The following is a 57,671-nucleotide window of genomic DNA, read 5'->3' as shown; positions in this document are numbered from 1 at the left end:
ATGCTGTAGGTATTCGACCGACTCGGTGTCAATCTCAAGCGCATAGACCTTCAACCCCAGGTCCAGAAGTTCCTTTGTGAGCATGCCCATGCCCGGCCCTATCTCTAGGATAGGGATATCACGCCACGAGAGTACACTCTCGGCAATGGCACGAGCCACCGATGGGTTGGTTAGAAAGTGCTGCCCCAGGGCCTTTTTGGCACGAACTTTACTCATAGTACTGCGAAAAAAGAGTATATTTGTAGTGTTAGCAACTACGAAGGTAGCGTTTTTCTGCCGTAGAAGGTGGGCAAAGCGCTCCAACCTGATGAATAAAAGTACTACAAGAGTGGATCACCCCCTAGCTCAAGCCTCCGAGAGCGTTGCCTCCGATCTCTCCTCCCAGCACGGCAAAAAGCGTTGGGTGCGCTTGGTTGTTTCCCTCTCTCTAGGGATTGCCTTGATGGTGGTTGTGTACCGGAATTTCGACTTTGGTGAACTTCTGGCGGTGTTGCGTTCCAACTCCATTAGTTGGGGAATTATCCTCCTATCCATCTTGGTGGAGGTCCTGGGGAATGTGATCCGAGGGGCACGCTGGAGGTTGCTCGTGCACCCATTTAGCACCCCGGCGCCTCGTGTGAGGAATACAATCCTTTCGGTACTTGGGAGTTATGCGGTTAATCTCATTTTCCCTCGAGCCGGGGATGTTTGGCGTTGTGCCGCCCTATCTCGCTACGAATCCCTCTCGATGGCAAAACTTGTCGGCTCTCTGCTGATGGATCGCCTTATGGATATGCTCGTGCTGGGGCTTATTGTCTTAATGGCCATTGGAGTATTCTCCGATTTCTTAGGGGGCTATTTTGTTGAGCATCCCGACCTCTCTCTCAAGGTGTCGCACCTCGCCTCCTCCCCCTGGTTCTATCTGACTTTGTTGGCACTGGGCGTATTGGGGTACCTCTTTTGGCGTCTCTCCAAAAAAAGCCGATGGGGCGCAAAGGTGCGTAAGGTGCTACGAGAGATGTGGGAAGGACTGCTTTCCATCCGATTTATGCCGCATCGAGGGCTCTTCATTCTCTATACCATCGGCATTTGGGGATGCTATTTCCTGGGTTTCTATCTCACCTTCTTTGCTTTCCCCTTTACTCAAGACTTAGGGATCAATGTAGGGCTACTTGCCTTTGTAATGGGCTGCTTGGGGGTGGCTGCACCCGTACAATCGGGTATCGGAGCCTGGCATTTCATGGTTATCACGACCCTTACGGCTGTGGGCGTTGAGCGCAGTGATGCCGGTTCATTTGCCCTCGTTGTACATACCTCACAAACATTAGGTAACGCCCTTATTGGGCTAATCGCAATTTTAGTTATACCTTTACTCAATAGAAATTATAGTAGAACTCAATAGTAAGAATACATAATATAGAAACGATTATGGCAAGAGACATTCTAACGCTTAAACCTGAAGCTGTCTGGAGATACTTTTATGATCTTACACAGATACCCCGCCCCACCGGTCAGATGGATGAGGTAACTCGTTACGTGTTCGAAGCAGGCAAAAAACTCGGGTTGGAGACCTTACAAGATGAGGTTGGCAACGTGCTTATCCGTAAACCTGCCACTCCCGGTATGGAAAAGAAGCCTATTATTACCCTACAAGGGCACGTAGATATGGTTCCTCAGAAGAATAGTGATGTACAACACGACTTCGCCAAAGATCCTATTGATGCCTACATAGATGGGGAGTGGGTGACGGCTAGAGGTACAACGCTTGGTGCCGACAACGGTATTGGGGTTGCTCTTGCTCTCGCTATCCTAGAGGACAATAGCCTAAAGCATGGCCCACTAGAAGCCCTCTTTACCATCAACGAAGAGGTAGGGATGGATGGGGCAAATGGCCTCAAATCCGGCTTCTGTAAGGGGGATATTCTCCTTAATATTGACTCCGAAGTAGAGGGTAATCTCTACATTGGTTGCGCCGGGGGGATTGACGTAAACGTAAGCCTCGAATACAAAGATCAGGAGACAACAAGTCAAGAAGATCAGGCTGTGCGCCTTACCCTCTCGGGGCTCAAGGGCGGTCACTCCGGAGTGGATATTCATATCGGTCGTGCCAATGCCAATAAGCTGATGGCTCGCTTCCTCAAGTGCGCTGTAGAAGAGTTTGGTGTGCGTGTGGCCTCTCTAGAGGGCGGTTCTATGCGTAATGCCATCCCTCGCGAAGCCTTTGCGGTGCTTACCATCGCGCCCGAAGATGCCGAAGAATTCTGCAAGTATGTTGCTGAGTTCGAAGCTCTCTTTACCAAAGAATTTGATGGAATTGAAGATAAGATTTCGCTCAAGGTCGAGAAGTGCGATATGCCTACCAATATTCTTCCCGAGGATATTCAAGACAATCTTATCAACGCACTCGAGGCTTGCCAGAATGGCCCCATCTCGATGCTTCAGAGCTTCCCGGATACGGTAGAGTCTTCTACCAACCTAGCCATTGTGCGCGCAGGTGATGGACTTGTGGAGGTGAAATTCTTGGTGCGTAGCTCGTCGGATAGCCGCAAGATGTGGGTGGCATCGAGCATCGAAAGTGCCTTCCTACTCATGGGGGCTAAGGTGGAGTTTGACGCTCCTTACACGGGGTGGCAACCCAATGCCAAGTCGCATATCATGGAAGTAATGAGCAAGGTGTATGAGGAAATCTACCACGAGAAGCCCGATGTTAAGGTAATGCACGCAGGGCTAGAGTGCGGTATTATCCAGGGAGTTATGCCCGATATGGATATGATCTCCTTTGGTCCCGAGATCCGTCACCCGCATTCACCCGACGAAAAAGTACATATCGACTCTGTAGCTCGTACCTACGAGGTCATTGTCAGAACTCTAGAACTTGTATAACCCCACAATCCTTTATAATAAATGAAAACAGCATTTGTATTCCCCGGTCAGGGGGCGCAATTCGTTGGTATGGGTCTCCCTCTTTATGAGGGTAACGCCGAAGCCAAGCGTTTATTCGATGAAGCCAATAAGATTTTAGGTTTCGATATTACAGAAATCATGTTCCGAGGTACGGACGAAGAGCTCAAGCAAACCAAGGTAACACAACCTGCGGTTTTCTTGCACTCGGTGCTCATGGCACGTGCTTTGGGAGCAGACTTCCAACCCGATATGGTGGCAGGTCACTCGCTGGGAGAGTTCTCGGCGCTTGTGGCTGCAGAGGCACTCTCGTTTGAAGATGGGCTTACCCTAGTTTCTAAGCGAGCTATGGCCATGCAAAAAGCCTGCGAAAAGACTCCTTCTACTATGGCTGCAATCCTTGGTCTACCCGATGAAAAAGTAGAAGAGGTATGCCAGAGCATCACGGACGAAGTAGTGGTAGCTGCTAACTTTAACTGCCCTGGTCAGATCGTAATTTCCGGCTCAATGCCCGGTATCGAGCGTGCTTGTGAATTGCTCAAGGCCGCAGGGGCTAAACGAGCACTCCCCCTCAAAGTGGGAGGCGCATTCCACTCTCCACTGATGGAACCTGCTCGCGAAGAGCTGGCTCAAGCTATCGAAGCAACCACCTTTGCAGCACCCAAAGCTCCGGTATACCAAAACGTGGTAGCCAAGGCTGTTTGCGACGCTGCAGAGATTAAGAGCAACCTTGTAAAGCAACTTACCTCGCCCGTGCGTTGGACAGCTTCTGTGCAACAAATGGTAGCCGATGGGGCAGAACGCTTTGTAGAATTAGGCCCCGGTAGCGTATTGCAAGGGCTTATCAAGAAGATTGCTCCCAGTGTAGTTACCGAAGGAAGAGACCAATAAAGAGGGAGGAGTGTATGAATAACGAACATGTTCGCTGTCTTATATTAGGCTCCGGTCCTGCCGGATATACGGCAGCCATATACGCCTCTCGTGCTAATCTCAATCCCGTGCTTTATGCAGGGCTTCAGCCCGGAGGTCAGCTGACCACCACCACGGAAGTAGAAAACTTCCCAGGCTATCCCGAGGGGATCACGGGGCCCGAGATGATGGAGCAACTCAAGCAACAAGCTCTACGCTTTGGCACCGATATGCGTATGGGGGTGGCTACCTCGGTAGATCTTTCTGAGAAGCCTTATAAGGTGACAATAGACGATGCGACCACCCTTACTTGCGATACGCTTGTGATTGCCACAGGGGCTTCTGCTAAGTACCTCGGCCTGGCCGACGAAAAGAAGTACGCCGGTATGGGAGTCTCTGCCTGCGCTACATGCGACGGATTTTTCTATCGCAATAGGTCTGTAGCTGTAGTCGGAGGTGGAGATACTGCTTGCGAAGAAGCTATCTACCTTGCAGGGCTGGCTAAGCAGGTCTATTTGATTGTGCGCAAACCCTATCTCCGAGCATCGCAGGTGATGCAAGACCGCGTTCTCAATAACCCAAAGATTACGGTACTCTTTGAACATAATACCCTAGGGCTATTTGGCGAAGACGGTGTAGAAGGAGCGCACCTCGTTAAACGCAAAGGCGAAGCAGACGAAGAATTAGTGGACATTGCTATTGATGGATTTTTCTTGGCCATCGGGCACAAACCCAATACGGACTTCTTAGCAGGGCAACTTGCCCTTGACGATGCCGGCTATATAGCTACAATCAATGGCTCTCCATTGACCAGTGTGGCCGGGGTATTTGCCGCAGGCGATGTGGCAGATCCTCGCTATCGCCAAGCTATTACCTCCGCAGGATCGGGTTGCAAAGCAGCTCTAGAGGCTGAGAAATATTTGATAGATAATAATCTGTAACAACCTAAAAGGGAGTTCCTTCACTCTGCGAGTTCTACTCAAGGTGGAGGGCTTCCCCCTAACAAAGAACAGAATATAAACTCTAATTATTAAACTAGTAAACGCCATGGAAAAAAAACAAATTATCATTGCTAGTATCCTTGGGATTGCTTTTGTTCTAGGGCTCTCTTTTGCAGCTTATCAGATCTCTCGCATCCGTAAGGTGCCTAGTGAAATCTCGGTTACGGGTATTGCCGAGCGTAACTTTAAGTCCGATCTCATCGTGTGGACAGCTACCTACTCTGTACAAGACAACAGCTCCTCTGAGGGGTATCAGGACCTACAACGGATCGGGAAAGAGGTACGGAATTTTATCAAGAAGAATGATATCCCAGACTCTTCCTACCTGTTTAGTGGGATCTCAATCTCTAAAATGTATGACCAGGTAACCGATGGCAATAACTACTATCGCCAGGTCTTCTCGGGATATAACCTCTCTCAGACGGTGACCATTACCTCACAAGACATTGACCGAGTAGAGGCTTTGTCTCGTAATATCACGGAGCTCATCAACCAAGGTATAGAGATTACTTCGGGAGATCCGAGCTACTACTATACCCATCTCAACGACCTCAAGTTGGAAATGCTCAAGGAATCTTCGGAAGATGCACTTGCTCGTGCAGAGGTTATTGCCGAGGGGAGCAATTGCAAAGTGGGGAAACTGAAACGTTCGCAGATGGGCGTCTTCCAGATTGTAGGGCAATACAGTGACGAAGACTACAGTTGGGGCGGATCTTTCAACACCTCAAGCAAGTACAAAACGGCCTCTATTACAGTTAAGAATACCTATAAAATTCGCTGATGCGGACGAAGACTCTAACCGCCCTCTTGCTGTGGGCAGGTATTTCTCTAGCTAGTGCCCTGGGGCTTTCTGCACAATCTCTGCAGGAAGCCCGTGCACTGCGGGAGATGGGAGATTGGGCAAAAGCCGACAGTGCCTACCGAGTACTTGCGGAGCAATCACCCCTCAATACAGCACTCAAAGAGGAATATGCCTCCCTGCTTTTGGAGGTAGGAAAGTACCAAGAGTCCCTAGATCTGTTGCTATCGCACTCGAATAAGAAATCGCGGGTCTCTACTTCGCTTTTGGCTCAAGCCTATTATGCCAACTATCTCTTTGAGGAGACGCTTACCACTCTTGGCCGTCTTTCGCCTAAAGCGGAGACGCCCGAGGTAGCCACTCTAAGGCAACAAGCCCAACGTGCTCGGCAGATGCTCGACAAGAGTGAGAGACTAGAGATTGTAGATAGCATGCAGATGTCGCTTGATGCGCTCCCCGTCCTCCCAAAGCAATACTTCTCTACGGAATGGGGACGGTTACGCTCCGCTTCGGATTTTAGAAGTGAAGTGGGAGAGCTCAATGCAGAGGGATGGGTTTACGAGACAGCTCTTGGTCTAGAGTCTTTTTACGCACGAAAGTTGGAACACAGAGGTGATTCTGATATTTTTTCTGCCTTAAAATTGCAGGGCCGTATGGCCGAAGAGAATGCTCTCGAGGCCCTCAATACCCCCAATGACGAGGGCTATCCTATCCTACGTCAGGATGGCATAACGCTCATATTCGCACGCAAAAGCAGCGAAGGCATTGGGGGGTACGACCTCTATCTCTCACGGCGCGACCCGGAGACGGGCAACTACCAAACACCTTCTCTCTTGGGGATGCCCTTCAACTCTCCCCAGGACGATCTTTTTCTCATTTACGACGATTTGCGAGGGGTAGGAGTGCTCGCATCCACTCGCTTTTGCCCTCCGGGGAAAGTGAACCTCTATACATTCCGTATAAACGAAGAGCACACTCTCCTCCCTTTCAATACTCTCCAAGAGAAGCGACCGGCCGCCTCCCTCAACCCTTGGAGAGCAACAGCACAAAATCAATAGCTACACTTATTTTATCCTCATTAGGTTATGGAAAAACGTATTATCCCCTCTTCGGAGCTTATTGTCAATCAAGACGGTTCGATATTTCACCTTCATCTCAAACCCGAGCAGCTTGCCGATAAAATTATCCTTTGCGGAGACCCCGATCGGGTAGGCATGATTGCCAACTATTTTGATAGCCAAGAGTGCGATGTACAAAACCGTGAGTTTCGTACCATAACCGGCTCTTACAAGGGTAAGCGTATTACGGTACAAAGCCATGGTATTGGGGGTGATAATATTGAGATTGTAGCGAGCGAATTGGATGCTCTTGCCAACTTTGACCTTGAGAAGCGTTGCGTGCGCGATGAGTTCCGTCAGCTCACAATGGTACGCATTGGTACCTCAGGAGGGCTTCAACCCGAGAGCCCAATTGGTTCGTATGTAGCGAGTGAAAAGGCCATTGGTTTTGATGGCGTTATTTACTTCTATGGTGAGACAGAAAGAGTGCGAGACCTAGCCTACGAAAAGGCTTTGACCCAACAGCTCGATTGGAAGATAGAGGGGCTTAAACCCTATGTTGTATCGGCCGATGCCGAGCTACTAGAGCGCATTGTAGGGAATGATGGGCGCATTATCAAGGGGAGTACCATTGCTTGTAATGGATTCTATGCCCCTCAGGGACGCAAGCTCCGTCTCCCATTGGCAGACGAAAATCTGAACAAAAAAATAGAAGACTTCCGCTACGAGGGATATAAAATCACCAACTTTGAGATGGAAAGTTCGGCTCTCAGTGGCATTGCTTCCCTCCTAGGGCATAAGGCTATGACGGTATGTTGCATTATTGCCGGGCGGCAAAATCTCAACATGAATACCGACTATAAAGGGAGCATCGAAGACCTTATTCGAATCGTGCTCGAGCGCATCTAAGCTCTGTACAGGGGCATCTCCCCGAGACTTAACGGCTATCCCTCTTTTGACAGATAGGAGGGGTAGCCTTTCTTTTTAGAGAGGGCTTCTCTTTCCTCTAAATGAGGGGAGAACATTTTTCGAGGAGGGGGTCTCTTTCTCCTCTCCGAATGGAGTTCGCTTTTCTCCGCAATGTCGGGTAGGAATCCTGAACGTATGCCAAGAAATATAGCTAGATTAGCCAAGAGATATTGTACCTTTGTAGAAGTATGGATATAGATGTACAACAAGTAAAGCAACGCCTAGGAATTATAGGTAACGCCCCAAAATTGCTCCAAGCCATCCGCACAGCCGTGCAGGTTGCTCCTACGGATGCGACTGTCCTCATCACGGGGGAGAGTGGTGTAGGTAAGGAGTTCTTTCCCAAAATCGTGCATCAGTACTCCATCCGTAAGCACAAGAATTATATTGCGATTAACTGCGGAGCTATTCCGGAGGGAACGATCGACTCGGAGCTTTTTGGGCATCGAAAGGGTTCTTTTACGGGAGCGTTGTCCGATCGTAAGGGCTACTTTGAAGAAGCCAACGAGGGAACGATCTTTTTGGATGAGGTCGGGGAGTTGCCTTTGGCTACTCAGGCTCGTTTGCTACGTGTGCTAGAGAATGGAGAATTTATCCCGGTGGGGGCAAGTCAACCCATCAAGACGAACGTCCGCATTGTGGCTGCCACGAATGTAAATATGGCAGAAGCCATACGTAACGGCCGCTTTAGAGAGGACCTTTACTATCGCCTAAATACAGTCCCCATCCTAGTGCCACCTCTACGGGAGCGGGGGGACGACATCGCACTTTTGTTCCGCCGATTTGCTTCGGACTACGCCTCTATGTATCAGGTGCCGCCCTTAGAGCTATCCGCAGATGCCAAGCATATTCTTATCACGTACCGCTGGCCGGGGAATATCCGCGAGTTGCGCAATATTACCGAGCGCATGAGTATCCTTGAGCAAAATCGACTTGTGGAGCCGGAGGTGCTACGCAATTATCTCTCGGAAGAGGGTCTGCAAGATCTCCATCCCGTAGTGTCCGGTGTACAGCAGAGTGTGGATCAGCAAACGTTTGCCAATGAGCGAGAGATACTCTATCAAGTACTTTTTGATCTCCGTCGAGACTTCAACGAGCTCAAACAGACGGTAAACGAGATGAAAGGCGCGCCCCTAGCGGAGACGAATCGAACTATACAAATGGTGGAGCACACCGAGGCTTGCTCTCCCAGGCACGAGGATACTTCGCATACATTGCTCCCCAAATATACGGCACATAGCCAAGAGCATGCTATTGATTACGATGAGGTAGTAGAGCCCGAAGAGGCAGAAGAATCCATTTCTCCCTCCGAGAGCCCTATTAAGGGGATTATTACAATAGAAGAGGCAGAGCGGCAACTTATTACACAAGCACTTGGGTTGCAAAAGGCTTCCTACACGAGGCAACAGATTGCCGACATGCTGGGAATCTCGGCTCGTACCCTCTCTCGCAAGATAAAAGAATATGGTTTGGAATAGTCTCATCAGCCGGCATACAAGGAAATTATTGGGGTTGCTCTCTTTGCTACTCACCCTCACCTCTTGTAAGATCTCTTATAAGTTTACGGGTACATCTATCGACTACGAACAGACCAAAACGGTCTCCATTACGGAGTTTATAAACCAAGCTCCCCTGGTATATCCGCCCCTTAGTCAGTCCTTTACAGAGGCATTGCGCGAACTTTTCCGCCGCCAAACCCACCTAGAGGAGGTGCCCCAATCCGGAGACTTTAGCATAGAGGGGTCGATTGTTGGATACGACCTCACTCCGGTAGCTGTGCAGGAGGATGCCTTTGCGTCCATGACTCGGTTTACGATGACTGTCTCGGTACACTTTGAGAATAATGCGAATCCAAAGAAAAATTTCGACCGCACCTTCTCGGCTTATACCGAGTTTGATAGCAGTAGTCTCTTCTCGCAAGTACAGGATGATTTGGTGCGACAGCTTACCGAAGACATCACCAAGCAAATCTTTAATGCCACGGCAGAAGATTGGTAATTCTCACCCATTCCTCCGGACTTGATACATGACAGCACAAGAGCTACGAGCCTATCTCAATGCACCCAATACCCTGAATAAGGAGACCCTACCCGAGCTTAAACAGCTAGTAGAGGCCTATCCTTATGCGCAGACTTTCATCTTTTTGTATCTATACAATCTGGCTCTTCTTGAGGATCTTCGTTACTTCTCCGAACTGAAAAAGTGGGCAATTTCCCTTCCCTCTCGTAGCCGATTGTACGCACTTGTGGAGAAGCGATATATCCCCCAGAGCTCCGTAGTGTCAGACTCTGATAAGGGTGATTTTTCGTCCATCGATCGCTTCCTAGAAGAGATTGGTTCCTCTCACTCCGGAGATCCTCTCGCCTCGCTAGGCGAAGGCGTTGGAGGCGGTGGTGACTATTTCGATGCCTTAGAGCGAGGAATTATAGCCCCCACTTCTGAGAATTATGAGGAGCGAGAGACGCTCGTTCCCAAGTCTCAAGCCTCTTCCGTACCCTCTCAAGAGGACGTGGAAGAGGAGAATAGAGGTCCTCTTTTTACAGAAACGCTCGCCAAAATCTACATTCAACAGCAGCGTTATGATCGCGCTCTTGATATTCTGCGGGCAATAATGACCAAAAATCCAGAAAAAAACGCTTACTTTGCAGATCAGATTAGGTTCTTAGGGCGCCTACAAGAAATAAGTAATAGAGAATAGTATATAATAAAACACGTAAGTACAATGTTTGTTTTCCTATCCATCCTCATCCTCTTAGCAGCTGTTTTGCTTATACTCGTAGTAGTTATCCAAAACTCAAAGGGAGGGGGTCTCGCCTCCGGATTTGCCTCAAGCAATCAGATTATGGGGGTTCGTAAGACGACCGATTTTCTAGAAAAAGCTACTTGGTGGTTGGCTGGAGCTATCGCCATCCTGAGCATCGTTTCTACTCATTTCCTCCATACAAGTCTCAAGGAAGATCAGGGGATCAATAAAGTTATAGAGCAGAAGGTAGAAGAAACACCTGAGCAGCAGCTCCCCAACTTGGGCGGTGAAATGCCAGCTACTCCTACTCCCGACGCTCCTCAGCAGTAATCCACTTTTTTTGTAGAGTGGAGGAGTAGTCTTTCCTTTTTCACCTATACTCTCTAGGGGTGTAGGCTGATTTGTATTCATAAAGCACCTGGTTTTCATTTTCTTTTAGGGTAATTTCCCCAAGAAAATAGGCTGGGTGTCTTTCTTTTTCTCCCTAGAATTTCTTTTCCGAATTAGGCTGAACGAAAATCGGGGATAGGCAAGGTAAAAGAGGGGGGTATCTCTATTTTTATGAGGTTTTCTTGTAGAAAAAGTATTGGTACATCTAACAAAATCACTACCTTTGTCGCCGGAAATGAAAGCTTCCTTAGCTCAGTTGGTTAGAGCATCTGACTGTTAATCAGGGGGTCCTTGGTTCAAGCCCAAGAGGGAGCGCATCTGATTTCAATAAAAAAGCCCTTCGTATTGGAGGGCTTTTTTGTTGTCTTCTGCTTAGAGGATGGCTGTTGTTTGCTTTCCTACAGGGTGTTTTTCTTTTCCCTCCTTGTCTTATATGACAAAAAGAAACCCCCTATTCTCATGCGAGAATAGGGGGCGTTGTTTGCTTCGATAGCCTAGAGATTAGGCTTCGGCTTCTTGTTGTTTGTTACGGTAATCAGCAAGCTCTTCTACAGCAAAGTTGCGAACAAAGCGTTCGATCTTGTCCTGCTCGGCAAGAGCAAAGCGATGATATACGCGAGCACTTTTGCCAAAGAGTTCGGGTTCGTCGTTGGCTGCAAGGAGCAACAAATGCCCAAAGAGAGCGTGCGAAGTCATCTCCACGAGGCGGCGAGCTTGGAAGTCGAGAAGCTCTTGATTCTTCTGCTCAACAACAAATTGAGTTAGCTGGTGTGCACGTTCGTTCATCGCAGCTAGGCTCTCCTTCATGGCTTTCCATTCGGGTTTAACCTCGGTTGTTTGGTACTCGTGCATACGCTCGTAGTACGTTCCGGTTGTGACGTGGCGGATGGCTGCCACTACCTGCAACTGGGTTGTACCTTCGTAGATATTGGTAATGCGGACGTCTCTATAGAGGCGCTCACAAGTATAGTCTTTCATATACCCACTACCGCCATGGATCTGTACGCAATCATATACATTCTGATTGGCGAACTCGGTGCTAAGCCCCTTACCGATAGGAGTAAAGGCATCGGCTAGACGGGTGTAGTATTTGAGTTCCTTGCGTTCTTCGGGGGTGAGTTTACGCTCTCTCTGGATGTCTTCTAGCGTCTTGTACATATCTACAAAGCGACAAGTTTCGTAGAGATGAGCACGAGAAGCATCCGTTTTTGCTCTCATAATAGAGAGCATCTCATACACAGCAGGGAAATTATCAATGGTCTGACCAAATTGCTTACGCTCAATAGCATAGGCATAAGCCTCCTGATAAGCGGCTTCGCTAAGGCCTACAGCTTGCGACATGATACCCAAGCGAGCACCATTCATCAGAGCCATAATGTATTTGATAAGACCTAGGCGGCGTTCACCACAAAGCTCTGCTTTGGCATTAGAGAAGACCAATTCGCAGGTAGGAACGCCCTTGATACCCATTTTGTGCTCAATGCGGCGCACGGTTACACCCGGGTTGTTTTTGGAGTCGAAGATGAACATCGAAAGCCCACGACCATCGCGTGTACCCTCTTCGCTACGGGCGAGCACGAGGTGGATGTGAGAGTCCCCATTGGTAATAAAACGCTTTACACCGTTGAGGTACCATGCACCATCTTGTTCGTTGTATGTCGCCTTGAGCATTACAGCCTGAAGGTCACTACCGGCATCGGGTTCGGTAAGGTCCATAGACATCGTTTCCCCAGCCGAGATGCGGGGGAGGAAGCGCTCCCGTTGGTCTTCGCTACCAAATTCGTATAGGGTGGTGGCGCAGTCTTGCAAACCCCATAGGTTCTCAAACCCGGCATCACTACGCGAAACAATGTCCGCTGCCATGATGTAAGGAGTGATGGGGAAGTTGAGACCATCGTAACGACGGGGGAGTGCAATACCCATAAGGCCTGCCTGACGCACGGCATCGAGATTAGCCTGTGTGTAGGGGTCGTAGATAGCTCTACCCTCTACGAGAGAGGGACCTGTTTGATCCACGTTTTGGGCATTGGGGGCAATTACATCCCCGCAAAGCTCACCTACGATATGGAGCACCTGCTCATAGCTATCGAGGGCATCTTCGTAGTTTTGGGGAGCGTAATCATATTTATCTTTATCCGCAAAGTCACGCTCACGAAGAGCCACAATGCGCTGCATCAACGGGTGGTGCAGGTGGTATTTTAGTTGGGGGGTATCTGTATAGAAATTAGCCATAATCTTAGATGTTTAGCGTGGTGCTTATTTACTATTCTTTCTGTAAGCTGCGATCATTTTAGGGATCACGTCTTCTACTCTCCCCGTGATTACGTAGTCCGCAATGCTGTTGATGGGAGCTTCGGGATCGTTGTTAATCGAGATAATGAGCGAGCTTTCTTGCATCCCAGCCACATGTTGGATCTGACCACTGATACCGCAGGCAATGTAGAGTTTGGGGCGCACGGTAACACCTGTCTGACCAATTTGGCGGTCGTGATCGGCGAATCCGGCATCCACGGCAGCTCTAGAAGCTCCCACTTCGGCACCCAATACTTCGGCAAGTTGGAAGAGGAGTCCAAAGCCTTCTTTGCTGCCCATACCATAACCACCGGCTACGATGATGGGGCTACCTCCCAAGTTTACTTTGCTTTCTTCGATGTGACGCTCTAGGATAGAAACCACAAAGTCGGTATCCGATACGTAGTCTGCTACGTTGTGTTGGATCACTTCACCCTTGTAAGCGGCATCGAAAATCTCTTTTTTCATCACTCCGGGGCGTACCGTTGCCATCTGAGGACGACAATCGGGGTTGACGATGGTGGCAACGATGTTACCGCCAAAAGCCGGACGGATTTGGTAGAGAAGTTCGGGATAATGTTGCTTGGTTTTGGCGTCGGTGTACTCACCAATCTCTAGCGAGGTACAGTCCGCCGTAAGCCCACTGTGCAGAGCCGACGAAACGAGGGGACCTAAGTCGCGTCCCAGCGTGGTGGCTCCGAGTAGTGCTATTTGGGGCTTTTCTTCATCGAATAGCTTGGTTACGATAGCTCCGTAGGGCTTCGTTGTATAGTACTGTAGGTTGGGAGACTCAAATGTATGCAGGCGATCTACTCCATAAGGGAACACCTGCTCGGCAATCCCTTTGATGCAGTTAGAGATAGCCACGGCCTCTAGTTGGCAACCAAGGCGAGTGGCAAGAGCACGCCCCTTGGTAAGGAGTTCTAAGCTCACTTCTTGTACGATGCCATTTTCTATTTCGAGATAAACAAATAGGTTGTTCATAGTTATCAATACGTCTTTCGGTGCGTGAATTATCCTATGGTGTGATTGGCAATAAGTTCCACAATGAGGGAAGAAATGCCTTCGTCATTGGCTTCGTAGTGACGAGCTTCCTTAGCTTGGAATACTACGTTTTCTATGGTCTTTACCTTTGTGGGAGAGCCAAGAAGCCCGCATTGCTCGAGTTCGGCCTTTACGTCAGCAGCTGTTAGTTCTGTGATCTGTAGGTAGGGACGAGCCTCGAATAGAGAGCGTTGCATTTCGCTAGCCTCCCCAAGTTCGTTGGGCACCATAGCATACTTATACTTTTGTAGCGCCTTGGCATTGCGAGGACGGCATGGAGCCGAGCTTCCGTTTACCGTGATAAGGAGGGGAAGAGAGGCCTTTACACGTTCTACTCCGTGCTCCAAGCGACGGCGAACGATCACCTCTTTTGCGTTTATTTCTTCTAGTTCTTCGGCATACGTTACGGTGGGAAGACCGAGCTTATGAGCCACCTGAGGACCTACTTGAGCGGTATCGCCGTCAATAGCTTGGCGACCCGATAGAATGAGGTCGGGCATCCCTATATGGCGGATTGCCATAGAAAGGGCATAACTTGTGGCAAGTGTATCTGCTCCGGCAAAGGCACGGTCGGTAAGGAGATAACCACGATCTGCACCACGATAGAGAGCTTCTCGGATTACATCGGCAGCACGGAACGGCCCCATCGTAAGCACCGATATGGTTGTATCGGGATACTGGTCTTTGATACGGAGTGCCTGTTCCAGGGCGTTAAGGTCTTCGGGATTGAAGATGGCAGGCAGGGCACCGCGGTTGACAGTTCCGTCTTCGCGCATGGCATCTTTGCCTACGTTGCGAGTGTCTGGCACCTGCTTAGCAAGGACTATAATGTTCATTGGCTACAAGTATATTGGTTTTATATTTATTTCTAATTAGCGATTGAGTACTTTATTCTTAGCTATGACGGCATTGTAAGGCTTGATGTAATCGGGTACCCAGTAGGCTACATCGGCCGTTCTCCCTTGGTCTAGAGCCTGCCATGCGGGTAGTCTCAGGGAAGAGGCTAGCGCCTCGGAGGGCGTGATCCGGAAGCGGGAGTCAGTTAGCACCTCAGCACATTTTGCAGCTCCGTTTCCTATTAGACAAATAGGGGTGTCAAGGGGTACATCCGTATAGCTCTCGGATTGGATAATTTCTGCATGGGGCGCAACGAGTTGGCTCCCCTCGGGCGAATAGGTGGCTGTGTAGACCTCCATGCGTCCGGCATCAATCATCGGCACAATAAGGGCTCCTTGGGGAATCAATCCCTGCTCAATAGCCCCCCAGGCCAATGATTCGAGTGTAGAAACTGCGATTAGAGGCTTACCGGATGCGAAGCAATAGCCCTTGGCAAACGAAGCTCCTATGCGCAGCCCCGTATAACTCCCAGGACCTCCACTTACGGCTACGGCCACAATCGAATAGCCTTTTTCGCCGGCTTCTGATTTGAGTTCATCGGCAAAGCGAGCGATAAGGGCTGCGTGTTCGTTCCCTTTTCGGTCAATGCGCTCGGCAATAACCCCCTCTCTGGAGAGAAGGGCTAGCGAACAAACGTTGGTAGAGGTATCTATGGCAAGAATTGCCTCTAGTTGAGAAGTCGTGGGTTGATGGGCAGAGGTCATGGTGCCAGTCGGTCTATTTTCCAACCATCCCCAGCCTCGTTCGGGGTATATAAGAACCTATCGTGCAAACGGCTTTCTCGGCCTTGCCAAAACTCGATGCGCTCCGGCTTTACAGCGAATCCTCCCCAATTATCGGGGCGAGGAACACTGCGGCCGACATATTTTAGGCTCTCGGCAGCAAACGCTACCATGATATATTCTCTATTGGGTATGGGGCGGCTCTGAGGAGATACTCGGGCTCCCACTCGACTTTTGTAGGGGCGTTGTGCAAAATAAGCGTCGCTCTCCTCGGCAGAGAGGTGGCGTACAGTGCCTTCGATATGGATCTGTCTCTCCATCTCGTGCCATAGGAATGTAAGTGCCACATGGGGATTCGCGCTCATCTGCTTACCCTTACGGCTCTCGTAGTTGCTGTAAAAAACAAACTCATCGTTGAGCACCTCTTTGAGTAGTACTGTGCGCATACTCGGATGCCCATCGGGTGTACTTGTTGCCACAATTACGGCTGTGGGCTCTAGTGCGTTGCCCTCCACAGCTTCGCGCAACCACTGATTGACCTTGTCAAAAGGGTTGGCCGGCATATCTTTGCGCGTGAGACTGAGCTTACTATACTCGCGCCGGTAGCTCTCAAAATGCTGATCCATTCTCTATCTTTTCTACTACAACTGCACTCTATTCTTCTGAGTGTGCAACATTCAGTACTACAAAGCTACTCTTTTTTTCGATATCTTTGACCCCTACTAGTGATGAGAATTAATTAGAACTCTCGATTATGATGGATACAATCAAGCAAATATACCGTATTGGCAATGGCCCAAGTAGTAGTCACACGATGGGTCCTAAGCGTGCTGCAACCCTCTTTCTCAAGCAAATAGAGGGGCTTGCAGTCTCTTCGTTTGAAGTTACCTTGTATGGTAGTTTGGCGGCTACGGGCAAGGGGCACATGACCGATCAGGCGATACTGTCTGTACTCAATCCGACACATCCTACAGAGATCATTTGGGAGCCTTCTGTGGAACTAAAGTTTCACCCCAACGGCATATTGTTCCGAGCTCTTGATGGAGAGGGGAAAGAGATAAAGCGATTTATGGTCTATAGTATTGGGGGTGGTGTGCTTGCCAATGAGGACTTTAACGAGCAGGTAACCAATGAGGTTTATAAGCTCTCGCACATCACAGAGATGATGCCCATCTTACAGAAGTATGGAATGTCTTACTGGGAGTATGTAGAGCATTGCGAGGGGAAAGAGATTTGGGATTACCTAGCCGAGGTATGGAAGGTGATGAAGCAGTCGATACACGATGGCTTGGAGGCTGAGGGCGTATTGCCCGGCGGTTTGGGGCTAAGACGGAAGGCGGCGGAATATATGGTGCGCTCCCTGAGCTATTCGGAGAGCGTGCGCTCTCGTGGTAAGGTATATGCCTATGCTCTTGCCGTGAGTGAGCAAAACGCCTCCGGAGGGCTTGTCGTTACGGCACCCACATGTGGCTCCTGTGGGGTAATGCCGGCTGTACTCTATCACTTGCAAGATACCCGCAACTTTACGGATAAGCGAATATTGCGAGCCTTGGCTACGGCGGGGCTCTTTGGAAACGTTGTGCGTACGAATGCCTCTATCAGCGGAGCAGAGGTAGGATGCCAAGGCGAAGTAGGCGTTGCTTGCTCGATGGCGGCTGCCGCTGCTAGTCAGCTCTTTGGTGGTACGTTGGCTCAGATTGAATATGCGGCCGAGATGGGCTTGGAGCATCATTTGGGCTTGACTTGTGACCCCGTTTGCGGATTGGTGCAAATCCCTTGCATTGAGCGTAATGCCTTTGCCGCCAGTCGTGCTCTCGATGCCAATACCTATGCCAACTTTACGGACGGTAGGCACCGAGTAAGTTTCGACCGCGTAGTAGCGACCATGCACCAGACAGGCAAAGATCTCCCGAGCCTATATAAAGAAACTTCTACAGGAGGACTTGCGACGAACTCGGAGCTAGACGGAGAAACTCAAACCGACGAAGCCAAATTCTCAGAGTTGGATGGGCCACACACTTCTCCCTGCTAAGTAGGATCAGTACAGATAGCGAGAGGTGTATAAAGCCTCTCTTTATATAACACCCCCTCTGCTCTCTAGGCTTTGCCTGGTTGGAGTAGAGGGGGCTTAGTTTTAGGGGAGTAGGATATTACTCTTTGGTCTCGTACAAGACGGAGAGTTACACTGCTTCCCTTTTTAGATCGGCTTCTTACCGCATTACTTATCGGCTTGTTTCTTGAGAAGATCTTTGATTTCGCCAAGAAGTTTCACTTCGTCGCTGGGTTCGGCTGGGGCTACCGGTTCTTCGGGCTTAGCCTTGCGTAGCTTGTTCATCCCCTTAATGAGCATAAAGATCACGAAGGCGATGATGATGAAGTCGAGCACAGCTTGCAAGAAAGTTCCCACAGTCATAGCGACCTCCGGCCTAGTGATTTCTCCCCCTTCTATCACAGCTTCGCGGAGTACCCACTTGAGATCCTCGATATTGCTGCCACTCGTCAGTAGGGTAATGGGAGGCATGATGATGTCTGCCACAAGGGAGGAGACAATCTTGCCAAAGGCACCACCGATGATGATACCTATTGCCATATCCATTACGTTGCCCTTCATGGCAAACTCTTTGAATTCCGAGATTAGTTTTGACATACCTATACTCTTTTTTTTTGTTCTTACTAGTTTTCTATGGGTGTGTGCTTTGTTACTTTTGAGCACGAAGGCTTAGCTCAGCCCCTCAATGTGTCCATCTACGATGTCTATATTGACGGCTTGAGGTATTTTTGGTAGCCCCGGCATGCGCATTATATCACCCATAACCACTACAATCATACCTGCCCCTCTATTGATAACGAGGTCGGTTACTTTCATTTCGAACCCTCTTACATCGCCAAACGCTTTGGCATCGGTACTAAAAGAGAATTGTGTTTTGGCGATACAAACAGGGAGATGCTCGAGGTGCAACTCGCGAATTCGGGAGAGAGCTTTGGCGGCTTTACTGCTGTAGGTTACGTTGCCTGCGCTGTAGACCTTGTGGGCTATCTTCTCGACTTTTTGTTCGATGGTATCGTCTAGGTCGTATGCAAACTGAAGAGGCATTGAGGGCTTATTCTCAATCGTATCAACTACCAGTTGCGCCAATTCTGCGGCACCCTTACCCCCTTCTGCGAAGGCATTGTTTACGGCAAAGCCCACTCCTAGCTCCTCTTGGCAGTGCCGGCGTACCAATTCTATCTCGCTATCAATGTCGGAAGCAAAGCGATTGAAACAAACAACTACACGCTGACCAAAGTTGCGCAGGTTGTGTACGTGCCTATCAAGGTTGGCCAATCCGCGAAGTACTCCCTCTTTATCGGGGTCTTTGATACGCTTTTCGTCCAGACCTCCGTGCAGCTTGAGGGCAGATAGGGTAGCTACCAATACGGTAAGTTTGGGTTGTAATCCTCCTACTCGGCACTTGATGTCGAAGAACTTTTCTGCCCCTAGGTCCGCCCCGAATCCAGCTTCCGTGATGGCATATTCTCCGTACGACATTGCCATCTTGGTAGCGAGTATGGAGTTACAACCATGGGCGATATTGGCAAAAGGTCCCCCATGTACAAAGGCGGGTGTATGCTCAGTGGTTTGTACCAGATTGGGCTTGATGGCATCTTTCAGCAGTACGGTAATAGCTCCGGCAACCCCAAGGTCTTTGACGGTAAAGGGCGCACCCTCTTTTGTATACCCAAGGAGAATATTTTCTATGCGGAGGCGTAGGTCCTCTAGGTCTTTTGCTAGACAGAGTATGGCCATGATCTCCGAAGCCGGAGTAATATCGAAGCCGGTTTGTCTGGGTATTCCGTCTGTGCTGTTGCCCAGCCCTGAGACAATGTTGCGCAACGAGCGGTCGTTTACGTCGAGCACTCTCTTCCAGAGCACTTCCGATAGTCCGGCGCAATTGTCTCTATTTTGGTATATATAATTATCGAGCAGAGCCGTAATCATATTATGAGCCGAGGTGATGGCATGGAAGTCTCCTGTGAAGTGGAGGTTGATATTTTCCATTGGTAGTACCTGGGCATATCCCCCACCGGCAGCACCCCCTTTTTGTCCGAAGCAGGGACCCAATGAGGGTTCGCGTAGGGCTACGATAGCGCGTTTCCCTATGTGATTAAGCCCGAGAGCTAACCCAATAGAGACGGTCGTTTTTCCCACCCCGGCCTTGTTGGGCGTGATGGCGGTAACGAGTATCAGGTTACTCTTGGCAATCTTTTCCGGACGAAGGCTACTCAGTCCTACTTTGGCAATGTGATGTCCATAAGGCTCTACATCAGCGTTGTCGATACCCAAGCCTTGGGCTATATCTTGTATCGGTTTTAGTTTTATATCGCGAGCGATTTCTATATCTGTCTTCATAGAGGCAAACTTACTATTAATTCTTGGAGCAAATATAACTAATCCCTTTGGATACAAGGTATTCCCTACGGCAATATCCTTATAGGAAAAATCAATTAAGGGAGGGGGATCTCCGCCACAGCGTGGTTTTGTAGAAATTCTTCCCTGAAAAGAAAATTTTTTCTACCCGGAATCACTAGACCTTATAGACTGAAAAAGGAAAAACTCTAGGCCAAGATTCTTTTGCCTTTTGGGCTGATTTTTTTTTGACCTCTGTATGGCCTTCAGAAAAAAGGATCGTAGAGAGAGGGAGGGACGCTGCGGAGCCGGAGTAGGCTCTGTCCATCTCTACCTCCTATTTCCCGGTAAAAAGATAGGCGACCCTGCCTTGAGACAGAGTCGCCTATTAAGAAATACGATGAGACTAAGTCTCGGGATTATATTATCTCACGATGGTTGGAACGCCACTTCTAGATTTACCGTAGAGAGGATCCGTTGGAGCATAGTCTACGTTCTTTGTTCCGTCATACTTGAGGAATTCAATATTGTCGACTTTACATTTATCGAACTTCACACCGGTAGCATCAACAATGTCACCAACAAGGCCTGCAATGTCTGTTGTAGACGAGCCATTGACACGTAGGCTTACGTAGTTAGCGCTACATCTGGTTAGTGTGTGATCCTTGTGTAGCGATCCAACCATACCTCCGATTTGAGTGCCTTTTGCCTGGATTGTGATATGTTCTACGCTACAATCCTTGAATTCGAAAGGTGTAGCAGGATTGGTATATCCAACAAGACCTCCTACGTTCTGAGTCTTGAGCCAGCTGTTAGCCCCCTTGATGAAGACGTTTTTAGCGTGTACGTTCTCTAGATTTCCGCAGAAGTATCCGATACATCCGGCAAAGTAAGCCGATTCACTATGGGTCTTTCCGGGTTCTACTTTTACGCCTTCAAGACCATTGATGGTGATGTTTTCGAAGGTTAGGTTCTTGACATCTCCATACCATACACCAAAGACACCTGTTTGTTGCTCTCTCGTGAAGAAGCCCCCTGTCTTGTAGAGGAATTTTTGTACACTGAAGTTACGTAGGGTATGCCCGTTCCCATCGAATGTACCGCAGGGACCTCCATAATTTCCATTGCGAGGGCCGATGGGGAACCAGTCAATACCATTCATATCAATGTCCGACTCGAGCTTGAAGACTTTGTTAGCTCCTAGCTCACTAGGGTGATCGGCAACCCACATGAGTTCTTCACGATTGGTGATGTGGTAGGTCTTGATGGTTGTGCCGGCAACAACACTTGTGGTGATTCTGGGTTCTTGGGCAGTTACTCCTTGAGGAGCAAACCAAGACTGATGATTGTTGTACTCTTCAACAAAGTTTTCTTCAATAACCACCTTGATGCGAGTAGCGGTAGTTAGGAGGTTACCCATGAGCGTAGTTAGGTAGTTACGTTGGATGGGTACATTCACAGTAAAGTCGTAGCTTGAGATTTCCTGACCTGTTGCGCCACCTTTCTTAGCCGTGAAGACAACGTGAAGAGGTGTTTGCTCAGACTTATCGGTCATCAGATAGTCTACAACCATGGTGCGGTTGTGCTCGTCGGAGTCGTAACCGAGCGTGTAGTCTTTATTGTCCTTGTCTATGTTTACTTCGTAGGTAACGATGCCTGCATCGGTCTTAGCCGTGAGAGGTGTACCCGTAGAAACTCCCGTTAGGAGGTTCATAGAGTTGAATCTCTTGCAATCCGTACCGTAGTACTTCATAGAGAAGTAGTCGGGCTTGTCAGCGGGTATTAAGCCCCAGTCTGTAGCAACGACACGGATCTTAGAGAAGGGACGACGGAGCACGAGAGTCTCGTTAATGGCAGTCGTACCAACATTTATATCCTTGGCGATCCAATAAGCATCGCGAGTCTCGTCGTTTAGCTGCTTGTTAGGAGCATCGAGGCAAGTGATATTGAGGAAGTCTGAGGTGTTGTAGTGAAGGTCGGCAGTCTGCCCCTGTTGTACGAAGTCAGCCCAAACAACAAACTTATATTGTCTGTTGGGAGTGAGTCGTAGCTCGTAAGTGATTTCTTCGTAGGAGTCTACGGTCTTGATCATAGGAGCAATGACAAGATCGTTATTCGCATTGTAGACAGCGAGTTTGTATCGGATGTCGTACTGCGACATGTCTACGTTAGTGATACCCCCCTTGGCGCTAGAGCTGTTAGCGGAGGCACGGAGGGCCTGCATATCTTCGGGAAGAGATAGTTTGATCACTACTTTCCCCGGATCGTTAGCGCCTACTGGTTGGTCTTGTCTCTGGCACGAAGCACCGATGAGGAGTACTGCTAGAGAAGCCAAGAAAAATTTGATTCTTTGATTCATACTTCTATTATTGCTGGTTATTTTTGATATATGATAGGGGTCTTTCCTTGGGTTACTAGAGAAAGAGGTCCCTTGTATTTCTATTTGTTTATATCTTGATGACAAACTCTCCATCAAAGTTTTCGTCGATCTGGATCCCATCGTCCTTGCCGTAGCTCTTGGTCAGGAAGTATCCCTCGAGTAGCGTCTCATGGTTCCTCAGAAGAGGAATGTGTACGTCACTTATGTGGCTAATCTCCTTGTTGTGGTCATAAATGTGGAAGTCTGCAACTACCACATTTTCCTCATTCCAAGAGGTGAATATATAGTCCAGGGCAAGAGAAACGGTTTTACGATCCGGAGAAATGTATATCTCGGGTTTGACGTTTACGCTGTAATTTACCCCAAACTTATTCGGTCTGCGCTCAGGTACATTGTATCCAACGGCAGCGAATTGGGTATAGATGATCTTTACCGTGACGTCTTCGATTTTACCTCCGGAGAGGAGATAGTCGCCGTAGTCAATAGCTTTAAGCCAATAGCGAGCATTGGGCCTCTCCATATATACGGGGATCTTGCGATCTCTGATCACTCTATAGGCATCGGCTGCAGTGGCAGGATACCCCTCCGGTGTTAGGGTAAAGTCTATGACAAAGTCTTCCGTCCCCACAGCGCAACTCCTTAGGTGAGCATTCTTTGGATAGGAGGTGAGGTCAGTGCCAATGTGTGTGAGGTCTGATGTGATATAGTGCCAGTCCTTGACCTCATTCTCTTTGATGTAGTCTGCAAAGGCCGCAACTTTATACTTCCCATTGGGCAGATACACATGTATGGTGTCTTGTGGCGGGAGAGCATCGTGAGGTCGAGTGACTACGCGTCGCTCAACTACATTTCCTGCTTCGTCGTAGATCTCGGCAGTAATTCTCATTTGATACCCCTTCCCTAGTTGGTAGGGTAGTGACGGCGTCTCATTAAGCTTGATTACTTCCGATTGGAAGGACTCATTGAAGACTACCTTTTTGTAGTAAGGCGGTGGAGTGCGGTCGGCGTTAAACTCTAGGATTACTAGAGATTTTCCGGGTATGGGGTACTCGTGGATCGTCCTATCACAAGAGATAAAAGAGAGAATGGATAGGACCATTACTATGGCTATGGATAATCTGTACTTCATCTGATATATTTCATTTGCGTGGGGTGTACCACTTGTACATGATGGTTAGTCCGGCTCTGGTTATACCCCAATAGCTTTCGTGTGTGTGGCTTTTGAATTTGGCTCCATTGTGCCAGTTGCGGTATGAGTCGTAGATATAGTCAGCGTACCCAACACCGATGTTCGCTTCTAGAGCCCATCTTTTGTTTTTGCCAAAGTTCCAAGAGTATCCGTATCCAATACCGGCATTCCACAGAGCATGGTTGGGGTCTTGGTAGCGCCCCTTGTCGTTGAGGGCAATGTTGAATCCTAGTAGAGCTCCGTGTACTCCTACGAAATGTCCCTCACCGGCCTTTTGCCCAAGCCAGTATCGAAACTCCGGCTGCGTGCCAAGAAGACGGATCTTCCTATCCGGAACACGAATGTCGTAGGGTGAGTATACAAAAGGAATGTCTATCGAGGTCTTTCTCCATAGTTCGGCCTCTATTCCGATGTTTGCCACGAGGATCGCATCAAAGAGGATATTGTTTTTGATAGCGAAGAAGCGGGTCTCAACAGAAGGCAGGAACTGAGCGTCCATCTTCGGAAGGAGGTTTGTCTTGGGGCGTGGGAGGAGCATTGGGGGCATGGGCGGAATCTTAGGCGTCTCCACGTTATAGGCCTTACATACAATGACCATGCGGGCATTTCTGAAAGGAGTGAAGAGACCATAGATAAGATTGTGCCACGTCTTCCCATTATCAATGGCTTGGATCTTTCTTTTTCTCTGATCCCAATCTTGAGTCTTATCGATAATCTCTAGGAGGCGGTCTCTGTGGGGATAGTCCTTTTCTTTGATCAGAGCTCTACGGAACCCCTCCCAGTCCTCTGCGAGGTTCTGAGTGCGAACCAAGGTTGGATCCACGGCGGTGTTTTCAAGAATAAAGTTCTTGAGAATTTCTGATCTCCAGAAGCCTAGATCATAATTGTGTGCAACGGGGCCTTCGGGGGAGGCACTACCTCCGATCCATAGATATTGAAAGTCTACTCTCTTGTCCTGAAGCACTTGATCAACGAGCGCTGCCACACTGTCGAGCTCTGGCGAGGGGATATATTTGTGCTTGTCGATCTCAAAAATGATGGGAACTAGTCCCGTCTCACTGTATGCAATGACGGAATCCGGTTTGTTGTCTGGGAGGAACACTACGTGCTTAGGGTATACCATGTGCCCGATGATGGGATTTAGTTTATCCTCTTGAGCATAAAGGGATACCCCAAAGACTAATGCAAATAGTGACGTGAGTATAATTTTTCTCATAGGAGAGCTTATATAGATTTGGTCGACAGAGAAGATGCTAAGGTATATAAATATATAGGCTTTTCTTTATCTCCGGAGATGTCGAAATCGGTATCAAGTGGGTCTTTTTTCTTCTTTTTGTGTAAAATGATGTCATGTGTAGGGTGTTCCTTTTGTGTTGTTGTGAGCTGTTTTTTTTGTTTTCAATGACAAAGATAATCTTTTATTTTTAGCTGACAAGGAAAAACGATGGTGAGTGGTGCCTTTTTGGTGTTATTTCTGATTTTTATGTTCGACTTTATCTACGTTTGTAATCTCCTTCTGAGGTGGAAGTGTCTATCCGTTCTATCGAGGGTTATTTGTACTTTTGCCCTAGATTTGTGGAAGGCAACCGCAAGCCCTTGTCCAACTATAAGGCAATGAATGAACCTAAACAAATAGAGATAGAGAACTACGACTATCCTTTACCCGACGAACGCATAGCACGTTATCCGCTCGAAGATCGCGCTGCATGCCGATTGCTTGTCTATCGGTCAGGGGAGATCTCCTCTTCTCAATTTCGGCAGATCACAGACTTTATTCCTGAGCATTCTTTGCTTATACGTAATAATACGCGCGTAATACGTGCGCGCATACATGTGCAGAAGCCTTCGGGAGCACAGATTGAGATCATGTGCCTTGAACCGGCGAATCCTGCCCAATACGAGCGAGCTTTGTCTGCCACCTCGGGTTGCTCGTGGCATTGCTTGGTGGGGAATGCCCGACGTTGGAAGGAGGGCCCTCTCGAAACGTTGGTGACCTTGCCCGCAGAGCCCGATCCTATTCTTTTTCGTATTGAGCGAGGGGAGGGAGACGAGATCCACTTTTCGTGGAATAGCGACCGCTGTACCTTTGGCGAATTATTGTCTGTAGTAGGGATTCTGCCTATCCCTCCCTATCTCCATCGGGAGACCGAAGAGAGCGACAATACAAACTACCAAACAGTCTATGCGCAATGCGATGGTTCGGTAGCAGCCCCTACGGCCGGACTTCATTTTACTCCCGAGCTATTTGAGTCTATCAAGGCAAAGGGTGTCTCCCTAGGGGAGATTACATTGCATGTGGGGGCCGGGACTTTTATGCCGGTCAAGACGACCAAGATTGGCGATCATCGGATGCACCAGGAGGTTTGTAGGGTAGAGCGAGGTATCGTGGCTCAATTAGCCAGCGGCTCTTACTCTCCCATTATTGCGGTGGGCACTACCTCTGTACGTACCTTGGAGAGCCTTTATCTGTTGGCTCTTAACCATATCGACGAATTAGGGCAGGAGGGGCATTTGCCCTTTGTGGCTCAGTGGGAACCCTACGAGACGGACTATCCGGAGGCCTCCATGCCTCAAGTGATGAGCGCTCTGCTCCGCAAAATGGACAGCCTCTCCCTCGAAGAGGTGGCTTTTAGCACGGCTTTGCTAATTGCCCCGGGCTATACCTTCCGTATTGTAGAGGGGATGGTGACCAATTTCCACCAGCCCAAGAGTACACTTCTACTGATGATCTCGGCCTTCCTAGGGGAGGATTGGAAGCGTATCTACGACTATGCCCTCAGTCACGACTACCGATTTTTGAGTTATGGTGATGGCTCACTGCTATTGCCGTAAGAACCACTTTATACGATCACACAAACTTAATCCTAAATATGATTATGAGTACGAAACAATACAGCATTGTAGGTATGCATTGTGAGCACTGCGTTGCAACCGTAGCGCGTGTGGCCTCTGAGGCAAAGGGTACTAGCCAAGTATCCGTATCTCTTGCGCAAGGGACGCTAACCATGGAGGTGGATGAGACAATCTTTGACGAAGCTCTCTTTGTAGAAACTCTGGGCGAAGAGGGATTTGGCATTAACCGATAAGTACTCCGAAAAATAGAAAGAGAGAATAAGTATTATGATAGTGATAAGTAGTAAGAAGGAGCTACAAGCCCTTCTTGAGAGAGAGCGTGAGTCTCGTAAAACTATCGGATTGGTACCCACAATGGGGGCTTTGCACGAAGGGCATCTCAGCCTTGTAAGGCAGGCAATTGCCCGCTACGATGTGTGCGTGGTGAGCATCTTTGTCAATCCTCGTCAGTTCAATAATCCCAACGATTTAGAGACCTATCCACGTCAGCCGGAGAAGGATGTTGCCCTCCTAGATAGCGTGGGTTGCCACTATGTATTTATGCCTTCTGTAGAGGAGATATACGATGGTAGTGGGGTAGAACGCACGTTCGACTTTGGTGCTATTGGTCGAGTAATGGAAGGAGTACAACGCCCCGGCCACTTCGAAGGGGTGGCTCTTATCGTGAGCAAACTCTTTGAACTCGTTGCGCCCGATGGGGCATTCTTTGGAGAGAAAGACTTCCAACAGATTGCCATAGTACGCTCTATGGTAGAGCAATGCGGCTTCAAACTATCTATTATAGCAGTGCCTATTGTACGAGAGGAGAGCGGACTAGCCCTCAGCAGTCGCAATCAGCGTCTTACCGAAGAAACACGCCCCTCGGCTCCACGTATTTACCAGACCCTCCGTGCCAGCCTAGAGCAGAAGGCAAAGGGTATGACCCCTAAGGAGATGATCGCATGGGTTACTAAGGAACTCAATGCCATCCCCTACCTTGAGGTTGAGTACTATGCTATTGTGGATGCTGTTAGCCTACAACCTCTCGAGTCTTGGGAGGATAGCAAAGATCCCGTAGGGTGCATTGCCTGCTATTGTGGAGATGTACGACTTATCGATAATATCCACTATACGAAGTGAAAGGAGATTGTATCATGCATCACCACTCCCGCTCTTTTTGGTCCGGTTATCGCCTTTCGCAATGCTTTTCGTTACTGATAGGAGTGCTATTGCTGAGTGGTGTATCGGCGTGTTCGTCTCGTAAAAAAGTCGTTTCTACGGCTCCCAATCCACCATCTCCGCCCGCCGAGGTGGAGGTGGAAGCTCCCATAGGAAGGACTATACTTTCCTCTAATGCCGAAGCTATTCGGGGCGTGTGGCTTACTACTATTTATGGTTTGGATTGGCCTTCGCGCCGGGCTGCTTCGGGACAAGAGATGGGCACCCAGCGTCGGGAGCTTTGCCGTATCCTTGATCGCTTGGCTGAGTCGCATTTCAATACCGTTTTCTTCCAAGTTCGCCATCGTGGAGACGTGATTTACCCCTCGAAGATAGAGCCGCGTGTGACCGTCTTTACGGGAGGTCGAAACAACTATCTAGACTACGATCCGTTACAATTTGCCATCGAAGAGTGCCACAAGAGGGGGCTTAGCATCCATGCCTGGATTGTTACTTTCCCTCTCGGCAACTCCTCTCATGTGCAGTCGCTAGGGGAGAATAGTGTTTGGAAGAAGCATCGCGACTGGTGTTTTACCCTACACAACGATTGGTATCTCAACCCGGGGCATCCCGAGGCGCGGAGCTATATTGCCTCTGTGGTGCGTGAGATGGTAGAGCGTTATGACCTAGACGGGGTTCATTTTGACTACGTCCGCTATCCCGATAAGATGAGGGAGAAAGAGGATCAAAACCTATATATGCGCTATGGTAAGGGACGTTCTCTTGGCGAGTGGCGTACTAGTAATATCTCGGCCTTCCTCAAAGAGGTGTCGACCGAGGTGCGTTCTGTCAAACCCCATATGCTCGTAAGTGCAGCCCCTCTGGGTAAGTTGCGTGCTCTACCCTCTATGCCTAACGTGGGATGGACAGCACGTGAGAGCGTCTTCCAAGACCCTGCAGCTTGGTATAGGGAGGGCTCGGTAGACTTTATCGTCCCCATGATGTACTATCGAGACAACCTATTCGATCCCTTTTTGTCCGACTGGAAGGCACAAATCCCCAACCTGCCCATAGTGCCGGGTCTGGCCCCTTATCGTACAGAAGATGAGAGCAAATGGACGGCTCGAGACATCGATAATCAGATGAATGCTAGCGAACGTATGGGAATGGCCGGGATTTGTTTCTATCGAGAGCTCAACATTCGTCCCAATCGCAATGGCGTAGATCGTGTGATCACTCGGCACTTTATATCCCCCGCGCGGATGCCATCATTTGCTAAGCGTGGCACCCCTCGCCCCCCTCGTCCTTTTGCCCTTACGATTGAGGATAAGGGGGCGTATTTTGAGGCATCGTGGTCTATGCCCTCCTCGTGGAATAGCTCAAAGGGAACTTTCAATCTCTATGTTTCCGTACCCGAAGGGAACCTTGCCGGCGAAGATTTCTTACTGGCAGCCCAGATTCCCACTACTCGGTACACCTTCTCTAAAGAGCTATTGCAGCAATTCTCTCGAGCTAAAACACTGGAATTCAGAGTGGAGGCTGCTAATCGTTCTTACGTGCGAGGCGAAGCGTCCGAAGCTGCCATTCTCGTGAAAGGTAACTAGGAGGCTCTTGAATGGCAGGTCTCTACCTTCACGTCCCATTCTGTAAGAGTCGTTGTGCCTATTGCGCATTTTACTCGCAAACAAATACCCGGCAGCAAGAGGCTTTTGTAACTGCTCTCTGTCGGGAGTTGGAGCTACGTCGGGAAGAATTAGCCCCATCTATCCCTATTGAGACTGTCTACTTTGGTGGAGGTACTCCCTCGCTTCTCTCTCCGTCTCAGCTTGAGAAAATCGTGGATACAATCCGGCGGGTTTACTCCCCCGAGCCCGATGCGGAATGGACTTTGGAGGGGAATCCCGATGATCTAACGCCCGAGTATGCCCATGCCCTTCGCCTTCTGGGCTTCAATAGAGTGAGCCTTGGGGTACAAAGTTTTTGCGACGAAGAGCTTCGCTTCCTCGGTCGGCGGCACACAGCGCAGCAGGTGTATAGTGCCATCGATGCCCTCCGTGCTTCCGATTTCTCCAATATAAGTATTGATCTTATTTACTCCCTCCCGGGGCAGAGTCATAGGCTTTGGCAACAAAATCTATCTGCCGCATTAGCCCTTGAGGTTCCTCATATTTCGGCCTACAACCTAACCTACGAAGAGCATACCCGCCTTGCGCATCTTGCCCATTGTGGCTCTATAGAAAAGCAATCGGACGAAGACGCCCTACTCGATTACTACTATTTGGTAGATACTCTCTACGAGCGAGGGTACGACCATTACGAGCTATCCAACTTTGCTCTTCGGGGGATGCACTCTCGTCATAACTCTGCTTATTGGGATCGGGTGCCCTATCTTGGTTTCGGCCCCTCGGCACATAGCTATCTCCCTGAGAGTAGGTATGCCAATGTGGCTCACCTACAGCGTTATGCAGAGTACCTACAACAAGGTACTATAGCAGTGGATTTTCGAGAAGACTTATCCCCTACGGATTGCTTTAACGAGTCTATTATGACGGGGTTAAGGAGGGCAAAAGGGGTTGATTTACAGCTTGTTTCTTCTTTATTTGGTGGGGATGTGAGGACCTTCTTAGAGGAGGCCGCAGCTCCATACCTTGACCAGGGATTACTCATCCTTGATGCTACTTCTCAGTATTCGATAGAGGCTCCCTCACACTCTCTTTGCAAAGATGGAGTGACAAATAAGGGGCAATTTTTACGCACTTCTAGGGAGGGGATGGTCGTTATTGACTCTATTATTAGCGATTTATTCCTCTTGTAGTAGAGCGTTTCCTTCTATATTAAGACCTTCTTATTAGATCTTACATATTTGATATTCAGATTGTTGTGAGGCGCCTCTCTCGCTATCATAGAAAAATCTCCAGAAAATAATACCTACTTGTTGGTAGTTCGAAATTAATTACTACCTTTGCAGTGTCTAAAGAGAGACAGAAACAAAACGAATAACAATAATAAAGGATTAAGGATTATGGCTTACGTAATTTCTAATGACTGTGTAGCTTGCGGAACTTGTATCAACGAATGCCCCGTAAGTGCTATTTCTGAAGGCGATATCTACAAGATTGACGCTGATTCTTGCATTGATTGCGGCTCTTGTGCTGCTGCTTGCCCCTCAGAAGCTATTTCACAGGCATAAGCGATCGTTTTAGGATCAACCCTATAAACGAAAGAGAGATAATCTCCATCCAAGGTCAATCTTGGGTGGAGATCTTTTTTTGTGGGCTTGTTTGTTTTTTTCTCTCTCTCTCTCAATTCTCTCCATGAATTAACCATTAGGGACTTTCTTAGCACTCATCTCCATGGAGATACTCTTGTTTAATCTCCCTTCCGTTATAGTAGAATAGTACGGCGTGTTCGTTTTATCAATACATTTTTGTAGGTATATATTCTTTTCTCTGCTACTATGTCTGGAATAGACTTGATGGGACTTTTCGGGGGGGGGCGGGCTCCCTGTTTTATGATTTTTCCTAGGTTATATGGCATTAGGGTAGCCTTCTGTTGCGTCCAATGCCATCCTTTTTCTGTCTCTTTCCAATCCTTAATGCTTGAAACATACTAAGAAATAGGTATTGTCACTGGGTGCTTCTATCTCTATCTTTGCGCCAAAAATAACAAATAGATGAGAAAAGAGTTGTCATTGTATTTGCTTATTTCTCTGTTGTCTACTTCGGTTCTTTTTGCCCAAGAAGCTAGGAAAGATAGTATAGAGGGATACAGCAAATTCCGTTTTGGTGGGTACGGAGAGATCGGTGCTAGTTATCTAGATCATGATTGGAATCGGGCTACCCCTCATGGTACTACCAAGGGGGGACGTGCAGAGATCTCAGTCCCCAGATTTATTACGGCCTTCGACTATAAGTTCAACAATAGATGGTCTTTGGGGGCAGAGATAGAGTTTGAATATGGTGGTACCGGATGTGCTCGAGAGATTGAGTGGTACGAAGAAAACGGAGAGTACGAAGTAGAAATAGAGAAGGGTGGAGAGGTTGCTTTGGAGCAAGTTCATCTTACCTATTCTTTTTCTCCGGCCCTCAACCTTCGAGTTGGGCACATAATTGTTCCCATTGGCTTGACTAATGCACACCACGAACCCATTAACTTTTTCGGAGTATATCGCCCCGAAGGAGAGACTACAATTATACCTTCGACATGGCACGAAACAGGGGTGGAATTGTTGGGTACTTTGGGTCATTTCAATTACCACTTGCAGGTTGTAAGTGGGCTGGATCCACAAGGATTCCGTAGTGAAGACTGGGTGAAGAAGGGCCGACAGGGCATGTTCGAAAAGACCAATTTTTCGAGTCCGGCCATTGTGGCACGTCTCGAATATACGGGGGTGAAGGGGCTTCGTCTTGGAGGGTCTTTTTACTTTGATAATACTGCAAAAAATGCCTCTAAGCCGCATCGTAATACAGGATACAAATTCCCGGTTCTCATTACCTCCGGAGATGTCTCCTACGTAAGTCCTCACCGCGATTTTATCTTGAGAGCCAATGCGATCTATGGCTATTTGGGAGCCAGTGCAGCGCTCACGAAGATTAACAATCGCTCATCGAATAATTCCGGATACTCTCATACGACTGTGGCAGAGACTGCCCTGTGCTATGGCGGAGAGGTCGGTTACAATGTAGGATCGCTATTTGGGCATAGAGAGTGGCGTGTATATCCATTTCTACGCTACGAATACTACAATCCGATGGAGCGTGTAGAAGCGGGGAGCAACCTCCTTGCCGATAAGAGAATGCAGGTATCTGCATGTAGCGTAGGGGTTAATTATTACGCCCTCCCCAACCTTGTAGTGAAGGCCGATTACATGCATCGTACCATAGGCAGAGGGGCCTACAACAGTGAAAATTTGATCTCGTTGGGGATTGCCTATGTAGGTTGGTTTTTTTCGAAGTAGAATAAGGACATACAAATAAATCATTCAATACAACGATTATGAAACTACTAAAATGGTTGCCCTTGGTGGCAGTGGGTTTGTCTATGACAATCGCTTCTTGTGAGAAAACAAAGATCCAGAATCCGGACACACCCGTCGTACTAGATGAAGCTGCCATGGATAAGGCGGTTGCTGCATTTGTTGATGATGTGGTGGTACCTACCTATGATGACTTGTCGAAGGCTATGGAGGTGTTGCATGCCAAAGCGAAAGCTCTTGCAGAAGCTAAGGATGCAAAGAGTGGTCAAGCACGCCTCGAAGAAGCTTGTGATGCTTGGCGCGCAGCTCGTATCCCCTGGGAAATGAGCGAAGCCTTCCTCTTTGGTACCGCAGAGGCAGACCAATTGGACCCCAGTATCGATACCTGGCCTCTAGACAAAGATGGTATTGACCAGATCCTTGCTTCGAACAAGCCTCTTGGACAAAGCGACGAAGAGTCTGATCAGAAACTCCGTGGCTTCCATACTGCAGAATATATCCTTTTCGAAGGAGGGGTAGCCAAGAAGTTTGCAGACCTTACACCTCGTATGAAGGAGTATCTCCTCATGGTTACCGATCGTCTCGTAAGAGATGGAAAGGCTCTCTACCATGGTTGGGCAGAAGGTGAAAAGGCTTATGGTAACATCATGAAGCAACATAAGGGTAATGGTATTGCCAGTGTATATGCTGCCGTACAGCAGATATATGCAGGTATGGAGGACATCTCTAATGAGGTTGGTACCGCAAAAATTGGAGACCCCTATACGATGTGGAAAGAGGGAAAGCACGAAGATGCGGTACTAGCCGTAGAGTCTTGGTATAGCTGGAACTCACTAGATGACTACATGAACAACATTAAGAGTATCCGTAACTCCTTCTATTGCAGCCGCAATGGTAAGCCTGCCGTAAATAGTCTCTATACTCTTCTCAAAATAAAAGATGCCGATCTGTGCAAGAAGATTGATGATCAGATTGTAGCTACAATCAATGCAATCAACGATATCCCAGTGCCTTTCCGTAGCAATTTGGATAAGGATACCGAAATCCTAAAAGCACAGGATGCTTGTGCAAACCTCAATCGTATGCTCGGTGAGGCTCGCGCTAAATTCTCGAACTAACTACCTTTCATGCAATAAAGAATGAATCTAATAAGCTCTTTTCTTAGGAAGGGGAGCAAAAAAGTCGAGGGAAAAGTCTTCTCAACTCTTAGAGTTGGGGGACTTTTCTTCACGGCTATAAGCCCCTTTTTCTTCCTTAGTTGTGAGAGCCACGACTTCGATGGGGTGGTGCGCAAACCTAATGGTAATGTAGCAGATCCTAAGGAGCTATCGGCCGGGCTCTCTACTGTGTTCTCTTCGGCTAGTGACGCCTACGATACCAACTCGGAGTGGGTAGAGGGTGAGATGCTGAAGCGATTCAACTCCGGAGATGCCCTTTACGACAATTCTCGTGGCCCCGGTCATGAGTTGGGTAAGGGTTTGGGGCCTGTGTATGGAGGCTACTCGTGCGGTGCATGTCATCGTAATGCGGGGCGCACTCGCCCGGCTCTTGCTTATGGAGGCTCGGGCGAAGGCTTTTCGGCCATGCTGGTCTACATTACGCGTAAGACGGGGGGATACTTCCCTCAGTATGGTCGAGTTTTGCACGATCAGTCTATCTATGGCGTAAAAGCTGAGGGCAAGCTCACGATTACGCAGACCACCCAGAAGTTTTACTTCCCCGATGGTGAGGCCTATGAGTTGATGACTCCTCACTACACGATTAGAGAGTGGTATGATGAGAAAATAGCGCCGGAAGATCTTATTATCTCGGTACGTCAGCCCCTCAGACACGTGGGAATGGGTCAGATGATGTCGCTAGATCACAATGAACTTATTGCCTTGGCTGCCCAGAGCAATTACCCTGAGTATGGCATTAGTGGCCGCCTCAATTATGTTATGGAGAAGGGTAAGATGGGTATCGGGGTGAGCGGCAATAAGGCCAACCACCAAGACCTAACGGTAGAGTTGGGCTTCTCCTCCGATTTGGGCGCAACGAATGACAGATTCCCCTACGAAGTATGCGAAAACCAAGGTCAGATGATGGGGTTTGCCAATAGAGGCGTAGAGGTTTCTACTCGGGATATGGAGGATGTGGATCTCTATCTACACTCTCTTGCCGTACCTGCTCGTCGCAATGTTAAGGATCCTACGGTGGTTCGTGGAGAGAAGCTTTTCCACGAGGCGAAGTGCCATCTTTGCCACACAACAACCCTACACACTCGTGCTCGAGGTGCAGAGCTACTGGCCGGTACCCAACTTCCTTGGCTAGGCAATCAGGTGATCCATCCCTATTCAGATTATCTCTTGCACGACATGGGTCGTGGCTTAGCAGATGATTATCCCTCTGGGCTTGCCCGGGGTAGCGAATGGCGTACTACGCCCTTGTGGGGGATTGGACTCCAAGAGACCGTTAATCACCATACCTACTATTTGCACGATGGTCGTGCACGCAATCTTGTCGAAGCTATTATGTGGCATGGCGGTGAGGGTGATGCTTCGCGCATTCTCTTTTCTCGCATGAGCAAAAAGGATAGAGAGGCATTGCTTACTTTCCTTCGTAGCTTATAAATCACGATGAATAAACTAAAAGCATTCCAAACAAACAATGAATAAACAATATCTATTTACCGCTCTATTTGCTCTCCTTTTGGGAGGGAACTTGTTTTCTGCTGTTGCGCAGAACAATGATACTAAACCTGTAGATGAGAAATATCTAGAGAACGATGTTGTCTCTTTGGCCGGGAAAGAAGGCTTCACCTTCCGCACCGCTGCCGGCGATTTCCTCTTCAAACCCTATGGTTTGGTGCAGACTACTGCCACCTTCAATTACTTCGATGACCAGGGGCTAGAGAGCTTATATGCTCCCAATATTGCCAATAGTGGCTTTGCTATCCCCAATGCAATACTTGGTTTTACGGGTAAGGCTTTTGGTAAGGTTACCTTTAACCTTGCGCTCAATCCCGCCAAAAGCGGAGGGGCTCTTTTGCAGCAAGCTTGGTTTGACGTTGCCCTCAAAGATTCCTTCCGAGTACGTGTAGGGAAGTTCAAAACTCCCTTTATGCATGCCTATCTTACCACGTTGGGAGAGACTCTTTTCCCTGTTCTTCCCACGAGTGCAATGGCTCCTATCCTTCTTCCCTACGACCTCAATGATGTAAGACCCAGTATGGCCACCGGCTTCGACCTCGGGGTACAGCTTCATGGTGTCTTAGATCATCAGTTCTTGTACCAAGTAGGTGTTTTCAATGGCTCGGGTATCTCTATAAATAATGCAACAAAGGGTATGGCTTATGACCATAAATGGCTACCACAACTTCTCTATGCCGGTCGTATTGCCTATATGCCTAAGGGCGAAATGCCTGCCACGCAGGGTAATCCTTCTCATTTGAGAGAGGATAAAATGCTGTTTGGTCTATCTACCTCGTACAATGTAGAGGCTCAGAATCATAGCTCTAGCAACTGGAGAGTTGGCGCCGAATTTGCGATGATTAAGAATAGATTTTATCTCGCTGCCGAGGCTTATTATATGGGGATGCACTTTACTCGTGTAATGGCAAAATCAAAACCTGAGAACTATTGGGGAGCTTATGCTCAAGCCGGTTATTTTGTAACACCTACGCTACAGGCTGCTGTTCGTTACGATGTTTTCGATCGCAATGGTATGGCAGAAGGCGGCTGGCTCAACATGCCTGCCCTTGGTGTCAATTACTTCATGGTGGGTAGTAACCTCAAGTTGCAAGTTATGTATCAATACTTGGGACGTATGGGGCATGCCACGCAGATGGATCGCGATAACGATGGTATCGGCTTGGCTCGTCATTGTGCTACAGCTCTCCTTCAATATACTTTCTAAGCACTTCTTTCTATCTATATGAGCATGATGTATAGGGGAATACTTGCCCTTGCCGTGGCATTGTTGTTTGGGCTTAGCAGCTGCGATGAGGGTAAGATTTATCCCGAAGAAAAAACCATTGATCAGGGGCGAACGGCCACCATTGCGCTCCACTTCCAGAATATTCCGGCATGGCCTCTTAAGCATACTCTCTCCATTGTTTGTTTGGGAGAGGACCCTGCAAAGGCATTGGTCAATAAGAGATTGCTCAAGGCTTCGAGTGAGGAGGAAACGATTTATGGTAATCTCTATAATATCCCCTCTGAGACTAAGACCATTGCCATTGCCGTAATGAGCACGGGGGGGAAAGTGGTGTATCCTTTTGTTTCGTTTCCGGTAGAGGCGGGAGATCAGCCTCTCACCTTCCCGGAGACCACGATAGACCTCGCTTCGTTCCAGCGCATCCAAGAGCAAGTCTTTAACCAGAAGTGTATTGCTTGCCATGGGGGAAGTACCCAAGCTGCCGGCGATCTATTCCTAAATGCGGATCGTTCGTACGCAGGACTTGTGGGTGTAAAGGCTCCCCACTCGGCAGACGGGCATAATTACGTAACCCCGGGAGACCCCGATGTAAGCTATCTGGTGGAGATTTTCTCCAAGAAAAACCACGAAGATATCTTCGCCGGTCGGGAGCGTTCGGAGGTGCTTAACCTTATCCGTACTTGGATAAAGGAGGGTGCCGGTAATAACTGATACAATATTCACATGCACTACAATCGCTACCAATATCCCCTTGTAGAGGTAAAAGAAGCCTACTGGGAGTCCGGATCGGATGGGGCTGTTTGGCATTGGCTCTTAGAGGTTGATGCCCCTATGGCCTCGTATGAGGAGCAGTTTCTGGCCCTCCACAAAGCCCTGCAGATGATGCGGGAGAGATATGAAAACGCTGTGCCTATCATGGCTCGTTACTTCTTGAGTGACATAAGCAATCAAGCTGCTAGAGTCTATGATTATAGGCAAGAGTGTGGAGAGTCTTATGCTGTTTCTGTGATAGGTCAGCCCCCTCTTAATGGCTCTAAATTGGCATTGTGGATTATGCTCCAATCGGAGGTAGTGGCACGCCCCCTGCCCAATGGGCTACTTGCTGTAGAGCGCCCCAACCATACCCACTTGTGGCTTGGTAGTGCTGTAGCTCACTCGGAGAGCTCGTATAGTCAGACCAAAGACCTGCTCCAAGAGTATGATCGGCAGTTGTTCGCTCAGCACTGCACTCTTGCCGATCACTGTGTACGGACTTGGTTCTTTGTGCAAAATGTAGATGTCAACTATGCCGGAGTAGTGGAGGGGCGCAATTGGGTCTTTGACCAAATTGGACTTACTTCCCAAACGCACTTCATCGCTAGTACGGGGATTGATGGGCGGAATGCAGATCCTCGTATTTCGGTACAGATGGATGCTTACAGTGTGCAGGGGCTAATGTCGGAGCAGATACAATACCTCTATGCCCCGGAGTGGTTAAACCCAACCTATGAGTATGGCGTGAGTTTTGAGCGAGGGACTGCCGTGCATTATGCCTCACGCTCGGAGGTTTATATCTCGGGTACTGCAAGTATTGACAACTATGGAGAGGTCTTGTATGTAGGGGATATTGCCAAGCAGACGCAGCGTATGTGGCAAAATGTGGAGGCATTGCTGGCGGAGGCTGAGTGCTCTTTTGAGGATGTGGCACAAGCTGTGGTATATCTGAGAGATGTTGCGGACTATGCTTTGGTCAAGGCTCTCTACGAAAAGCGTTTCCCCAACTTACCTTATACAATTGTACTTGCTCCGGTGTGCCGCCCATCTTGGTTGATAGAGATGGAGTGTATTGCAATTAGAGAGAACAGAAACCCCAATTTGCCTTCTTACTAAGCTGACAAATGAAATATCTAGTAGCTGCCGTTTACCTTTTGCTCGTGCTTTGTATGGGGGTTGCTACGTGGGTAGAGCACCTGCATGGTACCTCGTTTGTAAGTCGGGAAATCTATGGCAGTTGGTGGTTTGTTACTCTTTGGCTTTTGTTGCTCGTAGGGGGAGTCTTTTACCTCCTACGACAGAAACTTTACAAGAGAAGAGGCTCTTTTTCCTTTCATATTTCCTTCGTCTTAATATTACTCGGAGCCGGATGTACCCACTTTACAGGGCAACAGGGGATGCTCCATTTGCGCACATCAGAGGAAGATCCCGACTTTGTCACTTCCTTCTCTTCGCCCGACGATGAGCGCTCCTTCCCTCTCCCTTTTGGGATGAAGCTAGAGCAATTCGAGGTCCTTTACTTCCCCGGCACCGATACGCCCATGGACTATGTTAGTAGGGTTGTGGTGGAGAACGAAGGTGTGGAGGTAAGAGCCCAGATTGCCATGAATAAGATATTTTCGCTTCGAGGGTATCGCTTCTATCAAACCTCTTTCGACGATGATCAGAAGGGGTCTTGGCTCTCTGTTAATTACGATCCATGGGGCATACCTATCACGTATGCCGGTTATCTCCTGTTGGCGCTCTCTTCTCTTTGGCTTCTATTGCAGCCCAAAGGGCGATTCCGTCAGCTACTCAAAAGAACAAGGTTGCACCGAGCCTCTCTCCTTCTCGCTCTTTTGTGTCTTGCTCCCAAACTCAATGCCAAGGAGATCAATCGCCAAGATGCCGCCGTATACCAAGACAAACAGGTGGTCTACAATGGCCGTATTGTCCCCCTCAATACCGTAGCAAGGGATTTTGTGCGTAAGCTCACAGGCAAGGCTACCTATCAAAAGTATTCTGCGGAGCAGGTGCTAATCGGCTGTTTACTTTACCCCGAAGAGTGGCAATATGAGCCTCTAATAAAGGTGGGTAATGCGGAGCTCGAGCAACTGCTGGGAGTGGGAGAATATGCTCGTATGGTCGACTTCTACGATGAGCATAATCGCTACAAATTGCAAGAATACTGGATGCATTTACGGGTGGGAGCACAGGTAACCCCCTTGCAGAAGGCAATAAGGGAGGTAGATGAGCGTGTAGCGCTTTTCTTGATGTTGCATAATCATACTCTCTTCCAGCCTCTTCCCAAGAATGTAGCCCCCCTCCCCGAGGCCCGAATCCGGGCAGAGCTATTCTACAATAAGGTACCTTTTTCTACCCTATTGTATCGCTTCTGTTTGGTGCTGGGGCTTACTGTGCTTATTGGGCAGGGATGGCATCTTGCGGAGCAGAGACGAGGCTGGCTCTTGGCCTTCTTGCTCGTCGCTTTTGTAACACAGTCTGTAAGCCTTGCCCTTCGAGCCTATATTGCCGGACGGTTCCCCATGGGCAATGGCTATGAGACGATGCAGTTTATGGCTTGGGCCATACTTCTTATTGCCCTCTGTTTGCATCGTAAGTTCCCCTTTGTTGCCGGTAGTTTCGGCTTTTTAATGTCGGGTTTTGCCCTTCTGGTGGCCTCTATTGCCGGGATGAATCCCGAGATTACCCCCTTGGTACCGGTACTCTCTTCGCCCCTGCTTAGCCTCCATGTTTCCCTCATTATGATGGCCTATGCGCTACTTGCTTTCCTATGTATCAATGGGGTGATTACACTTGTTTACTATGCAAAAGGGGTGCAACAGCAAGTAGAACGCCTTACGACCCTTAGTGAGCTGATGCTTTACCCCGCCACCCTTTTCCTAGGGATCGGGATCTTTATTGGAGCTGTATGGGCCAATGTCTCTTGGGGGCGTTATTGGGGATGGGACCCAAAAGAGGTGTGGGCGCTCATCACATTTATGGTCTATGGCATCGCCTTTCATAGAAAAAGTTTCGCCTGCTTTAAGCACCCCCTTGTGCTACACCTCTTTTTTATTTTTGCCTTTCTTTTGGTATTGATGACCTATTTTGGGGTGAACTATCTGCTGGGAGGAATGCATAGTTATGCCAATAGTTAGGGGGAATCCGGGGAGGGATAGAGCAAGTCTCTTCCTCTCCCCTCTTTTTTTATAACGCTAAATCAATACCATACAGATGAGCCGGTGAGGCAAAGGGTGGCTTCATTTCCTTTGTAATTTCTAGCGTAAAAGGCGTCCGTACAGATGGGAGTTGGATGCTTTTGTGCCAAAGTCGGATTTGTGGGAGAGGAGTAATGTGCGCCTCCATGGATCGGCTCTCACGATTGTATAGCTTGACTAGGAGGGTATGGGAGCCTTTTTTGAGAGGGAGGCGTAGCGTGTGTTGGTGCAATCTTCCCGACTCTTGGGGTCGATAAATTGCCCCTGCTACAATGGTGCCATCCACGAGGCAAAGCATCCCCTCCGAGAACTGAATCTCTAGAGGAAGTACTAGATCTCGGTCTGCCGTGAGGGTGTAGCGTAGGTAGCGTGCAGAGCCTTGGGATACTTTTTCTTGATACGCAAACGATACCGGAAGGGTGCGCCACTGTTCGGGATTGAACTCTTCTTTTTGTGTGAATTTGGCAGGAAGTGTACCAAATCGGCCGCCGGAGGAAGCCACAAGGAGCTGCTGCCAATGGAGTGCGTTGAGGGGCGTTGTGTAGAGGGAGGAGTCCGCCGAAAGAAGTGCTATCACTTGCTTTTCCCCGGCTATGTTTAGCTGTATATTTTCCCCTTTTTCCTCTTTTGTGAAAGATAGGGTAGCTTTTTGCTTCCCGTGTTGGGGATACCAGCGATACCCCACAATGCTACGATACCCTGTATAGTAGTCTATTTGCGAATGGGCGTATAGAGCCTCGGCTTCTAGAGGATAGAGCCGCTTCGCATTGTGGGGTGGGGTAATGAGGGATAAGGGGCGGTCGAAGTGGAGGGCGAGTACCGTGTAATAATCTTCGGGAGCTGCACCCTCTAGCGTAAAGGAGATAGCCCCTTTTGTTTGTTTTTGGTGAATTATTTTTCCCTTCCCTCGGAGCGTTTGGATACGGAGCATTTTACCCTTAATCGGAGGGAGAATAATCTCTTTACCTTCTCTATCATAGGGGACAAAAAGGTATAGGGTCTTGCCATCGGGGGCAACGGTAGCGAGGGGCAACTCTCTCTTTACCCCCCATGGGGAGGGTTGAGTTTGGTAGATAGCTTGTTGGATAGGGGCAATCCAGTCTCCGATACGTTGCAGTACCTCTCTCTCGAAGTCTACTATTTTACCACTGCCCATAGGGCCGATGTTTAATAGATATTTGCCACCGCCGGATACCACACTTAGGAGCGATTGTAGCTTCTCTTGTACTTTGTCTTCTACTTTTCCGCGCTCTTGCCAAGAGCGATACCCCCAAGTCTCGTCAAATATGGAGGCTGCCGTTTGCCAAGGCATGACCATGGAGTAATCGGGGTACTCGTTGTCTGCCATCACACAGAAGTCCGCAAAGTCGTTGCCCAAGCGCCCGCTTACCATGCATTGCGGCTGCAAGCTGTGTACGAGTTGGTACATTTCTCTACTCTGGCTCTGCTGCATCGACCCCATATCGAACCACAATTCGTCTACGGCTCCATACTGAGTCAGCAACTCACGTACCTGCTTTAGGTTGTATTCGTGGTGTAGAGGGGTGATGGGATCGGCATTGTGAGACGAGAATGGCATGGCGTAGGGGTAGTGCCAATCAATGAGCGAGAAGTAGAGGCCAAAGCCTAGACCTGCCTGATGGCATGCGGTTGCAATTTCGCCTACGAGGTCGCGGCGAGCCGGCGTGGCATCGTACGAATTGTACGGAGTGGTAGCTGTGCGCCAGAGGCAGAAGCCATCGTGATGCTTGCTCGTGATGACAATGGAGCGCATCCCGGCCCTTTGGGCTAGTTGCACGATCTCTTGTGCGGAAAAGTCTTTAGCGTCGAATTGCTCGGTAAGTGCCTCATATTCGTCGGAGAATCCTACCCCAAAGGTGAGTATCTGCTCGGAGTATCCCCTCTTTACGGGGGTGCCTTGCCATACTCCGCCGGCTACTGAGTATAGTCCGTAGTGAATGAAGAGGGAGTACTTATCGCCCAACCAATCTGCCCAAGCAGAACCAACTGAGAGTAGGGTGAGGAGGAGTGCTAGAAATAAATTACGCATATTGCCATCGGATTTCTAGGCAAAGATACGAATCTATTTGGGCTGAAAAATATTTTTTTCTTGCCTGGTTTTGGAAAATATCTCACCTGGTTTTTGGAAATTTCTTGCCCTATTTCTTTTTCAAAACCACCCACAAAAATCGCCAATTCTCACCTGCTTCTTTTTTGGCGCTGTTTGTAGGTATTTTTATATCTTTGCGCTAGGTGGTTTTTGAGACACCATTATTATTTACTAAATAGAAAGTTGTATGAGTAGAAGTAAGCTTCTCGTAGTTGCCGTTTTTTGTTGCATTACCTTGTTGTTTGTAGGGTGCTTGCCTCCTCAGTCTTCACTAGAGGAGGTGAAATGGGAAGAAGAGAATCCCAAACAGCAAACGTCTCTATATGCAGTGTATGGTTTTCGTCTTATAAAGCCGGAGATAGAGCTCCTTCAAAAGAAAGATTTTCGCATGGTATTTTTGGAGTATCGTCACAAAATCCCTATCGATTATTGGGCTTCATTAAAAGAAACTAAGGAAGAGGCTAAGAGAAAAGCCCATATAGTCTGTAGTGATGATTCGGATAAAAGAGCTCTTTTCGACAGCATTGCTCGCTCCTATGGCGACATGTGGCATCCACATCCAAGCGAAAGGAGTTTGCTTTATACACAAGTGTATAATGTGGATAAGGTCACAAATATCTCTGTCTTTGCTCTAGAAGATTGGAGTGATAGGTACCCTAAGGGGAGTTGTATGGACGATAACTTCAAATTCATTTCGGGATCTCCCGATTCCTATATCCACAATGGCTATCACCTAGATAGTGAAATAGTAGACAAGGCTAAGGCAGGCTTTGAGTATTGGTCTTGGACCGCCCTCTATGATGATCTATCTTCGTCTTATGTTGCCCTGCCTGTTTGTGGCAAACTCTCTGAGATCGATTTTAATCAGTATGACCTATTAGGCTATTATTATTACCTCGGTCTCTTAGAACCCATAGAGAAGAGTGCCCATCCCGAACGGCAGATTGCCGTAGAGATTACCTACAAAGATGGAACAAAGAGCCGCCTGACCACATCCTACTGCAAGCCTTCTAATGGGTGATACCCTGCCGTACCTCCAGCGTATTTTGCCCCGAATGCAGCTATTTGCCGAGAATAGGCTACTTTTGTAGTCGAGAGTGCTTTTTGCTTGCTAGTAGCGCATGGCTCTCGCATTGCATACGAAGAATAATTGATAATAAGATAGATAGACCTAATGGCTACAACTGCAGATTTTAGAAATGGTATGTGCCTCGATATCGATGGACAATACTTTTTCATCGTAGAGTTCCTCCATGTAAAACCCGGCAAAGGCCCTGCTTTCGTTCGTACGAAATTGCGTAATGTGGCTACAGGCCGCATCCTTGATAAGACTTGGAATAGCGGTGTAAAGGTAGAAGAAGTACGCATCGAGCGTCGTCCTTACCAATTCCTCTACAAGGATGATATGGGGTATAACTTCATGCACACAGAGACTTTTGAGCAGATCACTATCCCTGGAGAAGGGATCGAAGGTGTGCAATTCCTCAAAGAGGGTGATACGGTAGAAGCAATGGTACATGCACAGAGCGAAACCGTGCTTACCTGCGAGCTTCCCCCTCACGTAGTGCTCCGTGTTACCTATACCGAGCCGGGTATCAAGGGTGATACAGCAACCAATGCCCTCAAACCTGCAACCGTAGAAACGGGTGCTGAGGTACGTGTTCCCCTCTTCATCAACGAGGGCGAACTTATCGAGGTAGATACCCGTGATGGTTCTTACGTTAGCCGCGTAAAAGAGTAACATCTCCTTTTACTCTTTACTCGTTAAAAGCATAGACTCAAGTTGTACTTCGGTGCAGCTTGAGTCTATGCTTTTTCTAATCAAACTTGGGGCTTACTCTCTTTAATTTGTCAGAGTATTCATACCTTTAGCTTACGATTCTTTTACCCCTCGGGGTAGCAAAGGTTCTAAGCATGGAATGTTGTTTTTATAATGGTAAAGCTATGAAGAAGAAGTCTGATTTATCTATGCTAAGGGGCAAAAACGCTCGATTGTTGCTCCTATTGCTCTTTGGATTTGTACTACCAAAGGTTTCATTATTGGCTCAAGAGCACCCCACAGCAGGTCTAGCTGCCTCCCTCTCTGTGCAGTGCGAGAAGGGGCAGAGGCTTATGTTCGAAGTCTCTAATGCACAAGATTGGATCCATATTGACTTAGGAGACGGAGTACTCAAGGAGTTCATGGTGAGTGACGACCCTACCTATGCCATGCGAGTGTATTGCGATGCAGCCAAAGATAATCCTCTCATCAAGATTTACGCCAACGACCTAAAGATATTCAAGGCTCCCTCCAATGCAATTACCTCGTTGCAGATTAGCGAAGCTCCTAATCTTAAGGAACTAATCTTGTTTGAGAACAATCTCAAGGGATTTTCGCTCAATGGACTAGGGCAATTAGAGAGACTTGACCTCTCGAGTAATGAGCTAACTTCGCTCGATCTCTCCCAGCAAAAGAGACTCTCTTACCTTGCTGTGGAGAAAAACAAACTAACCTCCCTAGACCTCTCGCAATGCACAGCACTACTCAAGTTGCACCTCTCGGAGAATGCTTTTGGCTCGCTCGAAGTAAAAAATCTTCCTTTGCTAGAGGAGCTAAGAGTGGCAAAAAATGGACTTACCACTCTCATTGTGGATAATTGTCCGCAGCTGAAATCAATTGATTGCAGCGCAAATAAGTTGAAAGACCTTGGCTTTAAGCAAGATCTTAACTTGCTAGACGAGCTTCTCGCTGCCGATAATGAGTTGGGTAACTTGCCTTTTATTGAAATGCCCCTGCTTACCCAATTGGATATTTCGGGCAATTCTTTCAATTGGTTAGACGTATCTTTTTTGCCCAAACTCCGTAACCTCAGAGCTGTAAACAGCAAGGCTTCGGGCATGTTAAACCTCGCATCAAATAGCGAACTCGTGCAGGTGGATGCCTCGTCTAACCGCATTGAAACCATCAATTGTACCAACTTACCCCTGCTCTCTACCCTAAAAGTGTCGCACAACAGCCTCAAGCAACTTGCCATCTCGGGGTGCCCAAAGCTGAGCGATGTGGAGTGTGCAGGCAATTTGCTTAGCTCTGTAAGTATAGAGGGAGCTCCCCAACTTATGGGGCTAGATATAGCGGACAATAACCTAGACGCTTGCGCTCTAGATGCTTTGTATAAGACTCTCCCCAATAGGATAGAAGAGTACATCTCCGGGCGAATCTACGTAGCTTCAGACGATACCCCTAGCAAAGAAAATCCTGGTGCATTGACCAGTAAAACAGCCCTTGCCAAGGCTCTAGGATGGAATGTCTACACTACACGAGCCGGGCTTAGAGAGGAGTTGCAAGGCGATGGCTCGGGTTGTAGCGAGCAGGTAGAGCAGCAGATTTCCCTCGTTACTAAGGCCGATATAGGAGCCAAGATTAAGCTAACAATCCGAACTAGAGATGGGCAATTAGCACTCGAAGGGTTGGACGGAAAGTGGATTAACGATAAGGAAGTAGAGTACACAGTTCGCTCTAAAAACATAATGCTCAAGGGCAATATCTCCAAGATTATGTGCCAAAACTGCCTCCTTACAAGCCTTGATATTACCCAGTGTAGCGACCTCGAGCAACTCCTTTGCTCATGGAATAAATTGGAGAAGATAGACCTAACTAAGAACCCAAAACTAAAGGAAATACGTTGTTCGTGGAACCTTTTAGAGTCCTTAGATATTAGCCAAAACAAGGAGCTAAAGATACTCTTCTGTTCCCAAAATAAGATTGCCAAACTCTCGCTCGATCAGGCACCTCTCCTCTCCGAGCTTTACTGCTCTTTCAACCCTCTTGGCGCGTTGGATGTAAGCAAAAATACTCAGCTCACTGTGCTGTCTACCGAGAGTGCTGAGTTAAAGCGGCTGGATGTGAAGATGCTCCCTGACCTCGTTTACCTCGAAGCCTCGACCAATGCTCTGGAGCAAATAGACCTCTCAGCATCGGCTAAATTAGTCACTCTCGCTCTTAAAGAAAACCGACTTAAGGCTCTAGACCTAGTACACAACAGCGAAATTGTATACCTTGATTGCTCTAAAAATGAGCTTTCCCACATAGATCTCTCGCCCCTCAAAAAACTAGCAACGCTCTATTGTAACAACAATAAACTAGCTACCTTATCGCTTACTGAGAACGCTCTGTTGGGTGAGTTAGCTTGCGGCGAGAACGAACTGAGTAGCCTGGATCTCTCCCACAATACACGCCTTGTCTCCCTCAGTTGCTATGCCAATAAACTAGAGCAACTCAACCTGCAAGAGAATCCTCAACTCAAAACTATTATAGTGGGGAACAATGCTCTAAAGCAGTTGGATCTCTCCAAAAACCAGATGCTTCAATTCGTAGATTGTTTTGCTAATCGCATAAAAGATAAGGATATGACAGCCCTTATGGAGAGTTTGCCAGTGCGTACGTCTGCTGACGAAGCTGCACTCTACATCATTGATGGAAAGGATACTAATGAACAAAATATTTGCCTAGACCGTGATGTAAAGATTGCAAAAGAGAAAAATTGGCAGGTCTACGACTACAACGGAAACTACGATGATGCCATCGTGTATCAAGGTATTGGCACCTCTATTACTCCGTTAGTAGAGGCGCAGATAGAGCTTGCTGTAGACAAGGTAAATCAGCGTATAACACTCCATACAGGAGCCTTTACTGCTATCTCTATTTACGATGTAGATGGCAAGCTCATTGCCCAAAATAGGGCAAATGCTTTGGGGGTTGCTCAGTGGGATTACTCGGGTAGGGTACACTCGTTCTACCTCATTGTAATAGGGGATAAAACCTACAAAATACTACTGTAATGCCTAACTAAAAAACATCTGTTCCACCTCCTTTGTGCATGCAATGGGGGAGGGGAGATGTAATCCTCATAAGAATAGTATAAAAAGATACCGAGCGTTCTTGAGACAGCTCGGTATCTTTTATGGGTTCTCTTGGGAAGAGGGCTACCCGAGTAGGGAGTAGCTCTCTCTAGAGAGGGGAGGGTTAGTATTCCTCTTCGTTGAAGAAGAAGTCTTCGTCTCTAGGGTAATCCGGCCAAATGTCTTCGATAGATTCGTATATCTCACCCTCGTCTTCGATCTCTTCGAGTATCTCTATGACCTCAAGAGGAGCGCCCGAGCGTTGTGCATAGTCTATAAGTTCATCTTTGGAAGCAGGCCATGGGGCATCGTCCAAGGTTGAGGCTAATTCAAGTGTCCAATACATAATCAGTTCGTGTTGCTATTAAATAGGTTCGGCTTCTGCCACTTATCGCGCGCAAAAGTAGTATTTATTTCTATTTTACACAATGTTTTTGCCAAGTAATTTCCGGTTCGTCGCGGCGATGGGACTCATAGCGTGCAAGGGCAAAGAAGTAGTCGCTCAGGCGATTGATATAACGCTCTAGGGGTTCATCTACGGGAACTTCTTCCTCTAATCGGTACAAAAGACGCTCTACACGGCGAGTTACCGTGCGGCACACATGGCAGAGAGCGGCGCTACGTCCGCCTGCCGGCAAGATGAATCCTGTCATGGGTGGGGTTGCCTCGTCTAATTGATCTATCCACCCCTCAAGAGCAATGATCACCTCTTCGGAGAGTTGAGAAAAGGCTTTTAGCTCGTGGCTGGAGGTGTCCGTTGCAAGATTGGAACCGATCACGAAGAGATTGTTTTGGATAGCGGCGAGTTGCTCCGCCGAAGCGGCTTCTAATTCCTCTGCGCGCAGTACGCCAATAAAGGAGTTGAGTTCGTCTACCGTGCCGTAGCATTCGAGCCGTAGGTCGCTCTTCTTGATGCGTTGCCCGCCTACCAGCGAGGTGGTACCTCGGTCGCCTGTGCGAGTATACAGATTACTTTTTGCCATATCGTTTTATAGGGTCGATTTGTATTGTTGTGAATGAAATCGAGAGGAAGAAATTACCAATTGAGCTGTGGGGAGATCAATGCGGATCCCCGAGAGACGCCCCTCTTTGAAGTACTGAATCGTGCGCCTTTTTAGAGAAGGATTTTGCCAAGTTGGGATGAGTAGTATCGCAGGGGTCGGCTCTTCTATTATCTGTGTGAGTGCAACCTCCTCCGTGATAAAGAAGAGGGAGAATAGATCCTCCCGAGGGTAGGGACCATAGGGATGCTCCAAAGGAGAGGGGCATGTTGCCCGCTCTAAGAGGGGCAATAGCTCTTGCATATAGTCGCTGTCTGCTCCCAAAACGTGTATTCTTTTTATGGGATAATGAGCCGCTAATCGGTAAAATAAAAAGGCGAGTCTGAGGTCATTCTCTTTCCTGCCATACCGATGTACAACGTCTCTGATGGAGGCGAATGCCGAGTAGGGAGATTTTTCTTCCACTACACGAGTGAGCAACTCAAAGGCAAATGGGGAGTGTACGCCATGCCCCCCATGCGAGAAGCATCTGCGCCACAAAGACTTGGCAGCTGGAGCAAGAGACCAACTGAATGCCATTAAAGAGGATAATTGACGCGCTTGAGGTAGGTGGTGGCGTAGCTACACTCGGAGTATACTTTCCACCCGCTCTTCTCAACAAGAAGCATCATCTCTTGCATGAGGTGATGGGCTACGGATTGCCCCCGAAAAGCCTCTTCGGTAATGGTATGCAGGATGGTACAAACTCCATCGTTGAGAGCAAACTCGATATGCCCGACTTCGATGTTGTCGGCATCGTAGGCTCTCAGGAAATTATCTTGTAATTGAAAGTGAAGGTCGGTCATAGGGGTTATTTTATTGATTAAACCGGAGCGTATCTACCGCCCTGATGCGGGCAATAATACGAGTGGGCAGAAGGAGAGAAATCATAGAGAGTACAAAGACGAGAAGATTTATCCCCAAAACCCAAGGTATATCAAACTCAATGGGAACGTAAGATAGGTAATAGGTTGCCGGGTCTAGCTGAATGGGCGAGAAGAAGTATTGCACTCCGGCCAGTGCAAAGGCAATCAAATTGCCCCACAAAAGGCCTTTACCCACCACGAAAGCAGCTAAGTAAAGGAACAAAGATCGAATGGAGCCATAGCGAGCCCCCAAAGCTTTGAGTAGCCCGATCATCCGTGTGCGGTCGAGTATTAGTATCAAAAGCCCCGTGATAAGGGTAAACGAGGCGACAATGAGCATCAGCACGAGCAACAGGGATATATTGGCATCGAGCATCTCTATCCACGCGAATATATCCGGCATTAGGCTCTCTGCCGTGTACATACCAAGGCTTTGCCCTCCGGTATTGGGGCTTTTGGATAGTTGCTCCACAAGCCGATCACTTAGGGCTAAGTGGTCTACTTTGGGTTGAACAAATAGCTCAAGACGCGTCACTTTATCCTCATCAATGTGGGCTACATGGCGCATAACTCCGATGGGAGCTACCACGATAGGGGCTTCGATATGGGGGAGATCTACAATCCCTGCAATGGTAAAGGTACGTACCGTAGTACGTGCTCCTGTAAAATAAATAGGCACTTTGTCTCCTACGGTGAGGTGCAGTTTCTCGGCACACTCAAGAGGGAGGAGTATGGGATTATGGAGTGTATCTGAACCATCAAAACAGGGGATATGTCCATCCCTAAGAACGCCAGAAGTCTGCAGGTAGGCGTCGCGCGATGAGACGCCCATCACGAGCACTGCGGAGAAGTCACTATCGGTTTTGATTATGCCTCCACTCTGTACCACCTGGCGTATCTCCGCCACTCCCTTAATGCTCGCAAGCTCAGAAAGGAGCTCGGGCGTAACCCGTAGGGAGGCGGATTCGTCGGCATAGTTCCTGCCATATTCGTTGAGGATGATATGCCCCGTGAGTAGATAGATCCGCTCGTGTACTTGGTTGCGAAATCCTTTTCCCACAAAAATGGTAAGCAACATGACCGCCAAGCTCAAAGCAATACCGAGTACCGTGAATCTCAAAAGAGAGCTGGTGGCACGGGAGGCGGCAGATTGCCTCGTGGCCAATCTCTGCGCTAGAAAGAAGGGGTAGATGCGGATTTTCATTGTGGATAGAGGCACTAATGGCTAATTGCCCAGCTCTGAGAGTTCGAGCCAATGCATGGTCTTTTCGTCTAATTCGTCACTCAGAAGTTTGTATTTAGCACCGGCCTTTTGTAACTCATCGGCGGCGAGAGAGCCCGAAGACATACGCTCTTCTAGGTTTTTGATCTCGGCCTCTAAGAGGGGCAAATCCTTCTCTAGTTGCAAAAACTCTTGCTCCTCTTTGTACGACCGCTTAGCCTTGCGCTCTTGTTGAGGTTTCCTACTTGTAGCTTCTGTATTGGCTTTAGCTTGAGAGGGTTGAGCCTTTTGTTCTGCTTGGATTTGGGCTTGCCGAGCATTGTCCCACTCCCGATACTGTGTATAGTTGCCGGGGAAGTCGCGCACAACTCCATCCCCTTCGAAAACAAAAAGGTGGTCTACTAGGCTATCCATGAAGAAGCGGTCGTGACTAACCACGATAAGGCATCCCTTGAATTCTTTTAGATACTCCTCGAGGATGCCTAGGGTAAGCAAGTCAAGGTCATTCGTTGGCTCATCGAGGACTAAAAAGTTGGGGTTGGTGAGCAAAACGGTGCAAAGATAGAGCCGGCGTAGCTCTCCTCCGCTCAGCTTGCAGATAGGGGTGTATTGTCTCTCGGGCGAGAAAGCAAAGCGGGTGAGCAGTTGGGAGGCCGAGAGTAGCCCCTCGCCGTGAGGGTCTCGTATCACCTCTGCCAGGTCTGTAATGGCTTCGATCACTCGCTTCTCGGGATCAAATTTTGCGCCTTGCTGACTGAAGTAACCGAAGTGCACCGTCTCGCCAATCTCAAAAAATCCTTCGTCGGGCTTAATCTCCCCGAGCAAAAGTTTTAAGAATGTAGTCTTGCCTACCCCATTGGCTCCCACAATTCCCACTTTGTCGTAACGAGCAAAGGTATAGGAGAAGTGTTGTAAGATCTTTTTTTCTCCATAAGCGAGGGATACATTGTGCGCCGTAAAGATTTTATTGCCGATGTAGACTCGTTGGCTATCTATCTCACTGGCTTTTTCCTCGCGGGGTGGCTCTGTTAGCTTCTTTAGTTCGTAAAAAGCATCTTTGCGAGCCTTCTGCTTTCCTCCTCGTGCCTGAGGTTGGCGACGCATCCACTCCAGCTCCCGACGGAATAAGTTATTGGCTTTTTGTACCGCAGTGCGCTCTAGTTCTAGTCGCTCAGCCCTACGCTCTAAATATTGGTCGAAGGTGCAGGCATAGCTATATACGCCCGAAGGGGTCAATTCGAGGAACGAATCGCAGACACTCTCTAGGAAGTAACGATCGTGCGTTACCATCAGCAGCATGAGTTTACTGCGCTCTAGGTAGTGCTGTAACCACTCAATGGCATCCAGATCTAGGTGATTGGTTGGTTCGTCTAGGATCAGTAAATCCGGCTCCGATAGGAGTATCCCGGCTAAGGCAATGCGCTTCTGCTCCCCTCCGCTCAGAGAATGAGTAGAGCGAGAGAGGTCTCGAACGGAGAGCTTATGAAGGATCTCCTCAGCACGTCTCTCGTAATCCCAAGCCCCTAGGGCATCCATTTCGGGGAGTAACTTCTCTAGAGCCTCACTATCGTCTTCCTCTACAGCCTCTCGCCAGCAACCCACAAGGTGGGGCACTTTGTCCATGGGATTGAAGCAAGTATCGAGTATCGTTTTTCCCTCGGGTAGGTGAGGTCGCTGCGGCAGGTAGGCTATGCGTAGGTCCTTTCTCGTTGTGATGGTACCACTATCGGAGGTTTCTTCTCCCGTGATGATACGAAGCAAAGTCGTTTTTCCTGTACCATTGGCGGCTATCAATCCACACTTTTCCCCCTCTGCTATGGAGAAAGAAACATCTTGGAAGAGCAGGCGGTCTCCGTATGACTTGGAGAGCTGTTCAACTTGAATCATATACCTCTCGGAAGAATAAAAGTCCTATTTCTTGCTCTTTGCTTGAGCGATCTGTTGTGCGTACTTTTGGGCAAGCGCATCAATATCGCTGACGCATTTTACCGTATGTTTGCCATTGAATCGTCCAAAACGGACCAGCTTATCACGATAGTATTTGGGCTGATTCATCTTGAGGATAAAGGACTTAACCTCATCCCAAACCAGAGAATTGGCACCATGCTTTTGGGCTATGCGACAGGCATCGTGGACATGGCCACTACCACATACATAGGAGGCTAAAGCAAAAAGTTCTCGGTCTCGTAACGTGGAGACGTGGTTAAACTCCTTGGCAAAAGCATCCAGACAAGAGGCGGCAACCCGCACAGAAGTGGCTGCATCTCGCAACTGAGAAGCACTTGCACCAAAACGCCGACCCGTAGAGGGAAGTATACCCATAAGTCCGATAGCGACGGCTCTACCTCCGCCTACATGGGGTTGGAACTTCGACTCGTGATAGGCAATGGCTGCCAAATACCACCAGTCCCAACCTATACGTTTTGCCTCTTTGATAAACAAATGGTCGTATGCAGAAATTACGCCCGTTCCCTCTTGCTCTGCAATACTATCAGACAAGATGTTTAGTGAGGGTTGCGAGGGGGAAAGGATATGTTGCTCTATAAGTATTGCCTCCATGGCTTGGGTGATGGCGCCAAGAGAGGGTGGGGGTGCAGCCCACAGTCCCCCAACATTTAGAAGGGCGAGGGAACAAAACAGAACTACCCCATAGCGTCTGAAAACGCATGAGGTAGCAAATTTTTTTGATGTCCTTAATCGAATTTTTCGCATCAGGTTTTGTTTTAGTTCATACTGTCTCTCTTGGGGGGCTGCTCTTTTGATTGGGAGAACTTTTTCCCCTTGGGAGATTCTTCTCAAGTATGCTCCAGTAGCATTACGTTCTCCACGTGGTGGGTGTGAGGGAACATATCTACAGGTTGTACTTTGAGTACTCGGTATCCACCCTCAACGAGGAGAGCGGCATCGCGAGCTTGCGTGGCAGGATTGCAACTAACGTAGACAATACGAGGGGGAGCTGCACCCTGAAGGGTTTTAATTACATCGGGATGCATCCCGGCTCGAGGGGGATCCGTAATTACCACGTCGGGGGCTCCATGACGGGCAATTAACTCGGGGGTAAGGATATCCTTCATGTCCCCCGCATAAAAAATGGTGTTATCGATTTTGTTTACTTGGCTATTGAGATGAGCATCTTCTATCGCCTCCGGTACATACTCGATACCCACTACTTTCTTTGCATCGCGGGCGACAAAGTTGGCAATAGTACCTGTGCCCGTATAGAGGTCGTAGACGATTTCTTGCCCCGTAAGCCCTGCAAAAGAACGAGCTACTCGGTATAACTCTAGAGCTTGACGGCTATTGGTTTGATAGAAAGATTTGGGACCAATGCGGAAGGTTAAGCCCTCCATCTCTTCTTCTATGAAGGGGCTCCCGTAGTAGGTCTCTACAGAGAGGTCGGTAAAAGTATCGTTGAGCTTTGTATTGATAACGTAGAGAAGCGAATTAACCTGGGGGAATTCGTGATGGATAGCCGCGAGTAGTTCCTCTCTGTCGTGCGCTTTCTCGTGGGCAAAAGCAACCAAAACCATGGTATGCCCCTTGCTGGTTGTGCGAATCATGAGGGTACGCATTCCCCCCTCTTGTGCCCTAAGGTCGTAAAAGGGATAATGCTCAATACGCTCCAAACAATAGGCTCGAACAAAGTTGCGAATGCGGTTGCTTAGCTCGTTCCCGAGGTAGCACTCCTCAATGTCTAGTACCTTATCAAACTTGCCCGGGATGTGGAATCCCAATCCGCTATTATCGGCTTCTCCTAACCCTTCTGGTAGAGAAGCGAGTTCTTCGCTCGTCCTCCAACGGCGGTTACTAAAGGTGAATTCAAGCTTATTGCGATACTGGTAAATCTCTTGAGAACCTAGGATGGGGAGATACTCTCCCACCTCTACTTTGCCAAGTCTCTCCATGGCATCTCGCACTTGTGTTGCCTTGGCAGTCAGTTGTTCCTCATAGGGGATATGTTGCCATTTGCAGCCACCGCAAGTGGTAAAATGCTTACAACGAGGGGGGATTCGGAGGGGTGATGGCTCCTCAAGGGTCACGATCCGAGCCTCAGCATAATGACTCTTTTTTCGGACTATCTGTAGCGTACACCTATCGCCAGGCGCACCATAGGGGACAAAGACAACAAGCTCCCCCCAATGCGCAATGGACTGCCCCTCGGCAGCCATCCGCTCTATAGTAATTCCCTCAAGGAGGGGTAAAGGTTTTTTATTTCTAGCCAAAAGGTCTATTCTCTAGTGTGATTACCGAAGCATCTCAAGCACGATATTGCAAAACTTCTCGCCTAAGCTGTTGGCTTCTTCTTCTGTGGGAGCCTCTGTGTAAATACGTACAATGGGCTCTGTATTACTGGCTCGCATGTGTACCCAAGAAGAGGGGAAATCAATCTTTACTCCATCAATGGTGTTGGGGTGATCACTTGCAAAGCGTTCTGCAATGCGGGCAAACAGAGCCTTTGTGTCAGTCCCTTCCGGGAGGTCTGCACGCTGTTTACTCATATAGTAAACGGGGTACTCACGACGAAGTTCACTAACCGATTTTTTCTTCTTTGCCAGCAAGGTAAGGAAGAGGGCAATACCCACAAGGGCATCACGACCGGCGTGTAGCTTGGGGAATATTACACCCCCATTGCCCTCTCCTCCAATGAGGGCGTTGGTGGCTGCCATCTTGGCAACAACATTGACTTCGCCCACCGCAGCGGCGGCATAGAAGCCTCTATTCCCTCGCTCAGTTACGTCGCGAAGAGCACGGGTAGAGCTGAGATTGGAAACCGTATTGCCCCCTCCATGATAATCGAGTAGGTAATCGGCTACAGCAACTAAGGTATATTCTTCTCCAAAGGGAAGTCCGTTCTCATCAATAATGGCAAGTCGATCCACATCGGGGTCTACGGAGAATCCCACCGTGGCATGCTTCTCCCGCACTGTCTCCGAGAGGGCTACTAGGTGCTGGGGTAGAGGCTCCGGATTGTGGGCAAAGTCGCCGTTTGGGGTATCGAAAAGGGGATAAACCACTTCTACTCCTAGTTGCCGGAGTAGATAGGGAACCGCAATGCCTCCTACCGAATTGATGCTGTCAAAAGCAACACTAAACCCGGCAGCTCGGATGGCTTCGGCATCTACTTCTTCTAAAGCTAGTATGGCTCGACAATGCTCGGGAAGGTAATCTTGGTAGTGAATCTGCCCCAACTCTTCTACGGGAGAGAATACAAAATTTTCGTCTTCTGCAATGGAAAGAACTTCTTTACCCTCTAGATCGGTCAAGAATTCGCCTTTCCCTCCGAGCAGTTTGAGGGCATTCCAATGTTTTGGATTGTGGCTGGCTGTGATAATAATTCCCCCTTGAGCCTTTAGCCCTATTACTGCCATTTCGGTAGTGGGGGTGGTGGCAAGATCTATATCTACCACATCACAACCCATCGCCATTAGGGTACCGGTCACGATCCTACGCACCAATTCGCCAGACATACGTGCGTCTCGTCCGACTACGATTAGGGGGCAAGCTACACCACTAGACTTTCGAATAAATGTGGCAAAGGCTGCCGTAAAACGGGTGACGGCTATAGGGTTAAGCCCCTCAGAAGCTCCCCCTCCAATAGTTCCTCGGATACCCGAGATGGATTTGATTAGTGGCATGTAAAAAGTTTATTGACGTGTAAATTCATACCGTACCTCGCGGCAATACATGGTACTACCTCGGTTGTAGTTAATCTCAGCCCCGATGGTAAAGGGGATGATGAGGCGTACTTTGGCTCCATCTCCTAGCAAAGACATGGGGAAAGCCAAGCCCTCGCACATGAGGGCGTTGAGCGAATAGCCCGGAGCCGACTTGATCAGAATAAAATGCAGTGCACCGCGAGAGTAACGATCTACATAGATGAACTCAGTATCTTGGAAGCCCGGCATGGACAAATTGTTGAAGTTCTGCTGTATGGAGTCTTTGTTGAAGATATAGCCCTCGAAGCGTACATTCACACGCGTTTTTTCGGCAACGGGGCGCTCTCCTCCTGCTTCTAAAACCTCCATGTAGAGGCCATTACTAAACTTGTAGTATATCCCTTTGTCAAAAGAGGTTTGCCCCTCGGCATAGTTGCGTACCGTGATGTTTTCTTTGTTGATGAGCTTAGAAATGGCTATCTCCTCCTCTTTGAGCATTTGGGAGAGAGACTTAATATCTTTGGTTTTACTACAGGCTGTACCCCCAAGAGCCACAAGACCCATTATAAGAATTGAGAGTAAATATTCCAGTTTGAAGCTGGTGGAGCGAATTTGTTTCATTGCTAAATCGTATGAAAGTGATGATTGGGTGTGTATTCTTTCTTTGTTGTTTCTTTCCCCTGTTGTAGCTCTAGTTGAACATTTCTTGCAGCTCTTTTGGGATGGGAATCCCCATAGTGGGCTTCCGCTCTTTGCTTGGTCTGAGGTAATGGCGTCGCATGTAATCGACAAAGAGATCTACGGCTTCGCTTATGGAGCCTTGGGAGAATTCTCCTCCGGCAGCGTTCTTGTGTCCACCTCCTCCGAAGCACTCACTGCAAAGTTCGTTTACGGCAATATCCCCGATGGATCGTACAGAAACCTTAACCCCCTCGTCGAGCGTTTCTCTAAAGAAGGCAGAGCAATTAATGCCCTTTATATCTAGGGGTTTATTGACAAATCCATCCGTGTCTGCCGCTCCGGTTTCAAAGCGTTCCATCTCCTCTCTCGTAAGCACAAAGTAGGCACTTTGTATCTCGGGCATTACAACTACTTTTTCGTAAAGGATGTACCCCTCAAGGCGTTGTCTGCTCTCGGGATGGTTGTGATTTATCTTGTCTACAATAAGGTCTTTATCAGCTCCCGAACGCAGTAGAACGGCTACTAATTCGTACAAATCGGGACGCGAAGAGTTGTGATTAAAAAGCCCTGTATCGGTGATAATCCCGGTCAAAAGAGCGGTGGCTATCTTGGCGCGAAGAGCCTCTGCTTGAGTGGGATCGAGGGGTGTAGAATCTGTTGCCTCGGGGAGACGGATACAGCGCTCGTCGGGAGATAAAAAAAGCCGAGTAAGCACTTCGCAGGT

Annotated in this window: 51 protein-coding genes and 1 tRNA gene (1 of these 52 running past the window's edge); 29 read left to right on the top strand and 23 right to left on the bottom strand. The window is 48.5% G+C overall.

Annotated elements, in window-relative coordinates; all coding sequences use genetic code 11:
• On the bottom strand, positions 1-216 hold the 5' end (the start) of the coding sequence (rsmA, locus tag Q0090_RS04910; RefSeq protein ID WP_297948084.1) for a 16S rRNA (adenine(1518)-N(6)/adenine(1519)-N(6))-dimethyltransferase RsmA. The gene continues 582 nt to the left of window position 1, outside the view; only the first 216 of its 798 coding nucleotides appear in the window; it begins with the start codon at positions 214-216; its stop codon lies off the left edge, out of view.
• A 91-nt stretch (positions 217-307) separates the two neighbouring features.
• Here rsmA and Q0090_RS04905 point away from each other — a divergent pair, with 91 nt between their 5' ends.
• The 12 genes from Q0090_RS04905 to Q0090_RS04850 all read left to right on the top strand — a co-directional run bounded on the left by Q0090_RS04905 (position 308) and on the right by Q0090_RS04850 (position 11,064).
• Positions 308-1,381, top strand: coding sequence for a lysylphosphatidylglycerol synthase transmembrane domain-containing protein (locus Q0090_RS04905; protein ID WP_297948081.1), 1,074 nt, complete (start codon positions 308-310; stop codon positions 1,379-1,381).
• A 26-nt stretch (positions 1,382-1,407) separates the two neighbouring features.
• Positions 1,408-2,862, top strand: a complete 1,455-nt coding sequence (locus tag Q0090_RS04900; RefSeq protein WP_297948078.1) for an aminoacyl-histidine dipeptidase — start codon at positions 1,408-1,410, stop codon at positions 2,860-2,862.
• Between the two features lie 21 nt (positions 2,863-2,883).
• Positions 2,884-3,771 (top strand): ACP S-malonyltransferase, encoded by an 888-nt coding sequence (gene fabD, locus Q0090_RS04895; protein WP_004332253.1) that lies wholly within the window; start codon positions 2,884-2,886, stop codon positions 3,769-3,771.
• Positions 3,772-3,785: 14 nt separating this feature from the next.
• Entirely contained in the window at positions 3,786-4,730 is a 945-nt protein-coding gene (trxB, locus tag Q0090_RS04890) for a thioredoxin-disulfide reductase (RefSeq protein WP_297948030.1), read from the top strand.
• Between the two features lie 106 nt (positions 4,731-4,836).
• Positions 4,837-5,571, top strand: coding sequence for an SIMPL domain-containing protein (locus tag Q0090_RS04885; protein WP_297948028.1), 735 nt, complete (start codon positions 4,837-4,839; stop codon positions 5,569-5,571).
• On the top strand, positions 5,571-6,647 hold the full coding sequence (locus Q0090_RS04880) for a hypothetical protein (protein ID WP_297948026.1): 1,077 nt from the start codon (positions 5,571-5,573) through the stop codon (positions 6,645-6,647). Before Q0090_RS04885 ends, Q0090_RS04880 begins: the two co-directional genes overlap by 1 nt.
• Positions 6,648-6,674: 27 nt before the next feature.
• Complete coding sequence (locus tag Q0090_RS04875) at positions 6,675-7,556, top strand: nucleoside phosphorylase (protein WP_297948024.1); 882 nt, start codon at positions 6,675-6,677, stop codon at positions 7,554-7,556.
• Between the two features lie 248 nt (positions 7,557-7,804).
• Positions 7,805-9,094, top strand: coding sequence for a sigma-54 dependent transcriptional regulator (locus Q0090_RS04870; RefSeq protein ID WP_297948021.1), 1,290 nt, complete (start codon positions 7,805-7,807; stop codon positions 9,092-9,094).
• Positions 9,081-9,614 (top strand): LptE family protein, encoded by a 534-nt coding sequence (locus tag Q0090_RS04865; protein WP_297948018.1) that lies wholly within the window; start codon positions 9,081-9,083, stop codon positions 9,612-9,614. Before Q0090_RS04870 ends, Q0090_RS04865 begins: the two co-directional genes overlap by 14 nt.
• 28 nt (positions 9,615-9,642) lie before the next feature.
• The gene (locus Q0090_RS04860; protein ID WP_297948015.1) at positions 9,643-10,314 is read left to right on the top strand and encodes a hypothetical protein; all 672 of its coding nucleotides are present in this window, start codon (positions 9,643-9,645) and stop codon (positions 10,312-10,314) included.
• Between the two features lie 24 nt (positions 10,315-10,338).
• The gene (gene secG / locus Q0090_RS04855; protein WP_297948013.1) at positions 10,339-10,689 is read left to right on the top strand and encodes a preprotein translocase subunit SecG; all 351 of its coding nucleotides are present in this window, start codon (positions 10,339-10,341) and stop codon (positions 10,687-10,689) included.
• A 301-nt stretch (positions 10,690-10,990) separates the two neighbouring features.
• A tRNA-Asn gene (locus tag Q0090_RS04850) sits at positions 10,991-11,064 on the top strand.
• A 186-nt stretch (positions 11,065-11,250) separates the two neighbouring features.
• Here the strand turns inward: Q0090_RS04850 and Q0090_RS04845 are convergent.
• Genes Q0090_RS04845 through pdxH form a run of 5 tightly spaced genes read right to left on the bottom strand, consistent with a single transcriptional unit; the run spans position 11,251 to position 16,330 of the window.
• Positions 11,251-12,981 (bottom strand): acyl-CoA dehydrogenase family protein, encoded by a 1,731-nt coding sequence (locus Q0090_RS04845; RefSeq protein ID WP_297948010.1) that lies wholly within the window; start codon positions 12,979-12,981, stop codon positions 11,251-11,253.
• 24 nt (positions 12,982-13,005) lie between these two features.
• Positions 13,006-14,025, bottom strand: a complete 1,020-nt coding sequence (locus tag Q0090_RS04840; RefSeq protein WP_004332166.1) for an electron transfer flavoprotein subunit alpha/FixB family protein — start codon at positions 14,023-14,025, stop codon at positions 13,006-13,008.
• A gap of 29 nt (positions 14,026-14,054) precedes the next feature.
• Positions 14,055-14,921: an electron transfer flavoprotein subunit beta/FixA family protein gene (locus tag Q0090_RS04835; RefSeq protein WP_297948006.1), complete on the bottom strand. Its 867-nt coding sequence runs from the start codon at positions 14,919-14,921 to the stop codon at positions 14,055-14,057.
• Between the two features lie 36 nt (positions 14,922-14,957).
• On the bottom strand, positions 14,958-15,686 hold the full coding sequence (tsaB, locus tag Q0090_RS04830; RefSeq protein ID WP_297948003.1) for a tRNA (adenosine(37)-N6)-threonylcarbamoyltransferase complex dimerization subunit type 1 TsaB: 729 nt from the start codon (positions 15,684-15,686) through the stop codon (positions 14,958-14,960).
• Positions 15,683-16,330: a pyridoxamine 5'-phosphate oxidase gene (pdxH, locus tag Q0090_RS04825; protein ID WP_297947999.1), complete on the bottom strand. Its 648-nt coding sequence runs from the start codon at positions 16,328-16,330 to the stop codon at positions 15,683-15,685. The genes tsaB and pdxH overlap by 4 nt, the downstream gene beginning before the upstream one ends.
• Before the next feature lie 131 nt (positions 16,331-16,461).
• Between pdxH and Q0090_RS04820 the strand changes: the two genes are divergently transcribed.
• On the top strand, positions 16,462-17,736 hold the full coding sequence (locus tag Q0090_RS04820) for an L-serine ammonia-lyase (RefSeq protein WP_297948778.1): 1,275 nt from the start codon (positions 16,462-16,464) through the stop codon (positions 17,734-17,736).
• A gap of 186 nt (positions 17,737-17,922) precedes the next feature.
• Here Q0090_RS04820 and mscL read toward each other — a convergent pair whose 3' ends face one another.
• The 5 genes from mscL to Q0090_RS04795 all read right to left on the bottom strand — a co-directional run bounded on the left by mscL (position 17,923) and on the right by Q0090_RS04795 (position 24,876).
• The gene (mscL, locus tag Q0090_RS04815; RefSeq protein WP_297947995.1) at positions 17,923-18,351 is read right to left on the bottom strand and encodes a large-conductance mechanosensitive channel protein MscL; all 429 of its coding nucleotides are present in this window, start codon (positions 18,349-18,351) and stop codon (positions 17,923-17,925) included.
• Positions 18,352-18,423: 72 nt separating this feature from the next.
• The gene (locus Q0090_RS04810) at positions 18,424-20,094 is read right to left on the bottom strand and encodes a formate--tetrahydrofolate ligase (protein WP_297947992.1); all 1,671 of its coding nucleotides are present in this window, start codon (positions 20,092-20,094) and stop codon (positions 18,424-18,426) included.
• A 421-nt stretch (positions 20,095-20,515) separates the two neighbouring features.
• The gene (locus tag Q0090_RS04805; RefSeq protein WP_297947989.1) at positions 20,516-22,450 is read right to left on the bottom strand and encodes a DUF6562 domain-containing protein; all 1,935 of its coding nucleotides are present in this window, start codon (positions 22,448-22,450) and stop codon (positions 20,516-20,518) included.
• Between the two features lie 88 nt (positions 22,451-22,538).
• Positions 22,539-23,600: a DUF6562 domain-containing protein gene (locus Q0090_RS04800; RefSeq protein WP_297947986.1), complete on the bottom strand. Its 1,062-nt coding sequence runs from the start codon at positions 23,598-23,600 to the stop codon at positions 22,539-22,541.
• Positions 23,601-23,610: 10 nt separating this feature from the next.
• Positions 23,611-24,876: a DUF3575 domain-containing protein gene (locus tag Q0090_RS04795; RefSeq protein ID WP_297947983.1), complete on the bottom strand. Its 1,266-nt coding sequence runs from the start codon at positions 24,874-24,876 to the stop codon at positions 23,611-23,613.
• 398 nt (positions 24,877-25,274) lie between these two features.
• Here Q0090_RS04795 and Q0090_RS04790 point away from each other — a divergent pair, with 398 nt between their 5' ends.
• The 13 genes from Q0090_RS04790 to ccsA all read left to right on the top strand — a co-directional run bounded on the left by Q0090_RS04790 (position 25,275) and on the right by ccsA (position 40,433).
• Entirely contained in the window at positions 25,275-26,492 is a 1,218-nt protein-coding gene (locus Q0090_RS04790; protein WP_297947980.1) for an S-adenosylmethionine:tRNA ribosyltransferase-isomerase, read from the top strand.
• A gap of 44 nt (positions 26,493-26,536) precedes the next feature.
• Entirely contained in the window at positions 26,537-26,746 is a 210-nt protein-coding gene (locus tag Q0090_RS04785) for a heavy-metal-associated domain-containing protein (RefSeq protein WP_297947977.1), read from the top strand.
• Between the two features lie 34 nt (positions 26,747-26,780).
• Complete coding sequence (gene panC, locus Q0090_RS04780) at positions 26,781-27,632, top strand: pantoate--beta-alanine ligase (protein ID WP_297947974.1); 852 nt, start codon at positions 26,781-26,783, stop codon at positions 27,630-27,632.
• A complete protein-coding gene (locus Q0090_RS04775; RefSeq protein ID WP_297947972.1) occupies positions 27,629-29,254 on the top strand; it encodes a family 10 glycosylhydrolase in 1,626 nt (541 codons plus the stop codon). Before panC ends, Q0090_RS04775 begins: the two co-directional genes overlap by 4 nt.
• Before the next feature lie 11 nt (positions 29,255-29,265).
• A complete protein-coding gene (gene hemW, locus Q0090_RS04770; protein ID WP_297947969.1) occupies positions 29,266-30,465 on the top strand; it encodes a radical SAM family heme chaperone HemW in 1,200 nt (399 codons plus the stop codon).
• A gap of 207 nt (positions 30,466-30,672) precedes the next feature.
• On the top strand, positions 30,673-30,840 hold the full coding sequence (locus Q0090_RS04765; protein WP_297947966.1) for a 4Fe-4S binding protein: 168 nt from the start codon (positions 30,673-30,675) through the stop codon (positions 30,838-30,840).
• 483 nt (positions 30,841-31,323) lie between these two features.
• Positions 31,324-32,607, top strand: coding sequence for a porin (locus tag Q0090_RS04760; protein ID WP_297947964.1), 1,284 nt, complete (start codon positions 31,324-31,326; stop codon positions 32,605-32,607).
• Between the two features lie 38 nt (positions 32,608-32,645).
• Positions 32,646-33,743: an imelysin family protein gene (locus Q0090_RS04755; protein ID WP_297947961.1), complete on the top strand. Its 1,098-nt coding sequence runs from the start codon at positions 32,646-32,648 to the stop codon at positions 33,741-33,743.
• Between the two features lie 21 nt (positions 33,744-33,764).
• Positions 33,765-35,234 (top strand): di-heme oxidoredictase family protein, encoded by a 1,470-nt coding sequence (locus tag Q0090_RS04750; RefSeq protein WP_297947957.1) that lies wholly within the window; start codon positions 33,765-33,767, stop codon positions 35,232-35,234.
• 37 nt (positions 35,235-35,271) lie between these two features.
• Positions 35,272-36,519 carry a porin gene (locus Q0090_RS04745; protein WP_297947955.1) on the top strand — a complete coding sequence of 416 codons (1,248 nt, stop codon included), beginning with the start codon at positions 35,272-35,274 and terminating at the stop codon, positions 36,517-36,519.
• 18 nt (positions 36,520-36,537) lie between these two features.
• Positions 36,538-37,251 (top strand): hypothetical protein, encoded by a 714-nt coding sequence (locus tag Q0090_RS04740; RefSeq protein ID WP_297947952.1) that lies wholly within the window; start codon positions 36,538-36,540, stop codon positions 37,249-37,251.
• A 12-nt stretch (positions 37,252-37,263) separates the two neighbouring features.
• Positions 37,264-38,409 carry a Rid family hydrolase gene (locus Q0090_RS04735; protein ID WP_297947949.1) on the top strand — a complete coding sequence of 382 codons (1,146 nt, stop codon included), beginning with the start codon at positions 37,264-37,266 and terminating at the stop codon, positions 38,407-38,409.
• Positions 38,410-38,417: 8 nt separating this feature from the next.
• Entirely contained in the window at positions 38,418-40,433 is a 2,016-nt protein-coding gene (gene ccsA, locus Q0090_RS04730) for a cytochrome c biogenesis protein CcsA (RefSeq protein WP_297947946.1), read from the top strand.
• 49 nt (positions 40,434-40,482) lie between these two features.
• Here the strand turns inward: ccsA and Q0090_RS04725 are convergent, their stop codons facing one another.
• Positions 40,483-42,543, bottom strand: a complete 2,061-nt coding sequence (locus Q0090_RS04725) for an alpha-L-fucosidase (RefSeq protein WP_297947943.1) — start codon at positions 42,541-42,543, stop codon at positions 40,483-40,485.
• 247 nt (positions 42,544-42,790) lie between these two features.
• Between Q0090_RS04725 and Q0090_RS04720 the strand changes: the two genes are divergently transcribed.
• The 3 genes from Q0090_RS04720 (at position 42,791) to Q0090_RS04710 (ending at position 47,421) form a co-directional block, all read left to right on the top strand.
• A complete protein-coding gene (locus tag Q0090_RS04720) occupies positions 42,791-43,624 on the top strand; it encodes a hypothetical protein (protein ID WP_297947941.1) in 834 nt (277 codons plus the stop codon).
• A 153-nt stretch (positions 43,625-43,777) separates the two neighbouring features.
• Positions 43,778-44,344 (top strand): elongation factor P, encoded by a 567-nt coding sequence (gene efp / locus Q0090_RS04715; RefSeq protein WP_004332272.1) that lies wholly within the window; start codon positions 43,778-43,780, stop codon positions 44,342-44,344.
• 203 nt (positions 44,345-44,547) lie between these two features.
• Positions 44,548-47,421 (top strand): hypothetical protein, encoded by a 2,874-nt coding sequence (locus Q0090_RS04710; protein ID WP_297947937.1) that lies wholly within the window; start codon positions 44,548-44,550, stop codon positions 47,419-47,421.
• A gap of 184 nt (positions 47,422-47,605) precedes the next feature.
• On the opposite strand, the gene Q0090_RS04705 is transcribed toward Q0090_RS04710, so the two are convergent.
• From Q0090_RS04705 to Q0090_RS04655, 11 genes are all read right to left on the bottom strand, one after another.
• Positions 47,606-47,827, bottom strand: coding sequence for a DUF2795 domain-containing protein (locus tag Q0090_RS04705; RefSeq protein WP_004332134.1), 222 nt, complete (start codon positions 47,825-47,827; stop codon positions 47,606-47,608).
• A 70-nt stretch (positions 47,828-47,897) separates the two neighbouring features.
• Positions 47,898-48,464, bottom strand: a complete 567-nt coding sequence (locus tag Q0090_RS04700; RefSeq protein WP_297947932.1) for a cob(I)yrinic acid a,c-diamide adenosyltransferase — start codon at positions 48,462-48,464, stop codon at positions 47,898-47,900.
• Positions 48,465-48,470: 6 nt separating this feature from the next.
• Entirely contained in the window at positions 48,471-49,061 is a 591-nt protein-coding gene (locus Q0090_RS04695) for a hypothetical protein (protein WP_297947929.1), read from the bottom strand.
• Entirely contained in the window at positions 49,061-49,327 is a 267-nt protein-coding gene (locus tag Q0090_RS04690; RefSeq protein WP_297947927.1) for a GNAT family N-acetyltransferase, read from the bottom strand. The genes Q0090_RS04695 and Q0090_RS04690 overlap by 1 nt, the downstream gene beginning before the upstream one ends.
• Positions 49,328-49,337: 10 nt before the next feature.
• The gene (locus tag Q0090_RS04685; protein WP_297947923.1) at positions 49,338-50,591 is read right to left on the bottom strand and encodes an FtsX-like permease family protein; all 1,254 of its coding nucleotides are present in this window, start codon (positions 50,589-50,591) and stop codon (positions 49,338-49,340) included.
• A 21-nt stretch (positions 50,592-50,612) separates the two neighbouring features.
• Complete coding sequence (locus Q0090_RS04680; protein WP_297947921.1) at positions 50,613-52,496, bottom strand: ABC-F family ATP-binding cassette domain-containing protein; 1,884 nt, start codon at positions 52,494-52,496, stop codon at positions 50,613-50,615.
• Positions 52,497-52,520: 24 nt separating this feature from the next.
• Positions 52,521-53,168, bottom strand: a complete 648-nt coding sequence (locus tag Q0090_RS04675; RefSeq protein ID WP_297947918.1) for a transglycosylase SLT domain-containing protein — start codon at positions 53,166-53,168, stop codon at positions 52,521-52,523.
• 236 nt (positions 53,169-53,404) lie between these two features.
• Complete coding sequence (gene rlmD, locus Q0090_RS04670; protein ID WP_297947916.1) at positions 53,405-54,832, bottom strand: 23S rRNA (uracil(1939)-C(5))-methyltransferase RlmD; 1,428 nt, start codon at positions 54,830-54,832, stop codon at positions 53,405-53,407.
• Between the two features lie 21 nt (positions 54,833-54,853).
• A complete protein-coding gene (gene glmM, locus Q0090_RS04665; RefSeq protein ID WP_297947913.1) occupies positions 54,854-56,245 on the bottom strand; it encodes a phosphoglucosamine mutase in 1,392 nt (463 codons plus the stop codon).
• Between the two features lie 9 nt (positions 56,246-56,254).
• Positions 56,255-56,887 (bottom strand): DUF4827 family protein, encoded by a 633-nt coding sequence (locus tag Q0090_RS04660; protein WP_297947911.1) that lies wholly within the window; start codon positions 56,885-56,887, stop codon positions 56,255-56,257.
• 70 nt (positions 56,888-56,957) lie between these two features.
• Positions 56,958-57,671: DHHA1 domain-containing protein (locus tag Q0090_RS04655; protein WP_297947910.1), on the bottom strand; the 714-nt coding region annotated here is incomplete at its 5' end.

Origin of the sequence: uncultured Porphyromonas sp. (genome assembly GCF_938023125.1) — a bacterium.
Lineage (GTDB): Bacteria > Bacteroidota > Bacteroidia > Bacteroidales > Porphyromonadaceae > Porphyromonas.
This window is presented reverse-complemented; position numbering and strand designations above follow the sequence as displayed.

Coding starts and splice junctions, on each gene's coding strand:
- Q0090_RS04740 (WP_297947952.1), top strand. CDS start 36,538: ATGAGCATGATGTATAGGGGAATACTTGCCCTTGCCGTGGCATTGTTG.
- Q0090_RS04790 (WP_297947980.1), top strand. CDS start 25,275: ATGAATGAACCTAAACAAATAGAGATAGAGAACTACGACTATCCTTTA.
- Q0090_RS04705 (WP_004332134.1), bottom strand. CDS start 47,827: ATGTATTGGACACTTGAATTAGCCTCAACCTTGGACGATGCCCCATGG.
- Q0090_RS04885 (WP_297948028.1), top strand. CDS start 4,837: ATGGAAAAAAAACAAATTATCATTGCTAGTATCCTTGGGATTGCTTTT.
- Q0090_RS04675 (WP_297947918.1), bottom strand. CDS start 53,168: ATGGAGGCAATACTTATAGAGCAACATATCCTTTCCCCCTCGCAACCC.
- Q0090_RS04870 (WP_297948021.1), top strand. CDS start 7,805: ATGGATATAGATGTACAACAAGTAAAGCAACGCCTAGGAATTATAGGT.
- Q0090_RS04795 (WP_297947983.1), bottom strand. CDS start 24,876: ATGAGAAAAATTATACTCACGTCACTATTTGCATTAGTCTTTGGGGTA.
- Q0090_RS04710 (WP_297947937.1), top strand. CDS start 44,548: ATGAAGAAGAAGTCTGATTTATCTATGCTAAGGGGCAAAAACGCTCGA.
- Q0090_RS04745 (WP_297947955.1), top strand. CDS start 35,272: ATGAATAAACAATATCTATTTACCGCTCTATTTGCTCTCCTTTTGGGA.
- glmM (WP_297947913.1), bottom strand. CDS start 56,245: ATGCCACTAATCAAATCCATCTCGGGTATCCGAGGAACTATTGGAGGG.
- hemW (WP_297947969.1), top strand. CDS start 29,266: ATGGCAGGTCTCTACCTTCACGTCCCATTCTGTAAGAGTCGTTGTGCC.
- Q0090_RS04720 (WP_297947941.1), top strand. CDS start 42,791: ATGAGTAGAAGTAAGCTTCTCGTAGTTGCCGTTTTTTGTTGCATTACC.
- Q0090_RS04860 (WP_297948015.1), top strand. CDS start 9,643: ATGACAGCACAAGAGCTACGAGCCTATCTCAATGCACCCAATACCCTG.
- tsaB (WP_297948003.1), bottom strand. CDS start 15,686: ATGACCTCTGCCCATCAACCCACGACTTCTCAACTAGAGGCAATTCTT.
- Q0090_RS04735 (WP_297947949.1), top strand. CDS start 37,264: ATGCACTACAATCGCTACCAATATCCCCTTGTAGAGGTAAAAGAAGCC.
- fabD (WP_004332253.1), top strand. CDS start 2,884: ATGAAAACAGCATTTGTATTCCCCGGTCAGGGGGCGCAATTCGTTGGT.
- trxB (WP_297948030.1), top strand. CDS start 3,786: ATGAATAACGAACATGTTCGCTGTCTTATATTAGGCTCCGGTCCTGCC.
- Q0090_RS04695 (WP_297947929.1), bottom strand. CDS start 49,061: ATGGCATTCAGTTGGTCTCTTGCTCCAGCTGCCAAGTCTTTGTGGCGC.
- Q0090_RS04880 (WP_297948026.1), top strand. CDS start 5,571: ATGCGGACGAAGACTCTAACCGCCCTCTTGCTGTGGGCAGGTATTTCT.
- pdxH (WP_297947999.1), bottom strand. CDS start 16,330: ATGGATCAGCATTTTGAGAGCTACCGGCGCGAGTATAGTAAGCTCAGT.
- Q0090_RS04840 (WP_004332166.1), bottom strand. CDS start 14,025: ATGAACAACCTATTTGTTTATCTCGAAATAGAAAATGGCATCGTACAA.
- Q0090_RS04800 (WP_297947986.1), bottom strand. CDS start 23,600: ATGAAGTACAGATTATCCATAGCCATAGTAATGGTCCTATCCATTCTC.
- secG (WP_297948013.1), top strand. CDS start 10,339: ATGTTTGTTTTCCTATCCATCCTCATCCTCTTAGCAGCTGTTTTGCTT.
- Q0090_RS04680 (WP_297947921.1), bottom strand. CDS start 52,496: ATGATTCAAGTTGAACAGCTCTCCAAGTCATACGGAGACCGCCTGCTC.
- Q0090_RS04820 (WP_297948778.1), top strand. CDS start 16,462: ATGGATACAATCAAGCAAATATACCGTATTGGCAATGGCCCAAGTAGT.
- Q0090_RS04760 (WP_297947964.1), top strand. CDS start 31,324: ATGAGAAAAGAGTTGTCATTGTATTTGCTTATTTCTCTGTTGTCTACT.
- Q0090_RS04875 (WP_297948024.1), top strand. CDS start 6,675: ATGGAAAAACGTATTATCCCCTCTTCGGAGCTTATTGTCAATCAAGAC.
- Q0090_RS04700 (WP_297947932.1), bottom strand. CDS start 48,464: ATGGCAAAAAGTAATCTGTATACTCGCACAGGCGACCGAGGTACCACC.
- efp (WP_004332272.1), top strand. CDS start 43,778: ATGGCTACAACTGCAGATTTTAGAAATGGTATGTGCCTCGATATCGAT.
- Q0090_RS04660 (WP_297947911.1), bottom strand. CDS start 56,887: ATGAAACAAATTCGCTCCACCAGCTTCAAACTGGAATATTTACTCTCA.
- ccsA (WP_297947946.1), top strand. CDS start 38,418: ATGAAATATCTAGTAGCTGCCGTTTACCTTTTGCTCGTGCTTTGTATG.
- mscL (WP_297947995.1), bottom strand. CDS start 18,351: ATGTCAAAACTAATCTCGGAATTCAAAGAGTTTGCCATGAAGGGCAAC.
- Q0090_RS04765 (WP_297947966.1), top strand. CDS start 30,673: ATGGCTTACGTAATTTCTAATGACTGTGTAGCTTGCGGAACTTGTATC.
- Q0090_RS04835 (WP_297948006.1), bottom strand. CDS start 14,921: ATGAACATTATAGTCCTTGCTAAGCAGGTGCCAGACACTCGCAACGTA.
- Q0090_RS04755 (WP_297947961.1), top strand. CDS start 32,646: ATGAAACTACTAAAATGGTTGCCCTTGGTGGCAGTGGGTTTGTCTATG.
- Q0090_RS04685 (WP_297947923.1), bottom strand. CDS start 50,591: ATGAAAATCCGCATCTACCCCTTCTTTCTAGCGCAGAGATTGGCCACG.
- Q0090_RS04725 (WP_297947943.1), bottom strand. CDS start 42,543: ATGCGTAATTTATTTCTAGCACTCCTCCTCACCCTACTCTCAGTTGGT.
- Q0090_RS04905 (WP_297948081.1), top strand. CDS start 308: ATGAATAAAAGTACTACAAGAGTGGATCACCCCCTAGCTCAAGCCTCC.
- Q0090_RS04805 (WP_297947989.1), bottom strand. CDS start 22,450: ATGAATCAAAGAATCAAATTTTTCTTGGCTTCTCTAGCAGTACTCCTC.
- Q0090_RS04810 (WP_297947992.1), bottom strand. CDS start 20,094: ATGAAGACAGATATAGAAATCGCTCGCGATATAAAACTAAAACCGATA.
- Q0090_RS04785 (WP_297947977.1), top strand. CDS start 26,537: ATGAGTACGAAACAATACAGCATTGTAGGTATGCATTGTGAGCACTGC.
- panC (WP_297947974.1), top strand. CDS start 26,781: ATGATAGTGATAAGTAGTAAGAAGGAGCTACAAGCCCTTCTTGAGAGA.
- Q0090_RS04690 (WP_297947927.1), bottom strand. CDS start 49,327: ATGACCGACCTTCACTTTCAATTACAAGATAATTTCCTGAGAGCCTAC.
- Q0090_RS04845 (WP_297948010.1), bottom strand. CDS start 12,981: ATGGCTAATTTCTATACAGATACCCCCCAACTAAAATACCACCTGCAC.
- Q0090_RS04900 (WP_297948078.1), top strand. CDS start 1,408: ATGGCAAGAGACATTCTAACGCTTAAACCTGAAGCTGTCTGGAGATAC.
- Q0090_RS04865 (WP_297948018.1), top strand. CDS start 9,081: ATGGTTTGGAATAGTCTCATCAGCCGGCATACAAGGAAATTATTGGGG.
- Q0090_RS04750 (WP_297947957.1), top strand. CDS start 33,765: ATGAATCTAATAAGCTCTTTTCTTAGGAAGGGGAGCAAAAAAGTCGAG.